The organism is Paenibacillus sp. FSL H8-0048, assembly GCF_038002825.1.
Lineage (GTDB): Bacteria > Bacillota > Bacilli > Paenibacillales > Paenibacillaceae > Paenibacillus_AQ.
The window spans coordinates 5,128,761-5,186,431 of record NZ_JBBODF010000001.1 but is presented as its reverse complement, the minus strand read 5'-3'; the positions used below and the strand labels follow the sequence as shown (position 1 = coordinate 5,186,431).

Genomic DNA, 57,671 nt, shown 5'->3' with positions numbered 1-57,671 from the left:
AATAGATAAATGTCGGCTTCCCCATCCACTGGGCCAGCTTAATAATACCCAGGTAATACGGAATGGTCTTACTGCTTGTAACATCCTGAAGCAGGCTGCCGCCGCCGCTGATCAGACCTGCACTTTCCGATATGGCTCTCCGCACCTCTCCCAGCTTCATCCGGTGTACTGACTCCACCCCGTACGTAGCAGCCGTCCACTCCGGATCAATGGATAAGACCACAGGCGCAAGCGTTACTCCGGCGGCTTGGGACTGCTTGCGCACAGCATTCAGAATCGACTGCAGAACGGCTTCGTCTCCACTGTTGTGGAAGCCGTAAAAGCCTGAAATTACAATTTTTTGAGCAGAGGTGACCATCGTTTCCAACATCCTTCCGCAATCTGCCATACCCCAACAGCGATAATACCGATAATCAGGCCGAGTCCAAGACCTAGAAGTCCGCGGACCAGCGAGATCAGCACAGGCGAATGAATATGGGCAAAGGTATCCACCATAGACAACTGCCCAATGACTGCAATAATCATGATGAAGGCTGCACTCCGGTATTTATAGGCCAAGAATGCGCCGAGGATGAAGAGCGGATGCGCCAGCAGGAATTCCTTGTTACGGGGTCTAACCCCTACGGTATTCTCAAGGAAGGTACGAAGGAGCTTCTCCGGTGCGCTTACGCTTCCGGCATTCCCGGTCCGGCTTAAATAATACATTCCCACGATACCCAGTACACCTGCGGCAATAACCATAGCGAGTGTAATCGGCGTCCGCAGCAGCTTACCGGTTTTGTTAAAGGCAAATTCGCCACGGTACAAAAGCACATAGATTGCGGTAAGCCCGATCGGTGCCAAATGCAGCAGACTTACCCCGCGGAACTGTTCCAGTACCAGGGCATAGGTAATATTATTCAGCAGCGCAATGACGAAAGGCACCGCACTGAATGTAATTAATGCAGTTTTGACATACAGAACGAGACTATGCGTCAGACGGCGGCGCGGGCTCATCACGGCAAAGGTTAACGGATTGGCGCGTAAAGGCGGACCCATCTCATTAATTTTGCGGATAGCCAGCACGATAGCTAGGGTAGGTGCACTTATAGCTACAGCAAGCGCAAGCGCCTGTTCAAATAATGTCGGCTTCAGAATCAGCAGTCCCGCACTTCCAACCAGTCCAAGCACCCATACAGGCAGAGTAAGCCAAGGAATGAAGTAGGAGAACAGCAGGGCAACCATAGCCACCGCTCCGATTACCGCAATCAGCTTGAAATAACGCTGGAAGGACGAATCACTCACATCAAATGCTGTAGCCTGTCCAATGTTGAAGCCGTTCGCCTCAATCTTGGCCACCGCGCCCTCAGGTCCGCTGAGACTCTCAATCAGGTTATCCATCGTATCTGTGATGGCAGCCTTCTTGGTATCTCTGGAGGGAATCGTATTCAGATAGATCATGCGGATATTACGGTCTTTTGTGCCCAGTGCGAACCGGTCAGCAATCACCTCAGTCTTCAGGCTGGAATCTGCCTCGCTGAGGGAATACAGGCGAGTCACGTTGTAATCCAGCATATAAGCCAGCTTGGAGAAGCCCTTCTGTTGAACCTTAATATTCTCGATTGCCGCTATTCCCATCCCGTGTTGCTTCAGGAGGTCAGCGAAGGCGGTTAGACTGCCCGTATCCGCATCATCGGAGTACCCCTTAACCGACTCTCCTTCAAAAAGAATCCGCTTGACGCCAAGCTCAGCGTAACGGTCCAGCAGCTTCTTCACGGCATCCTGATTGTATGCCAGCGAGTCTACAAGCCGGGGCACAATGCTGAAGCCCTTCTCATGCAGCATTTCCAGTGTAATCGGGTCCGGCTGCAGCGGCTTAAGCGTTGCATCCTCCAGCGGCGTCTGGATGATCAGCCCCTGCTGGCCGCGGTAGTTCCATTCTTCCGTCCGGATGTCCAGTCTGCTGAAGGCATCGCGGATAACCGGTGAGAGCATTTCACTGTTCTTCGCACTGGTAAAGAGGACATATGTATAGTTCTCATTCTCCGGAATCACAGTATCAGTAAGATTGGCGATATCAGACGCTCCCCAGATCATCAGACGGCGCGCCTTGCGGAAATCCTCCAATGTATTTTCATAGATAGCCATACTCTGAACACCGGCTGTCTTCAGCCGGTCCAGCTGTTCATTGATATAATCCTGCGGATTCTGCCGGTAGCTCGCAACCTCAACCAGATCCCGGTAATCAAAGACAAACTCAACCGATTTGGAAGACTTCTCTGTCTGTAGACGGTCGTATACGACCGGAAGCGCACCTATAAGCCCTATCACCATAATGATCCATAACCACTTGCGTGATGCTATATTCCAGCGTTGCCATTTCTGCTGCACCAAAGTACCTCCTCTTTCACTTTAAACCTGATTGCCTTACGTCACAGCTGCCGGCCCAACCCTCTTGCCAGCGGCAAATTTAAGCGGAAACGGAGGTCTGTCCATCTGGAGCAGCTCCGTTTCCGCAGGGAAGTTATCTATTGCTTATTATTTCCCGTCAACCCGTGCCATAACCTGACTGGTCAATTCCGCAACCTTGTGCTTGGCGTTGTCCAGGGATTCACCCACCACGGCAAAATACACTTTGATCTTCGGTTCCGTGCCGGAAGGGCGCAGGCAGAACCATGAGCCGTCCGACAGCAGATATTTCAGCACGTTCTCCTTAGGCAGACCATCAAGCCCCAGGGAATAGTCCAGCACCTGCGTCACGGAAGCACCGGCGATCTCGTGCGGAGGGCTGGTCCGCCAGTCATTCATAATCCCCTGAATCTGAGCCACTCCATCCTTGCCCTTCAGCGTGCGGGACTCCAGGCTCTCCAGGAAGTATCCGAACTGTGCATACAGCTCTTGCAGCACATCGTACAGGGTCTTGCCCTGGGCCTTGTAATAGGCACCCGCTTCAGCGATCAGCATCGCAGCAAGGACTGCATCCTTGTCACGGGCATAGTTGCCGGCCAGATAACCGTAGCTTTCTTCATATCCGAACAGATACGTATACTCGCCGGACTGCTCGAACTGGTTCATCTTCTCCCCGATATATTTGAATCCGGTCAGTGTGTTGAACACCGTAGCACCATAATGGCTGGCTACAGCAGCACCCATCTCACTGGTTACAATAGTCTTGACTACAGCGCCGTTAGCCGGCAGCTTCCCTTGTTCCTGTAAACGGCTCAGGTAATAATGAATCATGAGCGCACCGGACTGATTCCCGGACAGCACTACAAATTTGCCTTCGTTGTCACGAACCACAGCGCCCATACGGTCAGCATCCGGGTCTGTACCGATCAGCAGATCCGCGTTCAGCTCCTCGCCCAGCTTCATCGCCAGGGTGAAGGCTTCACGTTCCTCCGGATTCGGAGATTTCACAGTAGAGAATTCGGAATCCGGCTGTTCCTGCTCAGGAACCACATGGACCTGAGTGAAGCCGATCTTCTCCAGGACACGGCGGACCGGAAGATTGCCTGTCCCGTGCAGCGGCGTATAGACAATGGAGAAATTACGGCCCAGCGAAGAGGCAATCTCTTCACGGCTGACACTTACCGCAGCAACCGTATCCGTAAACGCCTCGTCCTCTTCGGCTCCCAGCCAGTGCAGCAGGCCTTCGCTCTCTGCAGCCTCCTGAGATATGCGCTTTACCCCATTGAAGGAGTCGACATTCAAAATGTTAGCAATAACCTTCTCTGCTTCATGCGGCACCAGCTGTCCGCCCTGGGCATTGTAGACCTTGTATCCGTTATATTCAGGCGGATTGTGGCTGGCAGTGATTACAATGCCTCCAGACGCCTTCAAATGACGGACGGCGAAGGACAGCTGCGGCGTGGAGCGCAGGGACGGGAACAAGTGGGTCTCAATTCCGTTGCCGGCGAGTACAAGTGCAGCCTCCAGCGTGAATTCGGGCGAGAATCGCCGGGAATCGTGGGCAATAACCACCGAGGGTCTGCCTTCTCCAGTATGTTGTCCCAGAATGTAATCGGCGAAGCCCTGAGTAGCCCGGCCTACTGTATAACGGTTCATCCGGTTACTTCCAGCTCCGATGACTCCGCGCAAGCCGCCTGTACCAAATTCAAGATCTCTATAGAATCGTTCTTCCAGTTCCTTCGGTTCACCGGCAAGAGCCTTCAGCTCTTCTTTGGTGTTCTCGTCGACAGAAGGGTCCTGCAGCCAGCGTGTCAGGGTCTCCTGCGCCTTCGGGCTTAATCCAGTCATGTCAATCTCTCCTTCTCCATCTATAATAAATAAGTTTATAACAGGAACTAGCTGAGTGCGAACATAATCTCGCCGGACGCTACCGTTTTGCCGTCCACCTTGGCAGTGGCTTGTCCTTTGCCGATGCTGCCTTTCAGCCGGGTAATCTCTACCTCAAGCACAAGGGTATCGCCAGGGACAACCTGTCCGCGGAAGCGGAAGCCGTCAAGCCCGGCCAGAAAACCGATTTTGCCCCGGTTAGCTTCCACTCCAAGAATAGCCACAGCACCTACCTGAGCCAAGGCTTCCGTAATCAGCACACCCGGCATTACCGGGAAGCCAGGGAAGTGTCCGGCGAAAAACGGCTCGTTTACCGTTACATTCTTGATACCGACTGCACGTTTGCCCATTTCTATTTCTGTAATTTTGTCCACCAGCAGAAATGGGGGCCGGTGGGGGATTATTTCTTGAATTTGATTGGTATCCATCATAATTATTAAAGCTCCCTTCGGTTGTAACCGCGTCTTATGAACCTCCGCCTACAGCAGCACTTTTGTTTATTCTCCGCCGTCTCTGCATAAATATGGACAGCTTCGGCAAAAACTATAATTATCCTTCACCACCTGCAGCAGTGGAGGTTAAGATAAGGGGCTTTCTCCACCGCACGCGGCAGCATGGCGGAGAGAGCCCTTTTTGGCGCTCTTAGGGCACGCCATCATTATACATTTTCCAGTATAAAAAAGAAAACTCCCCTGCACAACAAGGGAGCCTTAAATATCGGTATACCATAACGTTTCAAGGTGCGAACACCAGATCATATACATGCTTCCAGGTACTCCACAGGAGCACATCGCCCAGTTCCTTTTTGCCGAGAATCACATACCCTACGACCAGCCCGCCTCCAAGTGCGGCCACCAGCAGCAATGGAATCAGGAACCACTGAATGATGGTCCAGGCTCTAATCCTGCGCCGCTTCACCGGCCGCTGTTGTTCGTCTTCTGCATTCTGTGCAGTCTTAACCTTCTCACGACTCATTCCTTCACCTCACGCGCGCATGTTATTAGCCAGGCCCAGCATCTGGTCACTGGAGGACAGCGCCCGGGCAGCAAGCTGATACGTACGCTGAATCTGCATCATCTCCGTCATTTCCCGGCTCAGATCCACGTTAGAGGATTCCAGATAGCCTGAGCGAACGCCTACATCCTTCGCTTCGCCCGCTGCTCTTTGCACGAATGCCTGCTGCGTTGTCACGCCTTCAGCCAATACATAGAAATTACCATCTACAGCTTGCAAAGCATTCTTGCTGAGCGGCTCAACAATCATTAAGCTGCCTGCCAGAACAGGTGGCTGTGTCTCATCCGTCTTGGTCCACACCTGCCCGCGCTCATCAATAGCGGCACTTACATTAGCCCCTACGCTGATCGGGGTGCCGTTAGCACCCAGCACAGGATTGCCGGTATTGTCCACAAGAATCATCTTGTCCTTATTGGCGGTATCCGGGGTAAAGTGGAAAGCGCCCTGACGGGTATATGCCGTTTCACCGTTCACCTGAACGCCGAATAATCCGTTGCCTTGAAGCGCCAAGTCCGTAGGCTTCCCGGTCTCCTGGAGCGTGCCTTCCTCCCAATTACTTGACACTGTAGGCACACGCACCCCAAAGCCGATATTGAAGCCCAGCGGCATACTGCGTCCAGGCTGATTATAATCCTTGGATTGCTGCTGTACACGGGTAAGCACATCCTCGAACGAGCCTTGCTTGCTCTTATAACCGTTGGTATTCATATTGGCAATGTTATCCGCTATAATATCCAGCCGCTGCTGCAGACTGGCCATTGAGACAGCGGCACCGATTGTCGAGTTGTTCACAGGTCTAACCTCCTACAAGCTTAATAAGAAGAAACAGGCTTACACTCTCAATAAAATGATCCGTACAGCCTATACCCGGCCGACCTCATTCACAGCCTTCTGCAGACTGCTGTCATAGAATTGGATCACTTTCTGATTCGCTTCATACGCGCGGTAAGCGGCATTCATATCCACAGTGACCTGAGTGGCATCGACATTAGAGTTCTCAAGGTAGCCCTGCCGTACCTGCAGATTATCAGTTCCATTGGAAAAGCGGATGTCTGCAGCCTCGGCATCATCAGCATGGAAGACACCATTACCGTCACGCACCAGCTCCTGCGGTCTTGTGATGACGCTGATTCCGATCCGGGTACCTGAAGGCTGCCCGGTAGCATTGTTAATCAGATTGCCCTGCCCGTCCACTTTAAGGTTATCCTGGGGCCCTGTCAATCGCAGCGGATTGCCGTCACTGCCCAGCACTCTGAATCCACCTGAGCTAAGCACTTCCCCTGTAGGAGCAACTGTAAAGCTTCCGTTACGTGTATATAAATTATTGCCTTCATTGTCTTGAACCGTAAAGAACGCCTGGGGCCGGTAAGTAACCTCGCCATCTGCACTGATAGATTTACCCGAGCCGTCAAAAACAAGATTTACGCCCGGATTCTCCGGGTCTGGGACCTGCAGATCGGTAGACAGCGCAAAATCCATGCTCTTGCCGCTCTCAATGAGGTCGCCCTGCAGGTATTGGGAGACGGACTGCTCGGCAAAAACCCCGGTATTGATACGTCCGACAGGCTGAGTTACGCCCCTGTTCATCGCGGTGATCAGCACCTCGGGAAATGCGTGGCTGACACTGTCGACCTGCTTGTACCCCGTAGTATTTAAATTGACCAAGTTCTGCGTCGCCGTATCATGTCTGCGCTGCTGCGTCACCATTCCTGCTGCGGCTGTATATAATCCTCTGAGCATGAGGTCAGTCCCTTCCTGGAATCTGCTGTTCTCCCTTATTATCGGCAGGCTAGAACTTTTTCTTAACCACCTTGTCCAAATGGTCCAGCATAATTCCCGTGCCCTTGACTACGCAGTGCATCGGATCTTCAGCCACCCACACCGGAACATGCAGCTGTTCAGAGAGCAGCTCGTCCAGTCCGTTAAGCAGGGCGCCTCCGCCGGTCAGCACAACTCCACGGTCAATAATATCTGCCGACAGCTCTGGCGGTGTACGCTCCAGCACCGACTTGGCCGCAGCCACAATCGAAGAAACCGGGTCCCACAGCGCTTCCTTCACCTCACCGGATGAAATAGTAAGGGTCTGGGGAAGTCCGCTCACCATATCACGCCCGCGGATATCCATCTCTGACTTCATGCCGCCCGGACGTACCGAGCCGATGGTCACTTTGATATCCTCCGCTGTACGTTCACCGATCAGGAGCTTATATTTCTGTTTGATATATTTTAAAATGGCATCGTCGAACTTGTCCCCCGCAATCTTAATGGAAGAGGCGGTAACGACGTCGCCCATGGACAATACGGCTACATCCGTCGTTCCGCCGCCAATATCGACGACCATATTTCCGCTAGGCTGATAAATGTCCATTCCTGCGCCTATGGCTGCAGCTTTGGGCTCTTCCTCCATGAAAACCTCTTTGGCCCCGCTGCGCTCTGCCGCCTCACGGATGGACTTCGTTTCCACAGATGTAATATTGGTGGGAGCACAAATCAAAATACGGGGCCGCGAATACCAGGTCCGGCCGCCAACGCTGTCAATAAAGTATTTGAGCATCATTTCCGTAATGGCAAAGTCGGCGATTACACCGTCACGGAGCGGACGAATCGTCGTTATATTTCCAGGTGTCCGCCCGACCATCCGGCGTGCCTGTTCACCAACCGCAAGGACCCGCTTCGTATCACTTTCAAGTGTGACCACGGAAGGTTCATCCAGAACGACTCCCCTTCCCTTGACATGAATGAGCACGTTGGCTGTGCCGAGATCGATTCCGATATCCTTGCTAAGCATAATGAAAGAGCCCCCAAAGTGTTATTTTAAATGAGAAAAGAAGATTGTACCAAATTTAAAAATACCATACTTTAGGGGGTGAGTACAATGGACCAAACCTGAATTATCGCGTGAAAATCCGAAAATCTTATGGCTTTGAGGCTACGGCAACCTCGCGCTTCTTCCCTGTGGTTTTCTTATATTTAATTTTTGTGGCTTCTCCCCCCCGAAGATGACGGATGGACTTGTGATATTCGAGAATGTGCTTCACCTGATCAGCCAGATCCGGATTGATTTCCGGCAGCCGTTCGGTTAAATCTTTGTGCACCGTGCTTTTTGAAACGCCAAATTCCTTGGCTATGGTCCGGACCGTGTGCCTGGTTTCCACGATGCAGCGTCCGATTTTAATGGTACGTTCCTTGATGTAATCGTGCACGCTCCCGCCTCCCAACTGTGAATAGTTTGGTACATTATATGAGGGGCGGGCCTATATATTCGCGCTTTCAGGACATGACAAGCTTAGGAAGGCTCATTTTATTTGTCGGACAACCCAATTCACTGCATTTCACTGCCCATTTCCAGAATAGAACCTGCCGGACTGTCCATTTCGGGGAGAAGCAAAATAACCCCACAAAGTGGGGCTTCAGCGTAGATGATAACTCAGGTACTTTGCGGGGACCCCAAAACATATAAATTCTCTTTAAAAAAAACAGGAGGCTTCCGCCCCCTGTTATTCATTCGGCTTAGCGCTGTGGAAGCAGATCCGAAGGATTCACAATCTTACCGTCCTCATGCACCTCAAAGTGCACATGGTTGCCAAGACCCTTTTCCATCTCATTGCGTCCCGCTGTCGCCAGCGTATCGCCTTGCTTCACTTCGTCGCCCTGCTTCACTTTGGTTTCACCCAGACTCTGATAGACCGTCTTCAAATCGCCGGGTGAGGTAATCTCAATGACCTTCCCCAGTACAGCAACATCTTCCACTCTGGTAACTTCACCGCTGAGCGCCGCCTTCACATCAAACGTCTTGTTATCCTCACGGGCAATATCAATTCCGGTATTGGTGACAAAGGTATTATTGTACTGCACCATCGCCGCAATGTGATTCTCTTCCGTGCCGTTCTCATCATAGTACGGTTTGACCACTTCCACTTCACTCGGGCTGGCTACCGGCCAGGCCAGGCTTTCGGCTGATGCGACAACTTCCAGGGCTTCGGGATCACCGTTTGCGGCTCCGGTTTTGCTGCCGGCCTCACCTTGGGATACTACCGCGGCGTTATCAGGATTCAGCGGCTTCTGGCCGGCATCCTGATAGACCCACACCAAGGTTAGTATAAGTGCCGCTGCCGCCGTGTAGACTGCCGGGAATACCCAGCGTTTGGATAACAGTCTGCTCCATGAAGAAGGCTTGGCGCCTGAATCTCCCTGATTGTTTTTGAGAGATTCATCATGGGTTGATTTGATTTTGTCTTGTTCATTCATATGGTTATCACCTCAGTAACCAGTGTTACCGGGCGCTTCGCTTTTATACGTATCTTGCAGATTATTTTTTCAGGAGAGTTGAGATTCCGGTAAAAGAGACCCCGCTGTAGTAGTGTTTGAGAATCTGTGTGGCCGTCTTCCCCTGCTTCGCCATTCCGTTCGCACCCCACTGGCTCATGCCGACACCGTGGCCGTTACCATACGTGGTGATCTGTACCTTCCCCGCTTGGCGCTTCCAGGTGAACTGGCTCGAACGCAGCCCCAGCTTCTCTCTCACTTCCCGCCCGGTAAACACCTTCCCTCCGATAGAGATCTGTTTGATCCGGTGGCCGGCGGTAAGCGACAGTACCTCCGCCGGCAAGCTGGCAGAGGATTGAGCGGAGACTGGCGTTGCCTTGCCCGAAGCTCCCAGACCGGCTGACACCGGAAGGTCCTTGGTTCCAAGGCCCAGCTTGCTTCTCAGCTCAGAATTGCTGAAGGTGTAGCTTACCGCCAGGTTCGGAGTGATCTGCAGCTCCCACGGGCTGGCTACACTGCGCAGGTAGGGAACCGCAGCGTTCCAGTACTCCTCGGAATTCTCAGTATACCCTCCGCTGGAAGCGAAGAAGGAAGCCGTGATCGGCTGCCCCTGATAGGTCATGATCGTCCCGCGCGTCTCTAAGGCCGCGCGGCGGATCTTCGCCAGTCCGGCACGCTTGCTGCCGGACGCCCAATCCCGTTCCAGCACGGCCTTCGATACGTAAGCCTGATGGCTTACCGTATCGCTTACATCCGCTTCGGGAACGGGTACCCCGCTGTGGTCGCCGGCGGCCAGACGGCGGGCAATGAAGGTGCGGGCCGCTACGGCCTGCGCTTTGAGCGCTTCGAGCTCAAATTCGGCCGGCATCTCGGCCGCCAGCACGCCGCTGACGTATTCCTCCAGCGGCAGGGTCTCGATTTGTCCGCTCCGCGACAAATAGACGGAGACCTCCGGCTGCGGCGCCTCTGCGGCAGCCGGTGCCGGCGCCGCCGGAGCGGCCGTGGCCTGCGGCACGGCCGGGGGCGCCGGCGGCTGTTGTCCCCCGCGCTGCGGGACAACAGCCAGCGGCAGCAGCAGCGCCGCCAGCAGGGGCGCTGCCAGCCAGGCGGCGGGGGCCAGTCGCCGCAGGGGGCGCGCGCCGCGCCGCCGCGCGCGCACTGCGCTGCGCGGACGCTTCAGGATGCGCCGCAGCTTGATTAACTCTTTCATCTCTATGGCTCCTTCCGTAAGCACCGGTGATTCTTATAGATATGAATTTGCGCCACCTGCTAGAACGGAATTTTGAGAGAAAGAGAGTTGCGGAATCCCCCGGTACGTATAAGATCTATTTCAAAAAAAGGACCAGCCGCTAAGCGGCTGGTCCTCATATTTTTAAGAATAACTATTATACCCAAGACGGCTGAATCTGGAAGCGGGGTCTGATCTCTTCGGCTTTGGAGGATTCGCTTCTGGCCGGTTCAGGCTTAAGCGCTTCTTCCTTCGCGGCAGGAACAGCCGATTCTTCCATGGAAATACGCCATATGTCCGCACCAAGTCCTGACAGCTTCTCAGCCAGGTGCACATACCCGCGATCAATGTGATGCGTTCCGCTAACTTCTGTAGTGCCTTCCGCCACAAGTCCTGCCAAAATAAGCGCAGCCCCTGCACGCAGGTCCGTAGCACATACCTTAGCGCCGACCAGACTGGCATTGCCCGTCACGATCGCAGAGCGGCCTTCAATCTTGATCTCCGCGTTCATATTGTGGAATTCATCCACATGCATGAACCGGTTCTCGAAGACGGTCTCCGTCACTACGCTGGTTCCTTCCGAGCGGAGCAGCAGCGCCATCATCTGTGACTGCATATCTGTCGGGAATCCCGGGTAAGGTAATGTCTTGAGATCGACAGCCTTCAGCGGCTTGTCGCTGATGACACGGACTCCGTTCTCATCCGGGATAATCGTAACGCCCATTTCCTCCATCTTGGCAATCACCGGACCCAGATGGTCGGCAATTGCTCCCTCAACATATACATCACCGCCTGTAATCGCCGCTGCTGCCATGTAGGTTCCAGCTTCGATCCGGTCAGGAATGACATGATGTCTTACGCCGTGCATACGCTCAACGCCTTCAATCCGGATTACTCCGGTACCGGCCCCGCGTACAATGCCGCCCATCCCGTTCAGATAATTGGCAAGGTCAACAATCTCCGGCTCTTTAGCCGCATTCTCAATCACTGTGGTGCCTTCAGCAAGCGCGGCAGCCATCATTATATTTTCGGTCGCACCTACGCTGGCCACATCCAGATAGATCTTGGCTCCGCGCAGTCTTCCGTTACTTTTCGCATCGATGTAGCCCTGGCCCAGACTGATCTCGGCTCCAAGCGCTTCAAAACCCTTCAGGTGCTGGTCAATTGGCCTAGTTCCAATGGCACAACCGCCAGGCAGAGAAATACGAGTATGCCCCATGCGGGACAGGAGTGGGCCCATAACCAGAAAAGAAGCCCTCATTTTGCGTACCCATTCGTATGGTGCTTCACAGGAAGTAATATTAGTGGCATCTACTTCAATCACATCGTTCTGGTATGTAATACCTGCACCCAGAGATTCCAATACCTTGTTAATCGTCATTACATCGTCTAACGGAGGTGCGTCCACAATGACGCTAACTCCTTCTTCTGCCAATAGAGAGGCGGCTATGATCGGTAGTACGGAATTTTTTGCGCCGCTAACTTTCACGCTCCCGGTCAATCTGTTGCCACCGCGGACGATAAATTTGCTCATTTCGGTTTCCCTCCGCGTCCATTATTTCTGAAATTAATTTTGAGGTTAAAATTCGTCTGTTAAGATATTGAATATTCCGTCATTGCGTCTTAGGTGCAGATTCCTTGCTTAACTTCAGTGTTGACATAATAAAACCTTATTATTCGACACTTTTTTCACTGCATCAGCCTATACAGATATAACCAAAGCTGCTGCCGTTAAAACATCCGTAGGGTAAGTCCGCTCCAGCCCAGATAATCAAGCAGGAACCCGGCTACGAAATGACCCAGGACAATCGCCAAGAGCAGGTGCAGCAGTCTGCCCTGAGGGCTCTTAGGATATCTTATGACCAAATCCAGCTTAAGGTTCTGAAGTGACCACCAGGATAATGCAACGCAGATCAAGGAAATAACCATCGATATCATATTGCTGGTGCCGATCGCACCCGACAACTCAGCGGATAAGCGTGTGTTCATATTAGCCCCCTGTGTTAGGTACTCGGAAATCGACTCTTATATCATACTTGTGCAGGGGAAAAGAATCCAGTACTTTTACGAAATTTTAAACAAATGGGTCTTTATATGCAGATCTGATGACGATATGTTCATAATCTGGTAGATTCGCTAAGCAAAATCCCCCCGCAAAGTGGGCTTTAGCTTCCCCACATATAAATTCTTTCAAAAAAAGCAGTCAAGCCCAGGGCTTGACCGCTTATCTGCTACTGTTGTCCTTTTCCGGTCGAAACTTTGATGCGCGTTACAGCACGCTGTAATGCCAGCTCCGCACGGCGGTGATCGATCTCATCCTGCTTGCTTTGCAGCTTAAGACGGCGCTCAGCCCGCTCCTTAGCCGCTTCAGCGCGCTCCACATCAATATCCCGGGGCAGCTCAGCACTTTCAGCCAGCACCGTTACCTTATCTTTGTGCACTTCAACGAAACCGCCATGCACAGCGATGGAGACTGTAACGCCGTCTGCCTTAACGCTAAGCGGAGCAACCTGAAGCGGGGTGACGAGCGGAATATGTCCCGGGAGAATCCCCAGTTCGCCATTCACGCCGCGTACCGTCAGACTGTTCACTTGCTTGGAGTAGACCAGATGCTCCGGAGTAACTATTTCGAGCAAAAAGGTATTCACTTCCATTCCTCCTCAAAGCTTTACAGAATAAAGCCCGATCCCCCAGCATAAGCATGCTTAGGGTTACAACGTTTTCGCTTTTTCCACGGCTTCTTCAATCGTACCTACGAACAGGAACGCTACTTCCGGAAGATCATCATGCTTACCTTCCAGGATTTCCTTGAAGCTGCGTACGGTTTCTTTGATTGGCACGTATTTGCCTTTGAAGCCGGTGAACTGCTCTGCTACGTGGAACGGCTGGGACAGGAAGCGCTCAACCTTACGGGCGCGGGCCACAATGACCTTATCCTCTTCACTCAGCTCATCCATACCGAGGATGGCAATGATATCCTGAAGCTCGGTATAACGCTGCAGCAGCTGCTTAACGCCCTGTGCCACGTTATAGTGCTCTTCGCCGACGATTTCCGGTGCCAGCATCCGCGAGCTGGAAGCAAGCGGGTCAACCGCAGGGAAAATCCCTTTTTCGGAGATTTTACGCTCCAGGTTGGTCGTTGCATCCAAGTGGGCAAATGCCGTAGCCGGTGCAGGGTCAGTATAGTCATCCGCAGGTACGTAGATCGCCTGGATGGATGTAACAGAGCCTTTCTTCGTGGACGTAATCCGCTCCTGCAGCTGACCCATTTCTGTAGCCAGTGTAGGCTGGTAACCTACCGCAGATGGCATCCGGCCGAGCAGGGCCGATACTTCGGAACCCGCCTGGGTGAACCGGAAGATGTTATCGATAAAGAGCAGCGTATCGCGGCCTTCCACATCACGGAAATATTCCGCCATAGTCAGACCGGTCAGTGCTACGCGCAGACGCGCGCCCGGAGGCTCATTCATTTGTCCGAAGACCATCGCCGTTTTCTTGATTACACCGGAGTCGGTCATTTCGTGATAGAGGTCATTCCCCTCACGTGTCCGCTCGCCAACGCCCGCAAATACGGAGATCCCGCCGTGCTCCTGTGCGATGTTGTTGATCAATTCCTGGATGGTTACTGTTTTACCTACGCCGGCACCGCCGAACAGGCCGATTTTACCGCCCTTGGCATAAGGAGCCAGCAAGTCGATAACCTTAATTCCGGTCTCCAGAACCTCTGCCTGAGTTGACAACTCATCAAAGGTAGGAGCCAGACGGTGAATCGGGTTTCTAGCTGCGACTACATCAGCGCCATTATCGATTGGGTTACCAAGTACGTTAAATACGCGGCCTAGTGTTGCTTCACCAACAGGAACCGAGATCGGCGCTCCCTGGTCAATAGCGTCAATCCCGCGAACCAGTCCATCTGTAGAGGACATGGCAATACAGCGCACCAGGTTATCTCCAAGATGATTGGAAACTTCAAGAGTCAGATCCATGTTGCGGCCATCGCTGAGGCTCGCAACAATTTTGATGGCGTTGAATATCTCGGGCAGCTGGCCGCGTTCAAATTCAATATCGACAACCGGACCCATAATGCTCACAACGCGTCCTTTGTTCATCTTCATTTCCCTCCTCGAAAGCTGTTACATATGGACCTTGAGGCCCACTCATATTAAGACTGCGCGTTCGCACCAGCCACGATCTCGGTAATTTCTTGCGTAATGGCCGCCTGACGGGCACGGTTGTACGTAAGTCTAAGTTCTCCGATCATTTTTGACGCGTTCTTCGTTGCACTGCCCATGGCTGTCATCTTAGCTCCCAGCTCACTGGCCTTGCCGTTCAGAAGAGCACCGTAGATTAAAGTCTCGGCATATTTCGGAAGCAGAACTTCCAGTACGCCTGCAGGTGAAGGCTCGTATTCATAAGCAGCAGATGCTCCGTGATGCTCGCCCTCCCCGACGCCTTCCATAGGCAGAAGTCTGTCTACAGTCGGAATCTGGCTGATCGCATTAACGAACCGGTTGTAGCAAATGTAGATCTCATCATAGACGCCTGTCTCGAACTGGTTCACCGCCGAATAGGCAATCGACTTGATATCGGCAAATTTCGGGGTATCGGACAGCTCGGTGATTTCTTCTACAATGGGATATTCACGGCGCCGCAAAAAGTCACGGCCTTTGCGCCCGATCACAAACAGCGCATACTCATCCTTGGACTTATGGCGTTCTGCGATCAGCATCGTTACTTTACGCAGAATGTTCGCATTGTAGCCGCCGGCAAGACCTCTGTCCGAGGTGATGATCAAATAACCTGTTTTTTTGACAGGCCGGCTGACCAGCATCGGGTGCTGGAGATCCTGCGTACCGGCAGCAATACTAGAGACGACCTCTTTCAGCTTCTCTGAATACGGACGGGCTGCTTCTGCCTTCTCCTGCGCCTTGCGCAGCTTGGACGCAGCGACCATCTCCATCGCTTTGGTGATCTGTCTGGTGTTCTGAACGCTCTTAATTTGACGTTTAATATCGCGCATGCTTCTTGCCATGATTTCACCACCTTAGAGCTTTGGCGTAGCCAAAGCTAACTTCGTAAGCATAAACGGTAATCTCTATAGATTAGCTTGTAGCAAAGCCTCTTTTGAATTTCTCGATGGCATCCTTGAGTGCTGCTTCGTTGTCAGCTGTCAGATCCTTGGTATCCGAGACGGATTTCAGGATTTCAGTTGCACTGCTGTCGATAAAGGCCAGGAATTCCTTCTCGAAACGCTTAACGTCCTTGACAGGAATATCATCCAGATGCCCTTTGACAGCGGTGTACAGACTAAGCACTTGATGCTCAACGCTGAGCGGCTGGTTCACACCCTGCTTCAGAATCTCCATCATACGCGCACCGCGGTTCAGACGGGCCTGCGTTGATTTGTCCAGATCGGAGCCGAACTGGGAGAAGGCTTGAAGCTCGCGGTATTGAGCCAGATCCAGACGCAGGGAACCGGCGACCTTCTTCATAGCTTTGATCTGTGCGGAGCCCCCTACACGGGATACAGAGATACCAACGTTGATCGCCGGACGCTGTCCGGAGTTGAACAAATCGGATTCAAGGAAGATTTGGCCGTCTGTAATCGAAATTACGTTCGTTGGAATGTAAGCCGATACGTCAGAAGCCTGTGTTTCGATGAATGGCAGGGCGGTTAATGAACCACCACCAAGCGCATCGCTAAGCTTGGCCGCACGTTCCAGCAGACGGGAGTGCAGATAGAATACGTCACCAGGGAAGGCTTCACGGCCCGGTGGACGGCGGAGCAGCAGGGACAATTCGCGGTAAGCCGAAGCCTGCTTGGACAGGTCATCATAAATGACTAGTACATGCTCGCCCTTATACATGAAGTATTCGCCCATAGCGCAGCCTGCGTACGGAGCAATATAGAGCAGCGGAGAAGGCTCGGAAGCCGACGCGGTTACAACGATAGTGTAATCCAGCGCGCCATGACGGCGGAGGGTTTCTACTACCTGTGCTACAGTAGATTGTTTTTGTCCGATAGCAACATAGATACACTTCATCCCGTTGCCCTTCTGGTTGATAATCGCATCAATTGCGATTGCGGTCTTACCTGTCTGACGGTCACCAATGATCAGCTCGCGTTGTCCGCGGCCGATTGGCACCATGGCATCGATTGCCTTGAGACCCGTCTGCATTGGTTCGTGTACCGATTTACGGTCGATAACCCCCGGTGCGTTATGTTCAACCGGACGGAATTCAGTAGTAGCAATCGGTCCTTTGCCGTCAAGCGGCTGGCCCAGTGCATTGACTACGCGGCCCAGCATGGCTTCGCCAACCGGAACCTGCATAATCTGGCCGGTACGTTTAACCTGGTCGCCTTCGCGGATCTCTTTGTATTCACCCAGAATAACAACACCGACGTTGCTTTCTTCCAGGTTAAGCGCCATGCCCACTACTCCGTTGGAGAACTCCAGCAGTTCCCCTGCCATTGCGTTTTCCAGACCGTAGACACGGGCGATACCGTCGCCGACTTGAATGACGGTGCCAATTTCGGCCACTTCGATATCGGCTTTATATTGCTCAATTTGACTTTTGATCAAAGTGCTGATCTCTTCAGGTCTGATGCCCAATATCCTCACCCCTATCTTCTTTGCTTATCATTAAAGGATTTCTCAAGACGCGTAAGCTTACCGGCCAGACTTCCGTCATACAGCGTATCGCCGATTACGACCTTCAGTCCGCCGAGCAGGCTTGTATCGACAACATTGGTTACACGAATCTTACGGCCAGTAAGCTGGCTGAATTCAGCCGCAACACTGTCCTGTTCTGCCTGGTTCAGGGAATAAGCGGAATAGACAGTAGCGTAGCCAATGCCAAGGGCATCCCCTTCAATCTTGATATACTTAGCCAGCAGCTCTGCGAAAATATCGGTTCTGCCCCGCTCTACCAATAGCTCTACCGTGTTCATGACCGCTTCCGAGACTTTACCTTGAAGTGTCCCGCGCAGCACATTCAGCTTGTCGGATTGCGAGATACGGGGTGCCAGGATAAACCGTTTCACCTCTGCATCATTATGAAGCACTTCGACGACTAATTTGAGCTGTTCTTCCACTTGAAGCGTAATGCCTTCATCCACTGCTGCACTGTACAAGGCTTTGGCATAGCGCCCGGCAACTACCGTATCGCGGCTCATGATCGGCCTCCTACCTCTTTGAGGTATTGATCAACAAGCTGTTCCTGCTCGCCGTCAGCTGCAACTTCCTTCTCAAGCAGCTTCGAGGCAATGCGGACCGAGGCTGTACCCAGCTCGCTGCGCAGCGCTTCAACCGCTTTGTTCTTCTCGTTCTCAATGTCGCGTACCGCTTCGTCTTTCAGACGGCTCGCTTCCACATGGGCCTGCTCGAGAATCTTGTCAACCTGGTTGTTGCTGGTAGCCTGGGACTGCTGAATGATAGCCTGTGCCTCTTGGCGCGCCTGCTGCAGGGCCTGCTTCTGCTCTTCTACATAAGCGACCGCCTGCTCTCTGGTCTTGGCTGCTTCATCCATTTGCTGCAGCACCATTTCGCGGCGCTTCTCCATAATTCCGAACAGCTTGCTGAAGGCAAACTTGCTGAGCAGGAAGTACAGAACTCCAAAGGCAACAATGGAAAATACTATATTGGTCCAAACGATATTCACTGAGGTCACTCCCTTCCGTTACCGCGGCTTGCGGACATATACAAAAGTAAGGCGCGGATGGCACTTGCCCTCCCCGCCAAACCGTAAAAACGGTTTATTAAGTAAACATGATCAGGAACGCGATAACTGTAGCGGCCAAAGGAATAACTTCCACGATACCTACACCGATAAACATTGTTGTCTGCAGTGCGTTACGTGCTTCCGGCTGACGGGCGATAGATTCCACCGTCTTGCTGACGATCATACCGTTACCCAGACCTGCGCCGAGTGCGCCCAAACCAACCGCGATTGCTGCTGCTAAAAATTCCATTTGTAAATATCCTCCTTTAATTTCGGTTCTTTGTGTAATGTCTTAATAATATAAAATCTCCCGCGAAGGTTTCCGGCACCTGCCGCTATCCTCACGGCAGCTTATTAATGCGCTTCTTCCTCGTGGATCGTCATCTGTGCGATGTAGACCATCGTCAGAATCGTAAAGATAAAGGCCTGAAGCGCCCCGACAAAGATACTGAAGCCTTGCCAGATGGCCAGAAACGGAATACTGAACAGTCCCAGCTTCAGAATAACGGTAATCAGAACCTCGCCGGCAAAAATGTTAGCGAATAGACGAATGGCAAGCGCCACTGGCTTCGCCAGATTCTCAATGATGTTCAGCGGCAAGAAGATTGGAAACGGCTCAATATAGTGTTTGAAATAATGCTTGCCGTTCAGCTTGATGCCCAGATAGTTCATCAGGAAGAATACGACGATCGCTAGTCCTGCTGTTACGTTGATGTCTGCAGTCGGCGATTTGTACCACAGAATCTCAGCATGCGCGCCATCGGCCAGGTTCTTAGTGGCTTCGATAACATGTCCGAAGACTGTAACCGGACCATCGGCCTCTGTAATAACGGAAAACGGCAGACCAAGGAGATTGGAGACGAAGATAAACAGTATCAGCGTCAATCCCAGTGATATGTAAGGCTTTCCCTTCTTCAGATCCATCGCGCTGCTGATCAGTCCCTGTACAAATTCAACCACCCATTCCATGAAATTCTGGAGCTTGGACGGATTCTCAACCGACAGGTTGCGGACGGAGAGCATGACCAGTACGAACACTATCACCGAGCTGATTACCAGCATCAGCACAGCAGACAGGTCAATCGGTATTCCGCCAACATAGATTAAAGGCATTTCGTGCATAGTATCATCCCCCTTTCTCGTTAATATGGCTACAGCTTATTCTTGATTCCTAGATATATCCCCACGGGAATAGCCAGAAGCTGGGGGATGAACAGGCCGATAATCGTTGCCTCCAGCGAGAAATGCTCATATTTGACTGAAAACATGGTAACCAGAATTCCAAAACTGATTCTTGTAGCAAAACCAAGGCTGAAGGAGCTTTTCTCTTGCTTCGCCACCGCTTCTGTCACTCTTCTGACCTTAAGGGCCAGATAACGGAAATTAACCAGTCCTGCCAGCAAGCCGAGTGTCATGCCCAGAGTAACTGCACGGGTCTCATGATGGAGAGCCCACCCCATTACCAATCCTGCCATAATGATTACTGTCACCCTGGTGACGATATTGATTACGGGAGTCATATTATCCATTTTGCTCCCCCAAAAAATTTTTGATTAGCAAAGCAACATTCACAACGCCGAGAAGTAGCCCGGCAATTGTTCCGATAGCCAGCCAAAAAGCAGGTCCGTCCATCAGATTGCGCAGCCACTTTGCCACAAAAAAGCCTATTACAATGTAAGCGGCAAGCAAACTGCCCGCACCTGCGAGTACTAGAGCTGTACGCCCCAGTCCAGGCTCATTCTTTGGTTCCTTCATAGGCTACAATCCCAACTAATTTTACTGAATATCCAGACTCTTTGTCAATTCACAGAAAATTGCCCAAAATCGCATGAAAATATGAAAATAATCACAGCAAAAAACACCAAAACCATATAAACCGTACAGTTTAACTGTATGCTGCTTTTATTAACGTTAGTATATTAGTTGTCTTGCCCTGTTTCATCATTTGTGAACATTGTGTGAAATTCTTCCGGACGCTCTGAGGCAGCTCCGAAATGGTGCAAAATCGCATTGACAATTCTCTCGGAGGCTTTGCCGTCTCCATACGGGTTGGCGGCCCGGCTCATCGACTGATACAGGTTCTGATCGGTCAAAAGAGCATGTGTCCGTTGATACACCTTCTCCTCGTCCGTCCCCACAAGCTCCAGTGTTCCGGCCTCGATCCCTTCCGGGCGCTCGGTGGTATCACGCAGCACAAGCACAGGAACTCCAAAGGAGGGAGCTTCCTCCTGCAGGCCGCCGGAATCGGTCAATATCAGGTGGGTATGCGGATAAAAGTTATGCAGGTCAACGACATCCAGCGGATCAATCAGCTTGATTCTAGGGTGTCCGCCGAGGATCTCATGCGCCGGTTCCTTCACTGCCGGACTCGGGTGCACGGGATACACAATGGCTACATCTTCAAATTCATCAGCGATTCTTTTGACTGCACGGAAAATATGACGGTGCGGTTCGCCTTGGGATTCTCTGCGGTGCGCCGTCATCAAAATAAGTCTTTTTCCTGAAGCAAAATCAAGGACCGGATGCCGGTAGTCCGGCTGTACGGTATATTGAAACACATCGGTTACGGTATTGCCTGTGATATAAATACTTGATTCTTTTTTGTTCTCGTGTCTCAGGTTGCCCGCTGACCAGTGAGTCGGAGCAAAATGCAGATCAGCAAGCACGCCTGTCAGCTGACGGTTCATTTCTTCCGGATAAGGCGAAAGCTTGTTCCATGTCCGAAGACCTGCTTCCACATGCCCAACCTGAATCTGCTGCAGGAAAGACGCATAGCTGGCCAGGAAGGTGGTCAGGGTATCGCCGTGTACAAGCACGAGGTCCGGCTTCACTTCACGGAGCACGGGCTCCAGGCCTTCAAGCACCCGGATGGTGATCTCGTTAAGCGTCTGGCGGTCCTTCATTACGTCCAGATCATAATCCGGGGTAATCTTGAACACCTCAAGCACCTGATCCAGCAGCTCCCGGTGCTGCGCAGTTACACAGACAATGGACTCAATCTGCTCAGGATGTCTGTTCAGCTCCAGAACCAGAGGCGCCATCTTGATTGCCTCGGGGCGCACTCCGAAAATCGTCATTACTTTAATTTTGGACATAAGCCCTTCCCTCTCTTCTGAAAACCGTGGTCTAGTGGATTCATACTATTATTGTCTGTGCTTCTTACTTGGTACCGTACAGTCTGTCCCCGGCATCTCCGAGGCCCGGAACGATATAGCCATGATCATTCAAATGATCGTCAAGTGCTGCAACATAGATATCCACATCCGGGTGAGCAGCTTGTACAGCCGCAACGCCTTCCGGTGCAGCAATCAGGTTCATCATCTTGATCTGGGTGCAGCCGCGGTTCTTGAGCGAGGTAATCGCCGCAATGGCAGAGCCGCCTGTCGCCAGCATAGGATCGATTACGATCAGCTCACGTTCCTGGACATCCGTAGGAAGCTTAATGTAGTATTCCACCGGCTGCAGGGTGTCCGGATCACGGAACAGGCCCACATGGCCTACCTTGGCTGCAGGAAGCAGCTTAAGCACACCTTCGAGCATCCCCAGACCGGCACGCAGAATCGGGATCAGTCCCAGCATTCTCCCCGAAATCACCTTGCTCTGTGTTTCAGTCACCGGCGTCTGTACCGTAATGGTCTCCAGCGGGATGTCACGGGTAATCTCATAAGCCATAAGTGTTGCTACTTCATCGACATGCTCCCTGAAGTCCTTTGTGTTGGTCCGCACATCGCGAATGAATGTCAATTTGTGCTGAATCAATGGATGATCGCAAATCACCAATTTTCCCATGTTGTCCCTCCGGTAATTGTAAGTCTTATTTATAGCCAAAGTAAGCGCTGTGCTTCTCAGGTGGCTAAATCCTATCTATTATATCATCACCAAGACCGCTTTTCACCTACAGATGGACAAATCTGCAGGCCCCCCCGTTTACCGGGGATTACCACACCATGGAAGCTTAAGGCAATATATCCACCTCTCTGGATATAAAACAAAGCTTAGTTTGTACGATTAAGCGCTTTTAATACTATTCACACTTCTTTCACCACTTTTATTGAAAATTCCATGAACTTTCATGCAACTTTCAGTATAATTCAAGTCGTTTTCTCAGCAGCTATTTGTGAACATTATGTAGCAGCAAAAAAGCCCTTGCGTACATCCGGCAGAAACCGGATACGCAAAGGCAGTGTTAGAGGGGCTCAGATTAATACTGCAATCCAGGGTAGATCGGATATTGTTCAGTCAGCTTAGCAACCTCGCGGGCCGCCTTACTCAAGTTAGCTTCATCCTGCGGATTCTTCAGGACACTGGCAATAATCCGGCCGATCGTAACCATAGCCTGCTCATCCATTCCGCGCGATGTAACAGCCGGGGTGCCGATGCGGATGCCGCTGGTGACGAACGGGCTGGTCGGGTCAAACGGAATCGCGTTCTTGTTGACAGTAATTCCGATGGAATCCAGCACCTTCTCGGCGTCCTTACCGGTAATGTTCAGGTTACGGGTATCGAGCAGAATCAGATGGTTATCGGTTCCGCCGGATACAATATTAACGCCTTCGCCGACCAGAGTCTCGGCCAGCACCTTGGCATTCTTAACTACGTTCTCGGCGTAAGTTTTGAATGATGGCTGCAACGCTTCACCGAACGATACGGCCTTGGACGCAATCACATGCATCAGAGGTCCGCCCTGAGAACCAGGGAAGACTGCTTTATCAATAGCGGCAGCCCATGGCTGTCTGCATAGAATCATCCCGCCGCGCGGACCGCGCAGGGTTTTGTGCGTAGTTGTAGTAACGAAGTGGGCATGAGGAACCGGGCTCGGGTGAAGACCGGCAGCCACCAGACCGGCAATATGGGCCATATCGACCATGAACAGGGCGCCTACATCATTCGCAATCGAACCGAGTGCGGCAAAATCAATGGTACGCGGATATGCGCTCGCACCGGCAACGATCATTTTGGGACGGTGCTTGAAGGCGGCTTTGCGCACTTCATCATAATCGATCAGGAAGGAATCCTCCTGTACGCCATAAGCCACGAAGTTATACAGAATGCCGGAAGCATTCACCGGGCTGCCGTGGGTCAAATGGCCGCCATGTGCCAGGTTCATACCGAGAACGGTATCGCCGGGCTTGAGCGCAGCCAGGTATACAGCCATATTGGCCTGTGCGCCGGAATGCGGCTGCACGTTGGCATGCTCGGCACCGAACAGCTCCTTGGCACGGTCGCGGGCCAGGTTCTCTACGATGTCCACATCTTCACAGCCGCCGTAGTAACGCTTGCCGGGATAACCTTCGGCGTATTTATTGGTAAGCACGGAGCCCATAGCTTCCATGACGGCTTCACTTACAATATTCTCTGAGGCAATAAGTTCAATGTTCGCACGCTGGCGGCTCAGTTCGAGGCCCATCGCTTCCAGTACTGCCGGGTCACTTTTACGCAATTGTTCCATGTTTCTAATTTCCTCCCTATAACTCTGATTTATGTGGTGTTAAGACGAAACCGTTAAATAAAGCCCATCACTTCAGTCACAATTGGCGGAACCGCTAGTCTCAGGCGTGCGGTACACAGCCCGTTCCCCGCCGATCAGCGGCGGTCTGCTCCATGCGGCATTGACCCGGGCAGCCCCGACATACCGCAGGCTAGGCCGGTAAGGTACAGCTATCCTGCGCAGATGCATGCCGATCAGGGTCTCCCCGATATCTATACCGGCATGAGCTTCAATGGTCTCTGCCAGCACCGGATCTGTCATGGACTGGTAGGCCGCAGCAGCCATGGAGCCCCCAGCTCCCGGAATGGGTACAGCCGACACCTCTCTAAGGCCAAGGGCTTCCAGCAGGGCACGTTCCATCACCAGCGAACGGTTCAAATGCTCGCAGCACTGATAGACCGGGTGAAAACCAAATTCATCCGCAATCTGCGTAATCCCCTCCAGCAGCTGCCGCGCAACCTCCAGCGCACCGCCTGTCCCAATCCGCTTCCCCGCCACTTCACTCGTGCTGGCTCCTACGGCCAGGATTTTTCCCGGACCGAGCTTTCCCGCTACTGCAAGTTCACGCGTTACCGCAGCAGTGGCCGCGGAGAGCGAAAGCTCCCCGCTGTCCGTTAGCTGCTGCTCTGCAGCCGCCATACCGGATAAGCGCTCATCTCCTGACTTCTGCTTCAGGATTTCCTCCATCTTACCGCCCCCTTCAACCGTTTCTGATTTCCATGGAGATGCAACTTTTAAACAAAAAAGAGCAGTCCGCAGGTTGAACTGCGGATGTGCTCTTTTGCCCAGGCGACCGGCCGTTTATTCCAGGTGCTCCATCGTGGTTTCATCCACACTTGTCGCCAGTTACACCGGAACCGGATCATATTTATTACATCTTAAGGGATAGTCCACAAAAAATCAACCACTTCAAAGCCGTCTTAGCGATTCAAGCTTATCGAGCAGACCGTACAGCGCCGTGCGGATCTCGGATGCCGCCAGCTCGTAATCTTCCCGCGAGCCGCCGAACGGATCACTGATATCGAAGCTGGGGATACGCTGGCGGATCTCAATCATCCGCTGCATAGCCGCTGCATCCGGTTCGGTGCCCAGGGCCAGGTTCAGCTCCGCCTCTGCATACAAGCTGTCCAGCTCCCGGATATCGGCATTCACGGATTCCTGCGTCTGGACATACTCCTTAAGAGTATGGGTCTTGGTAACGGCGTCAGGAAAATACTGCAGCAAGTGCCGCTTATGCGCTCCTGTCAGGGTAAGAATCAGATCGGCCCAGGCTACCGCCTCCCCGTCCAGCTGTGAGGATACGATGCGGTCCTGAATCCCTTCATCCTGCAGAATGCCCGCAGCATGTCTGGATATGGAAGTACCCGGGACAGCAGAAACGCCGGCAGACCGCACCTCCACCTGAATGCCCCGCTCCTTCGCAAGCTTCCGCAGAAGCCCTTCGGCCATGGGACTACGGCAGGTATTACCTGTGCAGACAAATAAAATATGCAGCAACCTTTCCACCTCCGGTAAACATTATAATTTCGATTGGTACAGCCTAAAAATTATGGGTATTGCCGTTATTGTATCAAAAGATGAACATCAAGCCAAACGCAAGGAGAATGGCTCCGCCCAGCGCTTCCCCGTACTCTCCGAGGCCGCGGCTCACCCGCCTGCCCAGCAGCAGCCCAGTAATGGACATAACACCGCCGCAGGCACCGAAGGCCAGCACGGTTAGTATAATACTATTCACAAACATCCCGAGTGAAACCCCGACCGAGAAAGAATCCACGCTTACACTGAGTGAGATCAGCAGCATCCCCCAGATCGTCCGGTGATCCATCTGCCGGCTGCTGCCGCCGTCGTCCTGGCGGAAGGAATTGAACACCATATGTCCGCCCAGCAGTACAAGCAGACCTCCGGCTGCATAGGTGGTAACCTGTCCCAGCAAATGGCCGACATAGCTGCCCGTGAACAAGCCCAGCAGCGGCATCAGCACATGAAAAAAAGCAATCAGCAGGCTAAGCTGCAGCACATGCAGCAGCCGGATACCCCTCATCCCGATGCCCACGCCCAGCGAGAACGCATCCATTCCCAGCGCAATTGCCATAATAGCTATTGTTACTAACTGGCCCCAGCCGCCATGTATCCCGCCCCAACCCCCATATATTCCGTCCCAGCCCATGAATAACCCTCCACCCTGAGTCCGTAAGTTCTTGTACAACAACGATATGCGGACAAGATGGTATTCATGACTGTGAGGTGGATGGCAGGGTGGGCCGGAGGGACCAGGGCCTGCGTGAAATCAGGTGTATCAGCTTAACTGAAAATTCATTTTTCGGGTTTATCGAAATATTCCTTTGCTTTTTTGAGGATGGCCAGCTCTTCCTCCATCTCAGCCAACTGCCCCTCCATCTCCGCCAACTGCTGACCGCGTTCCTTCAGTTGGCGTTCAAGCTCTCTGAGTTTGTCCAGATCGGCTTCCTGATCCTTTCCACTCATAGAAACACCTCCACGTTAATCTTATGAGTTCCAGTCTCTTAGCAGTAGGATATGGTCCATGCCATGCTAACAGCAGCTTGCTAACCGGCGTCGATCACCGTATCACCGGCAGCTTTCATCAGCCGGTTCATGATGGCTGCGCCGAGGCCCGTGACCGGGCAGGCCTCGGCCAGAATGTACGTGGCCCCCGCTTCATCGAAGCGCCGCAAGGCGGCATACAGGAAGCGGGCGGCCTCCTCCGGCGAGGACAGCGAGCCGAGAGACACCGTGCAGGCGGCCGGGTCGGCGGGATACAGGGCCCTGTGATCCTCGAAGAGGAGCAGGCCCGTGATCTCGCCCGCCCGCTGCGCCGCCTGCAGCAGCCCGGCGGCGGTCTCCGCCACGCGCTGCGCGGAGGAGCCGCGTACGATGCCAAGCGCGCCGCGCGGGGCATAGTGCGTGTACTTCATGCCCGGCGCGCGCGGCGCCGGGCTGCTGCCGGCGGCCGGCGCCGCGGCGGCCGCTTCAGTGCCGGTCACCGCCGCGAGCTGCTCGGCGGTGATGCCTCCGGGACGGAGCACGACTACCGTCCCGTCCGGCTGCACCTGCACCACGGTCGACTCCAGGCCGACCCCGGCCGCGCCGCCGTCCAGAACCCCGCCGATATATCCGGCGAGGTCTTCCAGCACATGGGCGGCCAGCGTCGGACTCGGCCGCCCGGAGCGGTTGGCGCTGGGCGCTGCAACCGGGCAATCCGCCGCGCGCAGCAGCGCAAGCGCCACCGGATGATCCGGCATACGCACGCCAACCGTATCCAGGCCCGCCGTTACCAGCGGCGAGAGAACGCCGGGACGGACCGGCAGCACCAGCGTCAGCGGGCCGGGCCAGAAGGCATCGATCAGTGCCGAGGCCACCGGATGCACCTCCGTCACCAGACGTTCGAGATCCTCCCGCCGGGCAATATGTACGATCAGCGGGTTATCGGAGGGACGGCCTTTGGCTGCGAATACCGCTTCAACCGCTGCGGTATTCCTCGCGTCTGCGCCCAGTCCGTACACCGTCTCCGTCGGAAAGGCCACCGTCTCCCCGCTCCGCAGCAGCGCTGCCGCTTCCGAGATCATGCCGTGGTCACACCCGCCCGGCTGCCAGCCGGCAGAACTCCCCAATTCGCCGTCCGTTCCCGCCTCACCGGAAGCAAGGCTCCAGTACAGAGTGGACTCTATATGACCGCTGCGGCGCTGGGCCGCAAACGGTGAATATTGATCTTCAGTCATCTATCATCACTAGCTTTCTTATTGAATTCTTATATTTCGAACAAAGTCACCTTGACGGATGGACAGGATTACCTTCACGCCAAAACAATGTATGCTGTTTTTCACATACATTTGGGCCATGCGCCTGCGTGGCAGCCATTGTATGCTGTTTTTGGCATACATTTGGGCATGCGCCTCCCGTGCCAGCACAATATATACTGTTTTTCACATACATTCGGGCATGCGCCTCCCGTGCCAGCACAATATATACTGTTTTTCACATACATTCGGGCATGCGCCTCCCGTGCCAGCACAATATATACTGTTTTTCACATACATTCGGGCATGCGCCTCCCGTGCCAGCACAATATATACTGTTTTTCACATACATTAGAGCATGCGCCTACCGTGCCAGCACAATGTATGCTGTTTTTCACATACATTCGGTTCATAAGACCCGTACCAGTTGATTGCATTTGGTTTCAAGCACCTTGTCCACAACAGGAAGAAAAAATAGTTTACTATACGACCAAAACGGCCCCCTCAGGCGGAGCCGCTTCTGCTCAAGTGCTGCAATCATCGTACCATATCCGGCGCAAAAACTGTAGAATCCAATGTACGTTTATGCCATGCTTTTCAGGACATTCAGGAGAACAGCCCGCAGATCCAGCTCCAGATATTCTTCAGCAGCTCCCACACGAAGAACTTTACCTTCGGTGCCTCAGCAGCATCCCCCGCGCTTTCTTCCTTGTTAGATGAATCAGATAGACTGGATACTGCCCCTTTCGCTGTTCCATCCGCAGCCTTCACCTTCGCGCCGTCTCCCGAAGCCTTGACTGAGACCTTAGTAACATCCTTCGCCCCTGCCTTCGCAGCAGCCGGTTCCGCAGCCGCAGCATCCCCGGTTCCCGCATCGATGAAGCAGAGCGGCGGAAACAGCACACACCACCAGTTCTGCCCTTTGCCTGCGCCAAGCGTGACCCGGACAGCCTCATATTCTCCGGCAGGGTAGACCCGGCCGCCATACATTTTGGTCGGAAAAGGAACCGTGCCCAGCTCCACCTGATAGCCGTACTCAATCCCGCGCTGCGCCAGCTCTCTGCCCACCAGCTCATTCAGCTCCGGCAGATGATTACGGATCAGGGCACGGGCCTGCTCCAGACTCTGCGGATCTTCAAGCCCCGCCACCCACTGATTAATCTGCTCCACGATCCGGTCACGAATCTGGCGCTTCACCAGCTGATCCCCGGTGCCGTCCGAATTCGCCAGAATACGCAAGCGGATGGACTCCTGCGGGATGGATACCTCTGCTACGGCAGCATCACTTTTTTGCCCTTCCCAGGCCATCATCAGAATCATAAAAAAACAAATTAAAATGGCAGTATACTTAAAGGTAATCCGCAGGGAATCCCCGCGTTCCAGCTTAACATCCTCCATCTTCCGCAGCCCCTCTCCCTCTGAACCTCTTATGCTCCCAGTATGTCCAGGAATGAGAGACTGCAAACCTAGTAATCTATTATTTATGAAGCAGGAAATCTAGCGGCTAGATTTTGGACAAGAGGGATTTGCCCTTCGTGTCCGGCTGCGGCAGCGGAAGATCATCCTCCACATCCTGCCCGTAGAGCCTTACGCTCATCGCTATCCCCATACAGGCCATATTAATCAGCAGCGAGGTCCCGCCGTAGCTGATGAACGGGAGAGTAATGCCGGTAAGCGGCATCAGTCCGGTCATTGCACCGATATTCTCCAGAATCTGATACAGCAGCATCGCTACGATCCCGACGATCAGGAGCGGCCCGCCGCGGTCCCTGCATTCCAGGGCAATCAGAATTAATCGGTGGATCAGGATGAAAAAGAGCATCAGCAGCGCCGCAGCGCCCAGGAACCCGAATTCTTCCCCGATCTGCACAAAAATCGACTCCGAATACAGATAAGGCACGCGGTTGCTCTGTACGGAGCTGCCCTGCAAATAGCCTTCTCCCTTCAGGCCCCCGGAGCCGATCGCTGTCTGGGCATTTTTCGTCTGATAGCTCGCAGTACTGCTCGCCAGCTCAGGCACCAGCCAAGGGTCAAACCGGCTGACGAAATGGTCCCGGCCCAGCGTTTTTTCAATGAAATTAACCGTCTGTTCGTGATAGTTGATATAGCACAGGATGAAGCCCAGAATTGCTCCGCCCGCGATAATCAGCCCGATCAGCGCATGGGAGAATTTGATATGCCCGATCCATAGCAGGCCAAGCAGGATTACGATATAGCTGAGCGCATTGCCCAGATCATTCTGGATGATGACCAGTGCGCATGGCATCAGTGCAATCAGACCCAGCGGCACGACATCGCGCCAGAACTGGAGCCGGGCTTTATTTTTGCGGACAAGCACGGTGGTCAGACAAATAATCAGAATCAGCTTGAACAGCTCCGCCGGCTGAATGCTTAAGTCTCCAATACCGATCCAGCCCTGGGCACCATTCTTGACCTTGCCGAAAAAGCTGACCGACAGCAGAATCCCGATCCCGGCGATGTATATATAGAGTCCGTAGCGCACCAGCAGGCGGTAATCGAACAGGGTAATCAGGATAAAAGCGATAAAACCCAGCGCATAATATTTAAGCATGGTGATATGCATACCATCCAGGTCGTCTCTTCCGTGAGTCACACTGTAAATGGAGAAGATACAGATCCCCATCAGCATAATCAAAATAAGCACAATGCTGCCGTCTATTCTTTTGATTCTCTGCAACATAAGGATATACCCCTCAACCTCTCCGGATTAGGAATCCGCCCGCTGCACCCAGCCCAGGCTTCAACCCACTAATTTCCATTGTAATTCAATTGGGAACAAAAAAATACCGGAACCCTTCGTATACGAAGAATTCCGGTATAGATGAAGCATCCAGCTTCCCCATATGCGCGGGCTTTACTATTCTTAATGAGTTAACTTCTTTTGGCGGGAGCCGGGGAAGAATACAGCGCAGGACTCGGCAAATCCTCCTCCACCTCTTGCCCGTGCAGACGCACGCTCATGACAAGCCCTATGCTCGCCATGTTGATCAGCAGCGAGGTTCCCCCGAAGCTGATGAACGGCAGCGTAATCCCCGTCAGCGGCATCAGGCCCAGGAAGGCCCCGATATTCTCAAAAATCTGGTACAGCAGCATCGCCACCACCCCGACGATCAGGAATGGACCGCCCCTGTCCTTGCACTCCAGTGCAATTAGTATCATCCGGTGAATCAGGATAAAGTACAGCAGCAGCACCAGCGCCGATCCGACAAAGCCGTATTCCTCCGCGATCTGGACAAAAATGGAGTCCGAATAGGTGTATGGCACACGGTCGGTCTGCACTGAGCTGCCCGTCATGTAGCCTTCACCGCTCATCCCGCCGGAGGCGATCGCTATTTTGGCGTTCTTTGTATGATAGATCGCTTTGGCCGTCGCCTTATCCGGCACCAACCAAGGGTCGAAGCGCTCGATCCAGTGCGAGCGTTTGATATCTACCAAGAAATCCTTAATTTCATCGTGATAATGAATATAGCTCATAATTCCGGCAGCCGCAGAGCCGCCTATAACCAGCAGTCCGATCAGCGCATGGGTGAACTTGATATTACCGATCCAGAGGAGACCGATCAGAATAACAATGTACGAGAGCGCATTGCCCAGGTCATTCTGGCTGATTACGATCACAAACGGCAGGAGACTGAACAATGCCAGCGGAACCACATCGCGCCAGAACAGCAGCTTATTCTTTTTTTTGCGGACCAGTACAGCCGCCAGGAACAGAATTAGAATCAGCTTGAACAGCTCAGCCGGCTGAAGACTGAAGCTGTTGCCGAACTTGATCCAGCCTTGCGCACCGTTCTGCTCTGTGCCGACAAAGCTGACCAGGATCAGAATGCCAATCCCCGTGATGTACACATATAACGCATATTTTACAAGTAACCGATAGTCCACGAACGTCAGTCCGAAAAAGGCAACGAAGCCTATGATATAGAACTTGATCATCTTGATATGCGACCCGTCCAGCCTATCGCGCCCGTGGGTCACACTGTATATGGAGAAAATGCTGACCACCATCAGCAGCATAAGAATCACCACGATGACGCCGTCAATCTTCTTAATCTTCTGAAGCATATTCTGTCTCCTTACTCAGTACTGGTTCTTCCCGTTCTTGTCTCCCGGCAGCAGCCCAGGCAGAAGTTCCGTCCTGTCTATTGTAAAGGATGGGAGCGCCTAAATACAATTTCCATCGTTTGGGGGGGGGCTCTGTCAGGTGAACAGCCGGACCGCCTTCCCTGCAGCGGACTAAGCGGCCCTTATTCGCTGCAAAAGCACCTTCCCGGGAGTTATGCGGACAGAAAGGACGCTATTCGTTCAGTTGGTTCCTCAAACAGGCCGTTCCCCGTCCTCACCGGGCTATCCCGAGCACATGCCGGGGAATCCCGGCGAGATCATCGATGGTGATGATCTCGTCCCAATGTCCGGCTGCCCGCAGCAGTCCGGCTACCTGCTCGGCCTGCCCCTGGCCGAGCTCAAAGCCGACCAGGCGCGGCGGAGCCGGGAGCAGCGGCAGCTGCTCCATCATGCGGCGGTACGGGTCCAGCCCGTCCCCGCCGCCGTCCAGTGCCGTACGCGGCTCATGATCGCGCACCTCGCGCTGCAGCCCGGCGATGTCGCCGCCGGGGATGTACGGCGGGTTGGAGACGAGGATATCCGTCTCCAGCCCCGCAAACGGCTCGAGCAGATCGCCGAGCCGCAGGTCAACGGCCGTGCCGTGCCGCTGCGCATTGCGCCGGGCCACGGCCAGCGCGCCGGGCGAGATATCGCCGGCGCAGACCCGCCACGCCGGCGCTTCCGCCGCCAGCGTGACGGAGATCGCTCCGCTGCCGGCGCCGATATCGACGGCGGTCAGCGGCCGCGCGGCGCAGGCGAAGCCCGCGCCGCTCTCCCGGCGGGCGGCGGTGCGGCCCGCCCCGTAGTGGGCGGCTGCTTCATCCGCAGCCGCCTCATTTCGCGGTCCCGCTTCGCCCCGCACCGCCCCAGCCTCATCGCCCGCAGCTGTCCGCCGCTCGTCTCCTTCAGCTTCACGTGCGGCTTCGCCCCGCACCCCCGCCAGCCCGTCCGGCCACAGCTCCGCGCCGTACTTCAGAATCGCCTCCACGAGCAGCTCTGTCTCCGGGCGGGGGATCAGCACATCGGGCGTGACCTCGAAGGTCCGGCCGTAGAACTCCTGCTCGCGGGTGATGTATTGCACCGGTTCTCCCGCCGCCCGGCGGGTCACCAGCGCTTCCCATTCGGCCTTGCGCGCCAGCGGGAACGGATCAGCCAGCGCCATGTAATAAGCCGCCCCGGACAAGCCCAGCACATGCTCCAGCAGGAGCTGGCTGCTGCGCTGCGGCTCCATAAGGCCGTGCCCGGCCAAAAAAGAAGAAGCCTCCGCAAAGGCTTCCCGGATGCTTTGCAATTCCGACATGACGTAAGAGTCGTGTTTCAAAGCATTATTCTCCTTTTTCCATCAATTCTGCTTGTTCCGCAATCGACAGCGCCGAGATAATCTCGGTAATATCCCCGTTCATCACCTGGTCCAGACGGTGGAGGGTCAAGCCGATCCGGTGATCCGTCACACGGCTCTGCGGGAAGTTGTAAGTACGGATACGCTCACTGCGGTCACCGGTTCCCACCTTGCTTTTGCGTTCTCCGGAATACTTCGCTTCCTCTTCCTGACGCTTCAGATCTGAGATCCGGGTACGCAGCACCTTCAGCGCTTTATCTTTGTTAGAGTTCTGGGACTTGCCGTCCTGGCAGGTAGCCACGATCCCCGTAGGTACATGGGTTACACGCACTGCCGATTTGGTCGTATTAACGGACTGTCCGCCCGCACCGCTCGAACAGAAGGTATCGACACGGATATCCTTGTCATGAATCTCGATTTCGAAGTCTTCCGCTTCCGGCATTACAGCAACCGTAGAGGTAGACGTATGGATACGTCCGCCGGATTCTGTAGTAGGGATGCGCTGCACACGGTGTGCGCCGCTTTCGAATTTCATTTTGCTGTACGCGCCGCGTCCGGTAATTTGGAAGATCACTTCCTTGAAGCCGCCGAGATCATTTGTGTTCACATCCATCAGCTCCACGCGCCAGCCCTGGGTATCGGCATAACGGGTATACATCCGGTAGAGGTCAGAGGCGAACAAGGCCGCTTCGTCACCGCCGGCTGCGCCGCGGATTTCCACGATTACGTTCTTGTCATCGTTAGGGTCCTTAGGCAGCAGGAGCAGACGAATCTTCTCCTCAAGAACAGCCTGACGCTCCGACAGCTCCTCGATTTCCATCTTGACCATTTCTTTCATTTCATCATCAAGCTTCTCGGCCTGCATCATCTTCGCAGCTTCAAGCTCTTCCATTACGTTCTTATATTCGCTATACGCCTCGAAGGCGGGCTGCAAGTCGGATTGTTCTTTGGAATAGTCCCTCAGTTTCTTACTGTCGCTTGCAACATCCGGGTCACATAGCAGTTCACTGAGTTTCTCATAGCGGTCCGCCAGGGATTGCAATCGGTCCAACAAGGGAATTCACCTCTCCTGATTCAAATTCTTCGTTCAATATTACTTTAAATTGTTGCTACAACTGAAGTAGATATACGACTTTATATTATACCACCACAAGCTTCAATTGGCTACACTGCCGGCGGCGGGGATGGGGAAATCTTTTGAAAATGATTCAGATGACGCAAAGAAACCATCCAGCAAGCAAACCTCTACCCCTGAATGGCCTCTCTATAATAAGCGAAAAGTATCTATACGTTGAACCGGAAATGCATAACGTCGCCGTCCTGCACCAAATATTCCTTACCTTCCAGACGCAGCTGCCCGCGTTCCTTGGCACCGTTCATTGAACCTGCCGCCACCAGATCGGTGTAGGCTACAACCTCCGCCCGGATAAACCCGCGCTCGAAGTCCGTATGAATCACGCCCGCTGCTCCAGGGGCCTTGGTGCCCTTGCGGATGGTCCAGGCACGAACCTCTTGAACGCCCGCAGTGAAATAAGTGTACAGGCCCAGCAGCTTGTAAGCCGCTTTGATCAGACGGTTAAGCCCGGATTCCTGCAGCCCCAGCTCCTCAAGGAACATCGCCTTGTCTTCGCCTTCCAGCTCTGCAATCTCCGCTTCCACCTTCGCACTGATCGGCACGACTTCAGCATTCTCGGCTGCTGCGAATTCACGGACCTGCTGCACATAAGGATTCTCCTCGGCAGTCGCCACTTCATCCTCGCCCACATTCGCCGCATACAGCACCGGCTTCAGGGTGAGCAGGTGAAGATCACGCACGATCAGACGCTCATCGTCAGACAACTCCAGACTGCGTGCAGGCTGGTCCTGATACAGGGCTTCCTTCACGCGCTCGAGTACTTCTACTTCCTGGGCGTATTTCTTGTCGCCGCCCTTGATGTTTTTGCGGGAACGCTCAATCCGTTTCTCCACGCTCTCCAGGTCAGCCAGAATCAGCTCCAGGTTAATCGTCTGGATGTCGCTGATCGGATTCACCTTGCCGTCTACATGGGTCACGTTCTCATCAACGAAGCAGCGCACCACATGAACAATGGCATCCACCTCGCGGATATGGGCCAGGAACTTGTTGCCCAGGCCTTCGCCCTTGCTCGCGCCGCGCACCAGTCCTGCAATATCGACGAATTCAAAAGCGGTCGGAACCGTCTTGTTCGGCTGTACCAGCTCTACCAGCTTATCCAGACGTTCGTCCGGTACTTCTACAACCCCGACGTTCGGGTCGATGGTGCAGAACGGATAGTTGGCGGATTCTGCGCCCGCTTGTGTAATTGCATTGAATAATGTCGATTTGCCTACGTTGGGAAGTCCAACGATACCTGCTTTCAAAGCCATTTATATGACAACTCCTATTTTCGGTTGGTTTGATCACCGCATGAAATCCCGAACTGATCTCAAACCATTATATATTAGAACAAATTCTCCAGCAACAGCGGATGTCAAGGGCAAGCGAACAAACTCATCTTACCGGGTAAAAAATATTTACTTGGCGCTGTCCATTATGTTCGGGTTATTGCGTACATTTGGCCCACACGCCTCACCCTAGCCCATTGTGGTCGGTTTTTCGACTACATCCAGCCTACACGGCGCGTCCGCTCCAATTGTAATCGGTTTTTCGATTACATCCAGCCTACACGGCGCGTCCGCTCCAATTGTAATCGGTTTTTTGATTATATCCAGCCTACTTGGCATGCCCGCTCCAATTGTAATCGGTTTTTCGACTATATCCAGCCTACACGGCGCGTCCGCTCCAATTGTAATCGGTTTTTCGATTACATCCAGCCTACTGTGCATGCCCGCTCCAATTGTGGTCGGTTTTTCGATTACATTTCGACTACACGCTGCACCAGTCCCATTTTATCCGTTTTTCCGTGAATCCTTGGCTCACACACCGCCGCACTTACTCCCGAACACTGCCCCTTTAAGCAAAAAGACTCCTTGAGGAGTCCAGTTACTTTGGCTGGTGCTATGCAGAACCTTATGCCTGCCTTGTGCTACTTTCCGCCTGCAGCCTACAACGTCTTGGACATCGTGATGTCTGTAACCTGGAAGCCCATTTTCTTATATAGCCCGAAGGCGCGTTCGTTGTGACCGAAGACATGCAGGCCGATCTTGGCCGCCTTCAGCTTCCGGGCTTCTTCATCCAACAGGAGCAGTGTCTGCTTGCCATAGCCCCGGCCCTGGAACGGCTCGAAGATATAAATGTCATAAATGAACGCCTCCCGCACCCCGCGGTTCTCGGTCACGTTGAACCAGAGATAACCGGCCTCAGTCCCCGAAGTCTCCTCTACTACCGAATAGAAATAAGCTCCCGCCGTATTGAGGCCTTGCGGCAGGTAGCGATTCATCGATTCCTGGGCCTGCGCTAACGCTGTATCTGCATCCCAGGCACCGGCTTGTACTTTCTCTTCTGCGTAGTCGCGGGTAGATTGCTTCAAGAACGACTGAAACGCAGTTTCGTCCATCGGGATTAGTGTAATCGTCATTTGGATACATACCTTCCTTCGGTTCTGATTATAAAAGCAAGCCTGGCATCAGCGCCGGACCAGACGCGGCGTTCCGCGCAATGCGGCAAGATCCGGCGCGCCGATGCCGAACATCACTGTCCGCAGCTCCAGCTCTACCTGGGCCAGCGCCTGATCCAGCGCCTCCTCGGAGCTGACGGCCGGACCCAGCAGTCCCCGTCCGAAGCCCGCCAGATCCGCGCCAAGAGCCAGCGCCTTGGCGGCATCAACGCCGTTCTTCAACCCGCCGCTGCCGATCAATGCCCCGTGCGGAGAGACCGCGCGGACCTCGGCAATGCACTCCGCCGTGGGAATGCCCCAGTCGGCGAAGGCCTCCGCTGCCGCACGCCGCACCGGATCGATGCTGCGGAACTTCTCTACCTGGCTCCAGGAAGTGCCGCCTGCTCCGGCGACATCAATGAAGGCAGCGCCAGCCTGATATAGCCGGGCGGCGGTATCGCCGTCAATCCCCCAGCCGACCTCCTTGATCCCCACTGGAATCTCAAGGCTCCGGCATAATGCCTCTATCCGCTTCAGCAGGGAACCGAAGCCGGTGTCACCCTCGGGCTGGAATACCTCCTGCAGCCCGTTCAAATGGAGAACCAGCCAGTCCGCTCCGGCAATCTCAACCGCCCGGCGGCATTCTTCTACCCCGAAGCCGTACGCGAGCTGCACAGCTCCAACATTTGCAATAACCGGAATCGCGGGGGCATTGGCCCGCACATGGAAGGTAGCCGCCAGCTCCGCGCGTTCTACAGCCGCGCGCACCGAGCCGACTCCCAGCGCCCAGCCCCGGCGCTCCGCCGCTTCGGCCAGCCGCTCATTGATCTTCCCTGTAGCCGCGCTTCCCCCGGTCATAGAGCTGATCAACAGCGGGGTACGCAGCGCACGGCCTAAGAATTCAGTATCCAGTGAGATAGTATCATAATCCAGCTCCGGCAGCGCGTTATGGCGGAACCGGTACTGCTCGAACCCGGTCGTAATTCCACTGCCGGCCACATCTTCATTCAGGCAGAGCCGTACATGCTCAATCTTCCGTTCTCCGGTTCTGGAGTCGGGCAGCAGAGATTTATGTCCGGCAAGACCTAAGCCTGCTGCCTCCTGCCCTGGCTGAGGCCCTGTGCCTGACGGCTCCACAGCGCTCTGCGGCACACCGTTTCGCGGCATATCATTCATGCTGTCTTCCTCCGTTTCTGCTGCACTATTTTCAAACCAACATCACCGTGCGGAGAATGTATGCTGTTTTCCACATACATTCGGCCATACGCCTGCGTGCGAGTACAATGTATGCTGTTTTCCACACACATTCAGACCTTGTGCCTGCCTGCAAGCACTATGTATGCTGTTTTCCACATACATTCGGCCATACGCCTGCGTGCGAGTACAATGTATGCTGTTTTCCACATACATTCAGACCTTGTGCCTGCCTCCGAGCACAATGTATGCTGTTTTCCACACACATTCGGCCATACGCCGTTATACCAGCCGATTGTATTCGGTTTTTAGCATACATTTAGCAACAAATAGCAACAAAGTCACTCTACGAGTTACTCAAAGACCGATGCCCCTAGAAGGCGGCGAAACCGTCTCCACTTGCTATATATCCCGCTCCACAATTACCTTCCATTATAGCACAACTATAGCTCAACCCCGCTCGGCCGTTGAACGCTGGCGGGGTGCTCACTTTTCATATATGGCTTGAAATGTATTCGCCCACCAGCCTGCCGGACAAGGACACCACAGGGGTTCCCCCGCCTGGATGCGTGGTTCCGCCCACATACCACAGTCCCTTAACATCGCTGGAACGGTTGCCTGGACGGGAAAAGGTCTGCTTCACCGTATTGGAGGATATCCCGTAAATGGCTCCCTGATGCGCCAGCGTATCGCGGGCGATATCCTGCGGGGTATACCGCTCCAGCACATCTGCGGACGACAGACCGCTCACACCGTGGCTCTCCAGCACAGACAATACCCGCTCCCCGCACGCATCCCGCTCCTCACTCCAATCGCACGCCGGGCTCAGATAAGGCGCATTAGCCAGAATGAACAGGTTACTGCCGCCCGCAGGCGCCATCTCAGGCTCGGAATAACCGGAGTGGCATACATACACTGTAGGCTGCTGCGGAGGACGCTTATGTTCGAAGATGTCCTTGAATTCCTGCTCATAGTTCTCCGGGAAAAACACCGTATGATGCAGCAGCGCATCATATGTACGCGGCACGCCCGCCAGCGTTACCAGCCCGGACAGAGAGGGCTCGTACGCTTCAATCCTGCGGTCCGTCATTCCCGGACGAACCGCTTCAGGCAACAGCATCCGGTTGATGCTCAGGACATCGCCACCGGCAATCACAGTCTTGGCCGGGTAGAAGCCCTGCGCCGTGTCCACACCTTCTACCGCACCGGAGACTACGGAAATCCCTGTTACCTCTATGCCTGTAATCACCTGCACGCCCAGATTCCGGGCGAGTGAAGAGAGGCCGCTGATTAATTCATAGGTGCCGCCCTTCACCCCGTATACGCCTTCCTGAATCTCCAGATGACCCAGCATGGCGAAGATGGAGGGGGAACGATACGGCGATGATCCGACATAAGTGGCATAGCGGCCTAGCATAGCCAGCGTATTCGGATGGCTGAAGTAGCGGAGCAGCAGGTCATGCAGGCTGAGAAAAGGCCGGACCCGCACCAGATCCCTTACAAGTGAAGGGGAAAGCTTATCCCTCCAGGATAGCAGCAGCCTGTTCAGGAACTGCTTCTCGCTAAGCTGATACAGCCGCGAGGCTTCCTCCAGAAACTCCGGGAACTTCGCAGCATCTGCCGGGCTATATGAGGCCATCTGCTCCAGCATTCGCCCGGTATCCCGTGAGAAATCAACCACCCTGCCGTCTGCGAAAACATTGCGGGTGCGCGGCTCCAGCTCATAGAGCTGGACATAATCCTCCATGCGGGCTCCCGCAAGCTCATAGAGCGAGCGGAAGACATGGGGCATCGTAATCGTACTTGGGCCGCGGTCGAAGGTATAACCCCCTGCCTGCACACGCTGCAGCTTGCCGCCGGGCTGCTGCTGGCGTTCCAGCACAGTGACTTCCCAGCCCTGCGCGGCAAGGGTGACCGCACAGGACAGCCCCCCGAATCCGGCGCCTATGATGACTGCCTTCGGTTTCATCCATAACGCCTTCCTTTCCATTCATAGCCTGCGCGCGTGCGGCTTCCGCGCCAGGATGCCACAGCAATCAGCGACAGGCAGAGTATACTCGCCGGCAGTAAGAGACAGAACCAGAACGGCTGCCGTCCGGCAGCATCACTGGTCCGTTTCACGGCCAGACCGGCAAGCAGCGCAGCAGCAGGCCACAGCGCCGCGCCTGGCTCTCCGCTTAAGCCATAGTATAGAACTGCGGCGGCTGGCACCACATACAGCGACAAATATACAATAAGCACACCCAGCAGCAGCAACGGGTTGCGGCCGATACCGGCATAGATATTCTTCCGGTAGCCGTTCCATACTTGCCGGGCGTTGTGGTACATCCGCATGAACACCTGCTCTGTAACATCCATGAGCGTCACCGTCCCCCCTGAACGTTTCACAGCTCTGGCCAGCGCCATGTCATCCACCAGCTCACTGCGGATGGCCTCATGCCCGCCGCAGCTGTCATAACTGTCCCGGTGAATCAGGATGAAGCCTCCATGCGCCGCAACAAAGCGCGAATCTCTGGAGCCGCGGACCAGCGGAATGGGCAGGTGGCAGATGATGGTGAAGACCATCAGGGGAACCACCAGCCGCTCCAGCCAGGTTCCGGTCATCTGCCGGGGGAAGCCGGTAATCATGCCGCCGCCCGCTGCTTCAGCAGCAGAGAGCGCCGCCTGAAGCGCCCCCTGCTGAAGACGGACATCTGCATCCAGGAACAGCAGCCAGTCCCCGCTTGCCGCTTCTGCAAGCTGCGCACAGGCATGGGACTTGCCCAGCCAGCCCTCTGGCAACGGCCTTCCCTTCAGAACGCGTACCCTGCCGCCGCCCGTCTCTTCGGCAATAGCCCCCGTTCCGTCAGCCGATGAATCATCCAGCACAATAATCTCTGCCCCGATACTACCGGTGCAAGAGGCCATTACGGAGGTGAGACAATCCCCAATATTATCCGCTTCATTCCGGGCGGGGATCAGCACCGACAAGCGCAAGGACCGGGAGGAAGCCGGTGCTGGCAGCACCTGTGCCGCTCTAGCTCCTGGCGCTGCCCCCAGCTTAGGGAGCTGCGCTGCATTCCACCTTGCGAACAAAAGCTGGAGCAGCAGCATACCAGTTACAGCCTGAAAGAACACATTCATCCTCTCCCTCCGCCCGGCCGCAGCAGATCAAGCCATTCATTGGTTGATCTCCCCCGGCGGAGGAGCGGCCGGAATTCATCCGGCATATAGCCTTGATGGTTAAGCACTTTGCAGCGGTGGGACTCCAGTTGTCCGCCAAGAACAGTCTCCAGCAGCCGGGCTATCGCCGAGCGGTCCATCTCCGCCCAAGGGAGCAGCAGCGGCGCACCGGCCAGCAGCGTAGCTTCCGGCTTGGTATGCCGGAACAGGCCGTGGTATAGCGTCACTGGGACTACCGCCGCCCTCGGACTGAGCCGCAGCGCCAAGGAAGCCCCTTCCTTCAGACTCAGCGGCCGTTGCTCCAGCGGCCGGATTTCCCCTTCAGGATACATCCAGACACTCTCCCCCGCCTCCAGCAGCCCGGCTGTATAGCGCAGGGAAGCCCGCGCATCTCCTGGACTTCCGGGGTCAATCGAATATGCGCCAAGCTTTCTGAAGAAGGTATACTTACGCAGCTGCTCCTCTTCCATCATGAAATAATGACGCTTCCCCGGCAGCTTCCCCACGGCATGATAGGCCAGCAGGCCGTCCCACCACGAGCTGTGATTCATGAGGTAGAGAATTCCCCGCCCCGCAGCGGCAGCGGGCTGAAGCTCTCCGCTGATTCCGATGAAGTGGAAATGTCTGCGGAGCAGATACATGGAATTATAGCGGTAGAATAACCAGTCAAATCTTCCCGATGGAACGGCTTCCAGCATAGCGCAGACTCCCTTCGGCTAAGAAAGCGCCTGCCACAGCGATCACCGCGCAGGCAGGCAGCCCCTCTGTCAGGCTGATCAGGCCGAACAGGATCAGGATCGCCTGATACAGGCGGGTGCCCCGGCGGGCAGCCAGGCGGGTGAACGGCACGGCCGGGAGCAGCATAGACAAGGCAGCACCTGCAATCAGCCACCCGCCGAAATTGCTCCAGGGCACCTGATAAAAGCCCCCGCCGCCCTCCCAGTGCCAGAAGTTCCTGGCATGGGCAACAGGGTCAAGCACCAGATCCATCAGGACCGTCCAGAAGCCCACCTGCACGGCCCGCAGCAGCAGGAGCCGGAGGCCCCGCTGTCCGAAATTATGGCTGATCAGCACGGCATTGCAGACAACAGCAATCCAGGCGAAGCCCAGGGTAACCGGCACACCAAATAATAAAGGCCCGAGAATAGTAGAATAATTATAATCCCCAAACAACCGGCCGGAATGCACGCCTACCCATTCAACCGCCATTCCGCCTAACCAGATAAGAGCCGCCGCATACCAGAACCGCTTGGTCATCCGGCCTCCTGAAGAATTGACTGACCAGTCAGACATGAAGGGTTTGAATTGCCCCTTGATTACTAAGTCCAACCCGTAGGCACCGTAGAATACGAGAAATAATCCGTTAGAGAACTTCAGACTATCCGGAATTCCGAACACGATTAAGAGCAGCGCACCGATGGCATACCAGATCCAAAAAAGGGTTCGGACCATGGTCAGACCACCGCAGTTCTTACACCGGCATAACGCACGACCGTACGCTGGAACAGCTGAAGCTTGGCTTCATCGCTGACATAGGATCTTTTGCGGAAAACATCATACCCGTCTGCCTCCACAGCATCCAGAATAGCAGCATAGAAGGATGCGGCAAGCTCAATGGCAAGACCGCTCTCCAAAGGATAACTATCCACATGCGCAAGTCCTTGCCGGAACCAGTCCAGCGCTTCTGTCCGCAGCTCCTGAATAACAGCGGTGAACCGGTGATTGACCTCTCCGTCCTCCAGCTCCTGCTGGCTGTAGCCATGTCTGTCCATCACCTCAAGCGGCACATATCTGCGTCCTCTTCTGAGATCCTCACCTACATCGCGGATGATATTCACCAGCTGCATTCCTATCCCCAGCGCAATTCCCGAGGTCCGTGCCGCTTCACTCTGATCCTCCCGCAGAACAGGCAGCAGCATCTCCCCTACCGTTCCCGCTACAAGATAACAATAATCCTTAAGCTGCTCCATCGTGTCATAGGCTGTGAAGGTAAGATCTCTAAGCTGTCCCTCCATTTGCAATAGAAACGGCTCACGCTGAAGCTGCGGGAAGCTGCTGAACAGCCAGCGCAGCGCCGGCCAGATGAAATGCCCGTCCGCCTGCTCCAAATTCATGAAATGCTCCCGAAGCTCATGGATGCTGTACGGCGCGCCTTCCGGCTCATCCACACTATCGTCTATAATCCGGCAGAAGGCATAAATAACATGCACCGCTTCTCGCCTGGGACTTGGCAGAACATCAAACGCCTTATGGAACGAAGTGGACCCTTTCTTCATCAGTTCCTCACATTGCTGCAGTATCCTTTCATCCATGTACGCTCATCTCCTTTATCATTTCCTGAACGGCAAGCTTCGCTCCCTGCATCACAATCGGCACACCGCCGCCCGGATGGACGGAAGCACCAGCGGCATAGAACCCCTTAAGCGGATACGGCTTCGGCTGGGGCCGGAATACTCCCGACTGGCTCAGCAGCGGTGCAATACCGAAGCTGCCCCCGCCGTACATTCCTTCCTGCTCCGCATCGGCAGGCGTTCTCAGTCTGCGCCAGATCACACTCGCGGTAAGCCCGGGGAAGCCCCGCTTCTCGGCATCCGACATGACTGTATCGGCTAGTGCTCCGGCTATTTCCTCCCAGTTCTTGTCCGGCGCCGCCGGGACTGGAACAAGGAAATAGAGCACGCTCTGTCCGGGAGGGGCTGCACTATCGTCCAGTGCTGCCGGATTAAATACATAATAAGATGAATCCTGGGGAATTTGTCCCCGGTCAAACAGCTCGTGAAGGCTGCTGTTCAGACTGTCCGGCAGGAAGAACTGGTGCACCAGCGAATCCGGCCAGCGCTTATCCGTGGCTGCATAGATCAGCAGACAGCCCGAGGAGGGCTTCCAGGTGCCGCGTTTTATGGCCTTAGCTGTTACGGCTCTGCCCATATTCGCCGTCACAACCGGTGCCTGTTCCTGCTTGAACACACCAGGAGGCAGCAATTGCTCGACATTCGGGAAATCCCCATTGTACAGAACGGCATCATAGGAAATTGACTGCCCCTGAACAACAACTCCGCAGCAGCGGCTCTCTTCAACAATCAGGGATTCCACCTCTGTGCCCGTATGAATCTCTACCCCGCGGTTTTCCAGCTCCCGGGCCATGATCTGTGGCAGCGTCCCATATCCGCCCTTCAGCATCCAGATGCCGAAGGCATGCTCGGCGTAAGGAAGCATGGTGTAAATGCCAGGTGTACGGAAGGGTGCTCCTCCAATATACAAGCTCTGAAGGGAGAACGCATCCTTAAGCTCCTCACTGCGGAAATACTGGCCGATAGCAGAGCGCAGATTCCGGTAAGCACGCAGGCGGACCATCAGCGACAGGTTAGCCGGACTGAAGAATTCCCGCCCGCTTGCATATCCCCGCTCCAGGAACGAGGTCCGCCCCTGCGGATACAGCACCGACATGTCCTTCATGAACCGGGTGAAGCCCTTGCCCTCTCCGGGATAGAGCCGGTCAATCTCCTCCGCCTGCGCCGTAGCATCCGCGAATTTGGTCAGCACCCGCCCGCTTCTGAAGTGAACCCGGTAGAGCGGATCACAGTGCAGCAGCTCCAGGCTGGATCGCGGAAGGCCGCCTTCCTCCAGAATACCCAGAAGCATCTCCGGCAGCAGCACAATGGTAGGACCGCGGTCAATCCGGTAGCCGTCCTGCTCTTCAAAAGCCACCCGGCCGCCTGCTTGGGCTGCCCGTTCATAAATAATCACCTCATGCCCCTGACGGGTAAGCAGCAGCGCTGCCGTCAGCCCGCCGATTCCGCTGCCTACAATGGCAACGCGGCTCATAGCGGAACCCCCGCGCCTGCGCCTGCCTGTACGGTGAACCGCCCCCGTACAGCCTGGTCATGCTCCCGCAGCAGCCGTGTGCTGATCTTGGCCGACTCAAAGATCGTGGGCAGGCCGCTGCCCGGATGGGTTCCCCCGCCGACCAGCCAGATGCCGCGTACCTCCTCGAAGGTATTATGCGGCCGCAGATGCATCATCTGCCCGAGATTATGGGCCAGATTGAAGGTGGCTCCATTGTATACATTCTGCTGGTTCTGCCAGTCCAGCGGAGAGAAGAACAGGCTCTCTTCCACCCGTCCGGCGATTCCGGCCAGCTGCGGAATCTGCTCCAGCCGCTCCATCATCCAGTCCTCCACCTCCGCACGCTCCTGGTCCCAGTCGATACCGGCACTCAGATTAGGCACCGGCATCAGCACGTAGAGCGAGGACTTACCGGGAGGCGCCAGTGTCTTATCGATAACTGACGGATTATGAATATAAATAGAAGCATCCTCCGACAGCACGCCCAGCTCGGTGATCTCTCTGACATTACGCCGGTAATCGTCCGCGAAATGAACCGAATGATGACCCAGGTCCACCTCTCCATCCACACCGAGATAGAGCATAGCTGTGGAGCAGGAATATCTTTTGCGGGCAATCTTGGCAGGCGTATATTTCTTCAAAAGTCCGGGCTCGAACAACTGTGTCATTGCAGAACCAAAATCTGCTCCAATCACAATATAATCCGCATCCACCTTCTCCCCATTCTCCAGCAGCAAGCCTGCGGCCTGCCCGTCCTTGACGATAATGCGCTTCACTCCGCTTGCGGTATGGACCCGCCCACCATGCTCCTGGATGACCTCAGCCATAGCCTGAAGCACGCGGTTAATTCCGCCCGCCGGATGGTACAGGCCGTAACGGTGCTCCATGTACGACAGAATCGTGAAGGTGCCCGGACATTCCCAGGGCGACATCCCCAGATACTTGGCCTGGAACGTGAACGAGAACCGCAGCCGCTCATCATCGAAATAACGGGACAGCCGGTTGTACACAGTGTCTGTAGCATTCAGCTTGGGCAGTGCGTGGAACACATCTCTTTTGACATAATCTCCTAATGATTGAAATGGACGCTGCAGCAGCGGAATCACCCGCTCCAGCTTGCCGGCTTCCTCAGCCATGAATCTGCGGTAGCCGCTGCCATTGCCGGGGAACAGCCGCTCAATCTGCTCGGCCGTCTGATCCTGGTTCGTAGAAGGCGTAAATACGGTATCTCCAAAATGCAGAGAGTACAGCGGATCAAGCGGCGTAAGTGCAACATAATCATGCACAGAACGCCCGGCCAGAGCGAACAGCTCCTCCAGCAAATGAGGCATCATCAAGAAGGTGGCTCCCCGGTCAAAACGGTAGTCTCCCAGCTTCAATTCTCCTGATCTTCCGCCAACAGCCGCCTGCTGTTCATAGAGATCTACTTCATATCCTTCGGCGGCAAGCAGCATGGCGGCGGCCAGCCCGCCCGGCCCTGCGCCGATTACTGCGACTTTTGCGGTATCTGTGGTTCGGATCAAGCGATATCCTCCTTCGTTCAAACATTATACAAAAACTATACAATAGTGATACAAGTATCATACATACTTTGCCGGGCCATGTAAATATCATCCGCCGCACTTCCAGCAATTTGGTTGCTAGACTTATCCATAGCAAAAGAACCGGCCAGCCCTGTACAAGGGTTCTGACCGGTTCCTATGGAATCGCATGCTCTATTAAAATTCACTATAATTGCTGCAAAAGCTACGCCCTATGCCGGCTTCCGGCATATTCCTGATCGAACCAGGCCTGCCACTGCTCCGGCGGCTCCGCCATCACATAGGTGGCGTTGGTATCCTGGAGGCTGATTCCCTCATAGGCTTTGCCGCCCGCAATGAGCTGCATCTCGGGGTATAGTCCACCCAACCGCTCAAGCAGCTCCTCCGTATAAGAGACCAGCGTGCCATTCGTAACGGACAGGCAGACAGCTCCGATCCGCTCTTGCTTCGCCAGCAGCTCCATCACACCGTCCTCGGGGGTATTGGACCCCAAATAGATGACTTCAACCCCGTTCCTGCGCAGGAACAGCGAGAACAGCAGCAGGCCGACCTGGTGATGCTCTCCCGCCGGGCAGAAGGCAAGCACCTTGTGCAAATGGGCATACACCGGGAACACATGAAAGAATTGGGATAGCCGGTTCGAGATCATATGTGTCATATAATGCTCCTGGGCAACGGTTGCCGTCCCTTGCTCCCAGGCATCACCAACCTTCACCAGAACGGGCACCAGCACCTGATGGACCATCGCCTCATAGCCATACAGGGAGAACCCGAAATCGATCAGGGCGTCGGCCCGCTCACCCTGGATGTCGAGCAGGGCTGCATAGATCTGCTGCCTCATTTTGTCCAAGGCATCCTTGGGGTCACCGCCCGCAACGGCCAGCCGTTCATCCAGGTCCTTCTGCTTATGCTGCTTCAGCATCCGCACAGCATGTGAGATACTGATGCCCGGTTTATCGGTCTGTTCCTTCAACCAGCGGAGGTCCTCAATATTCTCTTGGTTGTACAGTCTATAGCCGGACTCGGTACGTTCCGGGACGACAGCCTGATACCGGTTCTCCCACGCCCGCAGAGTGACAGAGGGAATATCGAGCATTTCGACGACCTGTTTGATGGAATACACGATGGTTCTCACTCGCTTCCTGTTTACACTGAATACTTTGAAGATTCAAACCTTATACAAATTATTTACACTCATTATACAATCGCTTCCGTGTTATGTCACCAGAACTTGTATGATGCAGCTTGCCGGTACAGTGCGGATGAAATGGAGGGCTTTTTGTAACACTAGATTTTTCAGGGATTTTACACTCAGCTGCTTCACTTCTCCTTAACGGGCGTTATAGGTACTTACAATGCCGGGCCACCCTATAGCCACTCTGGCCCGGCAGCAGACCCAGGAGGATGAATATGAATCAAGGCCGCCATCCCGTCACACCCGAACAATTACAGATTACGCTGGCTTCAGGTGCCATTACGGCATCCCGCCACAAGCGCCAGACGCAGCTCTTCCTGCGCCGCCGTTCCAAGCTCCTGATTGCCCTGATCCTTCTTCTCCTCTGGCTGGCCGGGGTGATGCTCTATCAGACCCATAAGCCGCTGCCGCCCGGACTTTCTGCGGAAAGCCCTGCTTACAAGGTCAATACGGTTGCCTTCTGGCATGACCTGACTTATCAGGACAACAGCGGCAAGCAGGCGAGGGAAGAACAGATTCTGCCCAGAATCCTGCAGATTATTGAAGAATCCCGGCAATTCCTTGTGATTGATCTGTTCCTGTTCAATAACTATACCCATACAGACCAGCAGTTCCCCGCTGTCAGCCGACAGCTTACCGATAAGCTGCTTGCCCAGAAAGCCGCTCATCCCGCCATGGAGATCGTCTTCATCACCGATGAGGTGAATACGAATTACGGCTCTGCACCTAACGCCCTTCTGGATGAGATGAGCGCGGCCGGGATCAAGGTCATTATTACGGATGTGGATTATCTGCGTGATTCGACTCCCGCTTATTCGGCGGTCTGGCGTACCTTCATCCAGTGGTTCGGGCAATCCGGCAACGGCTGGATTCCGAATCTGATGGCCAGCGGAGGACCGGACATTACCGCCCGTTCTTATCTGAAGCTGCTGAATGTCAAAGCCAATCACCGCAAGGTCGTGCTGAGCGAGAACACCGCTCTGATCTCCTCCGGCAATGTACATGACGCCAGCGCTTATCACTCCAACATCGCTCTGGAGGTGCAGGGCCCTATTCAGGAGGATATTCTGCGGAGTGAGCAGGCAGCGGCTAATCTGTCGGGAGCCGGCCCCCTGCTAAGCAAGCCTCCCAAGTTCAAGCAGCCTGCCGTCGTATCCGGAGAAGCCCCGCTTGAGGTCCGCTATCTGACCGAAGGCAAGGTGTACAAATATGCGCTGGAAGGAATCGCTGCTGCAGGACCCGGGGATGTCATCTGGATGGGGATGTTCTATCTGGCGGACGACAAAATTATTGATGCCCTGCTTGCTGCAGATGCCCGCGGTGCCCAGGTCAGACTGCTGCTTGATCCTAACCAGAATGCCTTCGGACGTGACAAAATCGGCATCCCGAACCGCCCGGTTGCGATGGACCTGGACCGCCGCTCGGAAGGAAATATCCTGATCCACTGGTACAACACGGGCGAGGAGCAGTATCACAGCAAGCTGCTGTTTATTGCCAAGGCATCAGGCGACTCCATCCTGCTCGGCGGATCGACGAACTTCACAGCCCGGAATCTGGACGATTATAATCTGGAGAATGACCTTTGGGTGTCTGTTCCACGGGAGCAGCCATTGCATGCGGAGGTGGAGGGTTACTTCAAGCGGCTATGGAACAACGAGGGCGCTGAATATAGCCTGCCGCTGAAGGAATATCAGAGTGACGCCACCTGGTTGAAATATATCCTCTACCGGATACAGACCCGGCTTGGATTCACCACCTTCTGAATGGAAAAAGAAAAAACGGTACCGTGCCCCAAAAGGCCGGTACCGTTTTTCGATCTGCTCGTCCGCTTACAGCAGCGGAGACATCAGCCGGGCAGCGGATTCCAGCAGCCGCTCCAGCAGTCTTTTCTCCATGAAGGTCTCATGGACAATCTGCCGCGTGGACTGCAGGTCACGCTCGAAGTCTGCGACAATGCGCGAGACACTCTCGGTCTGCAGCAGCAGCGCGTTCACCTCGAAATTAAGATGGAAGCTGCGCATATCCATGTTGGCCGTTCCGATTGTAGCAATCTCCCCGTCGGCAATCAGCAGCTTGGAGTGGATGAAGCCCTTCTCATATTCATAGATCTTCACGCCGGACTCCAGCAGCGCCGGGAAGTAGGAATGGGAGGCCAGGAACGGAATCCATTTATCCGGCTTGGCCGGGAACAGCAGGCGGACATCCAGCCCCGACATCGCCGCCACACGCAGCGCAGTCAGTATATCCTCATCGGGGATGAAGTAGGGACTGGCGATCCAGACGGATTTTTCCGCTGTAGTTATCATGGAGAAGAAAATATTCTTGAGCGCACGCCGCTCATTATCCGGGCCGCTGGCAATAATCTGCACCGCCCCGTCCCCGGTCGTGAAGCGAAGCTGGGGGGAGAGGTAATCCTGCTCCAGGATTTTCTCACCGGTCGTGTGCATCCAGTCCTGCAGGAAAATAATCTGCATCGTCCGTACCGCTTCGCCTCTCAGCAGCATATGTGTATCCCGCCAGAACCCGTAGGTCTTGCTGCGGCTCAAGTACTCGTCCCCGACATTCAGCCCGCCCATGAAGCCGACATCGCCGTCGATGACCACGATTTTGCGGTGATTGCGGTAATTCACCCGGCTGGAGAAAAAGGAGGTGGAATTGCCGTAAGCAGCCACCTGCACCCCCGCATCGCTAAGCTCCTTAAGGAAGGCTCTGGAGAGCTGAATGCTCCCGACCGCATCATACATGAACCGGACCGCCACGCCCGCACGGGCTTTCTCAATCAGAATCTGCTGAATGCGCGTGCCGATATGATCTGCCCGGAAAATATAATATTCCATATGGATATGATGCTGCGCCTGCCGCAGCTCCAGCAGCAGCGTACCGAAGGTCTCTTCACCGTTGGTTAAAATGCGCGTCTCCGAGCTGAACGAAATCGGCGTCCGGCCCAGTCTCTGCGACAGACCCAGCAGCTTCTGCCGCGCAGGGCTGAACACTGACCAATCCTGGTGCATCCGCAGCGCGTCATTCTCAATCCGTTCATAGGCCATGAGATCGCGCTGGGCTTTTTTGTCATACTTGCGCCGTTTGAACACATTCTGTCCGAACAGGAAGTAGAACACCAGCCCCAGCACCGGAATCAGCGCAAGCAGCAGAATCCAGGATACGGTGGTAGAGGGATTGCGGTTCTCCATGAAGATACCGAGTCCGATGGAGATGACCGTCAATGTGGAAAAAATACTGATAATGGTTCCGGCGGTGCTGCCGAAAATCCCAAATCCAAAATAATAGAAAGCCACAAAAGCCGCTATAATGACTATGGCCTGCAGACCTCTTCTCATAGATACCCTACCTTCTCATTCCGCCGATTATCACCAAAATGACACATGTATATCTTACATGAAGAATCCGTTTCTTCCTACTGAAACCTGCAAATTTGTATTGCTGCAGGATATATAATATAATCTCCCTGACCAATCAGTCAAATACAGAACTGTCTAGTCAGAACGGGGGCTTATATCGCCTTGACCGCTAAAAGCATCAACAAAAAAGAACAAATCATCAAGACCGCCATGCAGCTGTTCGCTGTAAAAGGCTCCTCCTCCACCTCCATGCAGGAAATTGCCGAATTATGCGGGATCTCCAAAGGAAGTCTATATCTGATCTTCAAATCTAAAGAAGAGCTGGAGCTCAGCATATACATCTACTGCTTCCGGATGATTCATGCTCCTCTGCAGCAGGAGGAGCAGGCCGCAGACAGAGAGCCCCGGGAGAAGCTGCGCAACCAGCTCGAAATTCTGCTCAGTCATGTATACGAGCTGCGCGAATTCCTGCAGCGCCAATTCCAGGAGGTGGCTGGCAGAGGTGTGGCCGAGATTCCCGATTGGGTGAAGCAGAACAACGCCGCCCTGCTGCGCTGGTTCCAGCAGAAGCTGGAGCTCATGTACGGGCCAGAGATTATGCCCTATGCAGGCGAGCTATGCGTGCTCAGCCACGGCATGATCAGCTCCAGCATCAAGCTGCTGTTCGGCCGCGAGACCGCCCTCTCCATCCCTGAGCTGGCTGACCGGCTGGTGGACTGGCTGGACATTATGGCCGCCGGCCTGCTTGCCGGGCAGCCCGCCCCTCTGATCTCTTCCGCAGTCCTGGCCGGCTGGGCCGAGGGCCAAGGAGAAGGTCCGCGCCAGAGCCCGCTTCAGCTGATCAAAGCAATGAAGCTCCGGCTTAGTGAAGCGGACGGAATCAGCCCGGAGCATGCCGAAGACGGTCTGGAGTCTCTGGGCATTCTGGAGAGCGAAATCCTCACCACCCGGCCACGGAAAGCGATTATTCAAGGGATGATTGCCAATCTTGAGGGGTACCCCGGGCTATCCGTTGAGCTTAGCCAATTGAAGAAAGAATTCACACCTTATATGCACACTTCCTGCGGACTTCATTAAGGACAGATACGGCACGCCCGTAAAATCAAGAATAATTGTACTGGAGGTTCCCTTTACTGATGAAAAGCTTAATTAATTTCTCACTCCGCAACAAATTCGCCGTCTGGCTGCTGACGATCATTATTGTCTTCGCCGGTCTGTTCAGCGGAATGACTATGAAGCAGGAGACCCTGCCTAACATTAGTATCCCTTATCTCAGCATTACTACTATTTATCCCGGAGCCGCACCCGAAGGCGTCGTGAATGATGTCAGCAAGCCGCTGGAGCAGAAGCTCCGCAATGTGGACGGGGTCAAAATGCTGACCTCCACCTCTCTTGAGAATGCCTCCAGTGTCACTATTGAATTCAACTACGGCACCAACCTGGACAACGCGACAGCAGCAGTCCGCGAAGCGCTGAACGAGGTGAAGCTGCCGGATGGGGTGCAAAAGCCGCAAATCTCCCGCTTCAGCCTCAGCTCGCTGCCGGTCATCTCCCTCAGTATCTCGGATGAGAGCTCCGGCGATCTGGAGGAGCTGACCCGGGTTGCCGAGAATGATATCCGCCCGGCGCTGGAGGATATTGAAGGTGTCGCCTCTGTGCAGATTGCCGGACAATATGTCAAAGAAGTCTCCCTGAAATTCAATCAGGAGAAGCTGAAGCAGTACGGACTGACCGAGGATACGATCAAAGGCATCATCCAGGCTTCCTCCCTGCGGGTGCCGCTCGGATTGTTCGAGATGGACAAAGCACAGAAGGCTGTTGTCGTGGACGGCAACATTACTACTGTGGAGGACCTCAAGAATGTCAGCATTCCGCTGGTTCCCTCTGCCCCTGGCGCTGCCGGCGCGGGTGCCGGGGCCGCTGGCGGCGCAGCTTCAAGCGGTGCTGCGGCTGGCGGCACTGGCGGTACCGGGGCTGCGGCTGGCAGTAACGGCGCTGGCGCGGCTGCCATGACCGGACTTCCGACCGTGAAGCTGAGCGAGCTTGCCGCTATTGAAGTGGTCGGCAAATCGGAATCGATCTCCCGCACCAACGGCAAGGAGTCCATCGGGATTCAGATTGTGAAGGCCAATGACGCCAACACCGTTGATGTCGTGAACGGGGTCAAGGACAAGACCGAGGAACTGAAGAAACAATATAAGTCGATGGACCTCACCGTGCTGCTGGATCAAGGCAAGCCGATTGAGGATTCGGTGAACACGATGCTGTCCAAGGCCGCCTTCGGTGCCCTATTCGCCGTGCTTATCATCCTGCTGTTCCTGCGCAATATACGCTCTACCATTATTTCCATTATCTCGATTCCATTATCACTGCTGATTGCGATATTATGCCTGCGGCAAATGGATATTACATTGAATATGATGACGCTCGGCGCCATGACCGTGGCCATCGGGCGGGTAGTCGATGACTCCATCGTCGTCATTGAGAACATTTTCCGGCGGCTAACGCTGTCCGGCGAGAAGCTGCGCGGCAGAGAGCTGATCAGCGCGGCTACCCGTGAGATGTTTGTACCGATCATGTCCTCAACCATTGTGACGATTGCCGTCTTCCTGCCGCTCGCTTTTGTCAGCGGGATGGTCGGTGAGCTGTTCCTGCCGTTTGCCCTCACTATGGTATTCGCGCTGCTGGCTTCACTGGTAGTCGCCATTACCCTGGTGCCTGCGCTTGCACATACCCTGTTCCGTAATGGACTGAAGAAGGGGAAAAAGGGCCACGAAGACAAGCCCGGCGCATTGGCGGGCGGGTATGTCCGCATCCTGGACTGGTGTCTCTCGCATAAGCTGATTACCTTGGGTGTTGCTGTCCTGCTGCTGGCTGGCAGCCTGTTCCTGATCAAGCCGATCGGCGTCAGCTTCCTGCCTTCCCAGGAAGAGAAGAATGTTACGCTTACCTTCTCCCCGAAGGCCGGGCAGACGCTGGAGGATGTGAAAGCGCTGGGCCTGAAGGCTGAGAAGTTCATTCTGGCCCAGAAGCATCTGGACAAAATGCAGTATTCCATCGGCGGCAGCGGCCCGTTCGGAATGGGCTCAGGCAATTCAGGCTTGTTCTATGTCACGTATGACAGCAATACGCCTGATTTTGATACCGTGAAGGAGAAGTTAATTGAAGGCTTGACCAAAGAGGTGCCGGATGGCGTGTGGGGCGATCTGTCCGGCATGGCCGGAGGCGGGCTCGGCGGCAGCACTCTCACTGTCAATATCTACGGCGATACGCTGGAGCAGCTCAAACCGGTGGCAGATGAAATTGCCGGAATCGTTCAAGCAGACACCAAGAACTTCAAAGACGGGAAGACCAGTCTCTCTGAAGCCTATGATCAATATACCATCGTGGCGGATCAGGCCAGACTTAGCTCACTCGGCTTAACCGCCGGACAGCTTGCGATGAAACTGAGTCCTGCCGGAACCCGGCCTGTACTGACTGAGGTAGAGCTGGACGGCAAGAATTACAAGGTCTACATTGAGACGGACAAGGATTCCTACAGCAGCATAGAAGAAATGAAGGCCGCCACGCTCACTTCGCCGCTGGGCATTACCGTCCCGATTGGCGAGGTAGCAAGCATTAAGCAAGGCCAGTCACCGGACTCCATTACCCGCGAAGACGGCAAAATGAAAGTCGAGGTAACCGCCGACATTATCTCCAGTGACATTAATAGTGCCTCCAATACTGTGCAGGACAAAATAGACGCTCTTGATCTCCCGGAAGGCGTAACCATCACCTTCGGCGGAGTCACCGAGCAGATTAATGAGACCTTCGGGCAGCTTGGCATCGCCATGCTGGCGGCTATAGCGATTGTATACTTCGTGCTCGTAGTCACCTTCGGCGGCGGTCTGGCACCGTTCGCCATCCTGTTCTCCCTGCCGTTCACAGTCATCGGCGCTCTGGTCGCCCTGCTCCTGGCTGGCGAGACCTTGAACGTCTCGGCACTGATGGGCGCACTGATGCTGATCGGGATCGTGGTCACCAATGCCATTGTCTTAATTGACCGCGTCATCCATAAGGAGCATGAGGGGATGTCTACCCGCAAGGCGCTGCTTGAAGCCGGCGCTACGCGTCTTCGCCCGATTCTCATGACTGCGCTCGCGACCATCGGCGCTCTGCTGCCACTGGTTACTGGCCTTGAGAACAGCGCCGGAATTATCTCCAAGGGGCTTGGCGTAACCGTCATCGGCGGTCTGGTCAGCTCCACGCTGCTGACCCTGGTCGTTGTACCGGTGGTGTATGAGTTCCTGATGAAGTTCCGGAGTAAGAAAACTTACGAATAAATAGGGGATGAACTTCAGTTTCAGTTATTTGGAGTGATCGTAAGAACATAGCGTAAAGCTCAGACGTCACTACGGTGGATATTTGGACTTCCGGCCGCTGTTGTCTCCAGATTTCTTGATGGTACCGCTTGTTGCGGTAGAAATCCGGAGACAAAGGCGGACGCTACCGCTCCTACAGTTCCAAAATCCCCCTCCGATCCTACACGCTTTTTGTATTTTCTTTCAATCAAAACCTATAAAGTGAAAGCTTAAATTCAAGACCCCGCGAGCAGAAAAAGGCGCCCTTCCGATTGATGGAAGGGCGCCTTGAGTATGTGTACTTATTACGCCATGGCTGCTGTGCTGCTCTCCAGCGAAGCCTTCCAGGCACGCAGCATGTGCAGATCCTGCGGCAGGAATTCCTCCAGCATATGGCTGAGCCCCAGATAGAGCGGGCTGTCGGTGGCAGCGTTCATTCTTTCACAGAATTGTGGAGTCCACTTCAGCAGATGCTCTTCGAGGAACTTCTCCTGAATCTCCAGAAGCTCCATGGCACTGCGGATGGAGAAGCTGTTGTACAGCATCCGCTCGTGCATCACCGCCATGAATTCCAGCTCAATGGCAATATGGTCGTCAGCTTCACCGCTGCACTTCTTGAAGACAATGCCCGCCGATGCGTACACATCCGACAGCACGTTGCAGAATTCTTCCTCACGGCCCAATTGGGCCGCTTCACGTGCTACGAAGGAGCTTACGGCGCGTTCATTCATCAGACGTTTGTATTCAAGCTTCTCTTTCTCGCAGATGGCCGGGAGCATGGCTGGCTCCTGACTGCACAGGTAACGCTTCAACTCACGGCCGCCTTCGGTCATCTCCGCAGCAACACTCATCTCACGGTTACGGCTCCACTGGGCGACCAGGGAGAGAGACGGTTTTCTTCCGTAGAAGTCCACCAGAAGCTGATATATTAATCCCCGGCTCTCCAGCCAGCGGCTGCAAGCCTCCGGCACAACAAGCGATGGAACAGTTGGTATAGTCATTTTGCAAATCCTCCCTACTTAGTTTGCCGGGTGCCCGGGTTATCCTTAGGGATTGCCGCCTGAGCCTTCCGGTATCATAGCTGTGCTTCGCAAAAGTAAAAGTATCTAAAGTTTGAATCTTCCGCACCTAAATTATATCGAATATGTTAAACGCTTTCGGTGAGCATTCTATGACCATTCCCGGTAATTGTCGCACTTTTGTCATAATTAGGATGCTGCTTGGGCCTTCTATCCCCCTATGCTTTAGGTTATTCGCTTGTGCATTGACGCAGCGGAAAGCTTTCTTTAAAATTTAAACTAAAATGAACAGGTGAAGGAGCAACGTTATGGAGCCGCTAACTGATCCTTTTGGACGCATACATGATTACCTCCGTATCTCGGTTACAGACCGCTGCAACCTGCGCTGTATCTATTGTATGCCCGCAGAAGGAATGCAATTCCAGCCGCAGGACGAGATTATGAGCTACGAGGAAATTTCCGCTGTGGTGAAGGCGCTGGCCCCGCTGGGCTTGAGGAAGGTCCGGCTAACCGGGGGCGAGCCGCTGGTCCGCAAGGATCTGGAGAAGCTGGTCTCTATGATCGCCGTCATACCCGGCATTGATGATATATCATTGACTACGAATGGCCTGATGCTTCCAGCCAAAGCGGCTATCCTGAAGCAGGCCGGGCTGTCGCGGGTGAACATCAGCCTGGATTCGCTGCGGCCGGAGCGCTTCTCGATGATTACCCGGGGCGGCGATGTCGCCAAGGTGCTGAAGGGAATCGAGGCTGCTGAAGCGGCTGACCTGTCCCCGATCAAGCTGAATGTCGTGCTGATGAAGGGCATTAACGATGACGAGATCAAGGATTTCATCGCCTTGACCTTGAATAGCCCGCTGAATGTGCGCTTCATTGAGTACATGCCGATTGGCAGCGCCAGCGATGCCTGGCGGCAGAGCTATCTGCCGCTGGAGACTGTAGTAGAGGCTTGCAAGGAAGCTGGCTGGACCACTGAGGAGGCCGACATGCCCTCTGGGAATGGCCCCTCCCAGAACCGGCGTGTCACCGGCGCGAAGGGCACCTTCGGGCTGATCCATCCGGTCAGCGAGCATTTCTGCGACAATTGCAACCGGCTGCGCCTGACCGCCGACGGCAACATCAAAGCCTGCCTGTACTGGCAGGACGAATATAATGTGCGCCCGCTGATCAGCGACCCTGCGGCGGTGCAGGCCCTGTTCCGCCAGGCGCTCGGCAACAAGCCGCATAACCATGAAATGGCCTTGGCCCT

Annotated in this window: 54 protein-coding genes and 1 riboswitch (2 of these 55 cut by a window edge); of the genes, 4 read left to right on the top strand and 50 right to left on the bottom strand. The window is 54.5% G+C overall.

Annotation, left to right across the window (positions count from 1 at the left end; translation table 11 throughout):
* From csaB to NSU18_RS22030, 48 genes are all read right to left on the bottom strand, one after another.
* A protein-coding gene (gene csaB, locus NSU18_RS22265) for a polysaccharide pyruvyl transferase CsaB (RefSeq protein WP_341016179.1) crosses the window boundary here: on the bottom strand, positions 1-358 show its 5' portion. 809 nt of this gene lie to the left of the window's left edge; only the first 358 of its 1,167 coding nucleotides appear in the window; its start codon is at positions 356-358; the stop codon falls past the left edge of the window.
* Entirely contained in the window at positions 331-2,370 is a 2,040-nt protein-coding gene (locus tag NSU18_RS22260; protein ID WP_341016176.1) for a DUF5693 family protein, read from the bottom strand. Before NSU18_RS22260 ends, csaB begins: the two co-directional genes overlap by 28 nt.
* Before the next feature lie 147 nt (positions 2,371-2,517).
* Positions 2,518-4,236 (bottom strand): phospho-sugar mutase, encoded by a 1,719-nt coding sequence (locus NSU18_RS22255; protein WP_341016174.1) that lies wholly within the window; start codon positions 4,234-4,236, stop codon positions 2,518-2,520.
* A 47-nt stretch (positions 4,237-4,283) separates the two neighbouring features.
* A complete protein-coding gene (gene fabZ, locus NSU18_RS22250) occupies positions 4,284-4,706 on the bottom strand; it encodes a 3-hydroxyacyl-ACP dehydratase FabZ (protein WP_036699258.1) in 423 nt (140 codons plus the stop codon).
* A 304-nt stretch (positions 4,707-5,010) separates the two neighbouring features.
* Positions 5,011-5,250: a DNA-directed RNA polymerase subunit beta gene (locus tag NSU18_RS22245; RefSeq protein WP_341016172.1), complete on the bottom strand. Its 240-nt coding sequence runs from the start codon at positions 5,248-5,250 to the stop codon at positions 5,011-5,013.
* A gap of 9 nt (positions 5,251-5,259) precedes the next feature.
* The gene (locus NSU18_RS22240; RefSeq protein WP_341016169.1) at positions 5,260-6,081 is read right to left on the bottom strand and encodes a flagellar hook-basal body protein; all 822 of its coding nucleotides are present in this window, start codon (positions 6,079-6,081) and stop codon (positions 5,260-5,262) included.
* A 69-nt stretch (positions 6,082-6,150) separates the two neighbouring features.
* On the bottom strand, positions 6,151-7,029 hold the full coding sequence (locus NSU18_RS22235) for a flagellar hook-basal body protein (protein WP_341016166.1): 879 nt from the start codon (positions 7,027-7,029) through the stop codon (positions 6,151-6,153).
* Positions 7,030-7,078: 49 nt separating this feature from the next.
* Positions 7,079-8,077 (bottom strand): rod shape-determining protein MreB, encoded by a 999-nt coding sequence (mreB, locus tag NSU18_RS22230; RefSeq protein WP_341016163.1) that lies wholly within the window; start codon positions 8,075-8,077, stop codon positions 7,079-7,081.
* A 127-nt stretch (positions 8,078-8,204) separates the two neighbouring features.
* Positions 8,205-8,492, bottom strand: a complete 288-nt coding sequence (gene spoIIID, locus NSU18_RS22225; RefSeq protein WP_019915029.1) for a sporulation transcriptional regulator SpoIIID — start codon at positions 8,490-8,492, stop codon at positions 8,205-8,207.
* A 307-nt stretch (positions 8,493-8,799) separates the two neighbouring features.
* A complete protein-coding gene (locus NSU18_RS22220) occupies positions 8,800-9,537 on the bottom strand; it encodes a M23 family metallopeptidase (protein ID WP_341016162.1) in 738 nt (245 codons plus the stop codon).
* A 61-nt stretch (positions 9,538-9,598) separates the two neighbouring features.
* Entirely contained in the window at positions 9,599-10,765 is a 1,167-nt protein-coding gene (spoIID, locus tag NSU18_RS22215) for a stage II sporulation protein D (protein ID WP_341150071.1), read from the bottom strand.
* A 175-nt stretch (positions 10,766-10,940) separates the two neighbouring features.
* Positions 10,941-12,317, bottom strand: a complete 1,377-nt coding sequence (gene murA, locus NSU18_RS22210; RefSeq protein ID WP_036699206.1) for a UDP-N-acetylglucosamine 1-carboxyvinyltransferase — start codon at positions 12,315-12,317, stop codon at positions 10,941-10,943.
* 197 nt (positions 12,318-12,514) lie between these two features.
* Positions 12,515-12,772: a DUF1146 family protein gene (locus NSU18_RS22205; RefSeq protein ID WP_341016156.1), complete on the bottom strand. Its 258-nt coding sequence runs from the start codon at positions 12,770-12,772 to the stop codon at positions 12,515-12,517.
* A 242-nt stretch (positions 12,773-13,014) separates the two neighbouring features.
* Entirely contained in the window at positions 13,015-13,431 is a 417-nt protein-coding gene (locus NSU18_RS22200) for a F0F1 ATP synthase subunit epsilon (RefSeq protein WP_036699230.1), read from the bottom strand.
* A gap of 63 nt (positions 13,432-13,494) precedes the next feature.
* On the bottom strand, positions 13,495-14,892 hold the full coding sequence (gene atpD / locus NSU18_RS22195) for a F0F1 ATP synthase subunit beta (RefSeq protein ID WP_341016155.1): 1,398 nt from the start codon (positions 14,890-14,892) through the stop codon (positions 13,495-13,497).
* 53 nt (positions 14,893-14,945) lie between these two features.
* A complete protein-coding gene (atpG, locus tag NSU18_RS22190) occupies positions 14,946-15,815 on the bottom strand; it encodes an ATP synthase F1 subunit gamma (protein WP_341016153.1) in 870 nt (289 codons plus the stop codon).
* Between the two features lie 70 nt (positions 15,816-15,885).
* Positions 15,886-17,397 carry a F0F1 ATP synthase subunit alpha gene (gene atpA, locus NSU18_RS22185; RefSeq protein ID WP_341016152.1) on the bottom strand — a complete coding sequence of 504 codons (1,512 nt, stop codon included), beginning with the start codon at positions 17,395-17,397 and terminating at the stop codon, positions 15,886-15,888.
* Between the two features lie 11 nt (positions 17,398-17,408).
* Positions 17,409-17,960: a F0F1 ATP synthase subunit delta gene (locus NSU18_RS22180; protein ID WP_341016151.1), complete on the bottom strand. Its 552-nt coding sequence runs from the start codon at positions 17,958-17,960 to the stop codon at positions 17,409-17,411.
* Positions 17,957-18,445 carry a F0F1 ATP synthase subunit B gene (gene atpF / locus NSU18_RS22175; protein ID WP_209868445.1) on the bottom strand — a complete coding sequence of 163 codons (489 nt, stop codon included), beginning with the start codon at positions 18,443-18,445 and terminating at the stop codon, positions 17,957-17,959. The genes NSU18_RS22180 and atpF overlap by 4 nt, the downstream gene beginning before the upstream one ends.
* 97 nt (positions 18,446-18,542) lie before the next feature.
* Positions 18,543-18,755 (bottom strand): F0F1 ATP synthase subunit C, encoded by a 213-nt coding sequence (gene atpE / locus NSU18_RS22170; RefSeq protein WP_036699216.1) that lies wholly within the window; start codon positions 18,753-18,755, stop codon positions 18,543-18,545.
* Between the two features lie 104 nt (positions 18,756-18,859).
* Positions 18,860-19,627 (bottom strand): F0F1 ATP synthase subunit A, encoded by a 768-nt coding sequence (atpB, locus tag NSU18_RS22165; protein ID WP_341016150.1) that lies wholly within the window; start codon positions 19,625-19,627, stop codon positions 18,860-18,862.
* 29 nt (positions 19,628-19,656) lie between these two features.
* The gene (locus tag NSU18_RS22160) at positions 19,657-20,034 is read right to left on the bottom strand and encodes an ATP synthase subunit I (protein WP_341016149.1); all 378 of its coding nucleotides are present in this window, start codon (positions 20,032-20,034) and stop codon (positions 19,657-19,659) included.
* A complete protein-coding gene (locus tag NSU18_RS22155) occupies positions 20,027-20,260 on the bottom strand; it encodes an ATPase F0F1 (RefSeq protein ID WP_341016146.1) in 234 nt (77 codons plus the stop codon). Before NSU18_RS22155 ends, NSU18_RS22160 begins: the two co-directional genes overlap by 8 nt.
* 164 nt (positions 20,261-20,424) lie before the next feature.
* Positions 20,425-21,600, bottom strand: a complete 1,176-nt coding sequence (gene wecB / locus NSU18_RS22150) for a non-hydrolyzing UDP-N-acetylglucosamine 2-epimerase (protein WP_341016145.1) — start codon at positions 21,598-21,600, stop codon at positions 20,425-20,427.
* 64 nt (positions 21,601-21,664) lie between these two features.
* Positions 21,665-22,294, bottom strand: coding sequence for a uracil phosphoribosyltransferase (gene upp, locus NSU18_RS22145; protein ID WP_341016143.1), 630 nt, complete (start codon positions 22,292-22,294; stop codon positions 21,665-21,667).
* 412 nt (positions 22,295-22,706) lie between these two features.
* Positions 22,707-23,954, bottom strand: a complete 1,248-nt coding sequence (gene glyA, locus NSU18_RS22140; protein ID WP_341016141.1) for a serine hydroxymethyltransferase — start codon at positions 23,952-23,954, stop codon at positions 22,707-22,709.
* Between the two features lie 72 nt (positions 23,955-24,026).
* Positions 24,027-24,632, bottom strand: a complete 606-nt coding sequence (locus NSU18_RS22135; protein ID WP_341151083.1) for a TIGR01440 family protein — start codon at positions 24,630-24,632, stop codon at positions 24,027-24,029.
* Positions 24,633-24,769: 137 nt separating this feature from the next.
* Positions 24,770-24,853, bottom strand: a riboswitch (ZMP/ZTP riboswitch).
* A 49-nt stretch (positions 24,854-24,902) separates the two neighbouring features.
* Entirely contained in the window at positions 24,903-25,490 is a 588-nt protein-coding gene (locus NSU18_RS22130; RefSeq protein ID WP_341016139.1) for a low molecular weight protein arginine phosphatase, read from the bottom strand.
* Between the two features lie 73 nt (positions 25,491-25,563).
* Positions 25,564-26,160, bottom strand: coding sequence for a manganese efflux pump MntP (locus NSU18_RS22125; protein ID WP_341016138.1), 597 nt, complete (start codon positions 26,158-26,160; stop codon positions 25,564-25,566).
* A gap of 146 nt (positions 26,161-26,306) precedes the next feature.
* Complete coding sequence (locus NSU18_RS22120; RefSeq protein WP_341016136.1) at positions 26,307-26,477, bottom strand: hypothetical protein; 171 nt, start codon at positions 26,475-26,477, stop codon at positions 26,307-26,309.
* 80 nt (positions 26,478-26,557) lie between these two features.
* Entirely contained in the window at positions 26,558-27,730 is a 1,173-nt protein-coding gene (locus tag NSU18_RS22115) for an L-threonylcarbamoyladenylate synthase (RefSeq protein ID WP_341150070.1), read from the bottom strand.
* Positions 27,731-28,354: 624 nt separating this feature from the next.
* Positions 28,355-29,146, bottom strand: coding sequence for a stage II sporulation protein R (spoIIR, locus tag NSU18_RS22110; protein WP_341150069.1), 792 nt, complete (start codon positions 29,144-29,146; stop codon positions 28,355-28,357).
* 106 nt (positions 29,147-29,252) lie between these two features.
* A complete protein-coding gene (locus NSU18_RS22105) occupies positions 29,253-30,449 on the bottom strand; it encodes an FtsW/RodA/SpoVE family cell cycle protein (RefSeq protein WP_341150068.1) in 1,197 nt (398 codons plus the stop codon).
* Between the two features lie 191 nt (positions 30,450-30,640).
* Positions 30,641-31,834 (bottom strand): FtsW/RodA/SpoVE family cell cycle protein, encoded by a 1,194-nt coding sequence (locus NSU18_RS22100; RefSeq protein ID WP_341016130.1) that lies wholly within the window; start codon positions 31,832-31,834, stop codon positions 30,641-30,643.
* Positions 31,835-32,108: 274 nt separating this feature from the next.
* Positions 32,109-33,194, bottom strand: coding sequence for a N5-glutamine methyltransferase family protein (locus tag NSU18_RS22095; RefSeq protein ID WP_445321818.1), 1,086 nt, complete (start codon positions 33,192-33,194; stop codon positions 32,109-32,111).
* Between the two features lie 4 nt (positions 33,195-33,198).
* Complete coding sequence (gene prfA / locus NSU18_RS22090) at positions 33,199-34,266, bottom strand: peptide chain release factor 1 (RefSeq protein WP_341016126.1); 1,068 nt, start codon at positions 34,264-34,266, stop codon at positions 33,199-33,201.
* 230 nt (positions 34,267-34,496) lie between these two features.
* Positions 34,497-35,597 carry a redox-regulated ATPase YchF gene (gene ychF / locus NSU18_RS22085; protein ID WP_341016125.1) on the bottom strand — a complete coding sequence of 367 codons (1,101 nt, stop codon included), beginning with the start codon at positions 35,595-35,597 and terminating at the stop codon, positions 34,497-34,499.
* Positions 35,598-35,804: 207 nt separating this feature from the next.
* Positions 35,805-36,056 (bottom strand): hypothetical protein, encoded by a 252-nt coding sequence (locus NSU18_RS22080; RefSeq protein WP_341150067.1) that lies wholly within the window; start codon positions 36,054-36,056, stop codon positions 35,805-35,807.
* A 218-nt stretch (positions 36,057-36,274) separates the two neighbouring features.
* Positions 36,275-36,748, bottom strand: a complete 474-nt coding sequence (locus NSU18_RS22075) for a GNAT family N-acetyltransferase (protein WP_341150066.1) — start codon at positions 36,746-36,748, stop codon at positions 36,275-36,277.
* 48 nt (positions 36,749-36,796) lie between these two features.
* Positions 36,797-37,942, bottom strand: a complete 1,146-nt coding sequence (gene fni, locus NSU18_RS22070) for a type 2 isopentenyl-diphosphate Delta-isomerase (RefSeq protein ID WP_341150065.1) — start codon at positions 37,940-37,942, stop codon at positions 36,797-36,799.
* 511 nt (positions 37,943-38,453) lie between these two features.
* Positions 38,454-39,929, bottom strand: a complete 1,476-nt coding sequence (locus NSU18_RS22065) for a phytoene desaturase family protein (protein ID WP_341150064.1) — start codon at positions 39,927-39,929, stop codon at positions 38,454-38,456.
* Positions 39,926-41,083 (bottom strand): glycosyltransferase, encoded by a 1,158-nt coding sequence (locus NSU18_RS22060; protein WP_341150063.1) that lies wholly within the window; start codon positions 41,081-41,083, stop codon positions 39,926-39,928. Before NSU18_RS22060 ends, NSU18_RS22065 begins: the two co-directional genes overlap by 4 nt.
* A complete protein-coding gene (locus NSU18_RS22055) occupies positions 41,080-41,820 on the bottom strand; it encodes a lysophospholipid acyltransferase family protein (RefSeq protein WP_341150062.1) in 741 nt (246 codons plus the stop codon). Before NSU18_RS22055 ends, NSU18_RS22060 begins: the two co-directional genes overlap by 4 nt.
* Positions 41,789-42,574: a carotenoid biosynthesis protein gene (locus tag NSU18_RS22050; protein WP_341150061.1), complete on the bottom strand. Its 786-nt coding sequence runs from the start codon at positions 42,572-42,574 to the stop codon at positions 41,789-41,791. The genes NSU18_RS22055 and NSU18_RS22050 overlap by 32 nt, the downstream gene beginning before the upstream one ends.
* 2 nt (positions 42,575-42,576) lie before the next feature.
* The gene (locus NSU18_RS22045; RefSeq protein ID WP_341016116.1) at positions 42,577-43,434 is read right to left on the bottom strand and encodes a phytoene/squalene synthase family protein; all 858 of its coding nucleotides are present in this window, start codon (positions 43,432-43,434) and stop codon (positions 42,577-42,579) included.
* The gene (locus NSU18_RS22040) at positions 43,427-44,947 is read right to left on the bottom strand and encodes a phytoene desaturase family protein (protein WP_341016114.1); all 1,521 of its coding nucleotides are present in this window, start codon (positions 44,945-44,947) and stop codon (positions 43,427-43,429) included. The genes NSU18_RS22045 and NSU18_RS22040 overlap by 8 nt, the downstream gene beginning before the upstream one ends.
* The gene (locus NSU18_RS22035) at positions 44,944-46,491 is read right to left on the bottom strand and encodes a phytoene desaturase family protein (RefSeq protein ID WP_341150060.1); all 1,548 of its coding nucleotides are present in this window, start codon (positions 46,489-46,491) and stop codon (positions 44,944-44,946) included. Before NSU18_RS22035 ends, NSU18_RS22040 begins: the two co-directional genes overlap by 4 nt.
* Positions 46,492-46,714: 223 nt before the next feature.
* The gene (locus NSU18_RS22030) at positions 46,715-47,632 is read right to left on the bottom strand and encodes a MerR family transcriptional regulator (protein ID WP_341150059.1); all 918 of its coding nucleotides are present in this window, start codon (positions 47,630-47,632) and stop codon (positions 46,715-46,717) included.
* Positions 47,633-47,919: 287 nt separating this feature from the next.
* Here NSU18_RS22030 and NSU18_RS22025 point away from each other — a divergent pair, with 287 nt between their 5' ends.
* The gene (locus tag NSU18_RS22025; protein ID WP_341150058.1) at positions 47,920-49,467 is read left to right on the top strand and encodes a phospholipase D family protein; all 1,548 of its coding nucleotides are present in this window, start codon (positions 47,920-47,922) and stop codon (positions 49,465-49,467) included.
* Between the two features lie 66 nt (positions 49,468-49,533).
* Here the strand turns inward: NSU18_RS22025 and cls are convergent, their stop codons facing one another.
* Positions 49,534-51,042, bottom strand: coding sequence for a cardiolipin synthase (cls, locus tag NSU18_RS22020; protein WP_340751264.1), 1,509 nt, complete (start codon positions 51,040-51,042; stop codon positions 49,534-49,536).
* Positions 51,043-51,225: 183 nt separating this feature from the next.
* On the opposite strand from cls, the gene NSU18_RS22015 reads away from it, so the two are divergent.
* Both NSU18_RS22015 and NSU18_RS22010 read left to right on the top strand, forming a co-directional pair.
* Positions 51,226-52,140: a TetR/AcrR family transcriptional regulator gene (locus NSU18_RS22015; RefSeq protein ID WP_341016108.1), complete on the top strand. Its 915-nt coding sequence runs from the start codon at positions 51,226-51,228 to the stop codon at positions 52,138-52,140.
* Between the two features lie 59 nt (positions 52,141-52,199).
* Positions 52,200-55,385, top strand: coding sequence for an efflux RND transporter permease subunit (locus tag NSU18_RS22010; protein WP_341150057.1), 3,186 nt, complete (start codon positions 52,200-52,202; stop codon positions 55,383-55,385).
* A 323-nt stretch (positions 55,386-55,708) separates the two neighbouring features.
* On the opposite strand, the gene NSU18_RS22005 is transcribed toward NSU18_RS22010, so the two are convergent.
* Entirely contained in the window at positions 55,709-56,404 is a 696-nt protein-coding gene (locus tag NSU18_RS22005; RefSeq protein WP_341150056.1) for a TorD/DmsD family molecular chaperone, read from the bottom strand.
* A 326-nt stretch (positions 56,405-56,730) separates the two neighbouring features.
* Here NSU18_RS22005 and moaA point away from each other — a divergent pair, with 326 nt between their 5' ends.
* Positions 56,731-57,671, top strand: the 5' portion of a protein-coding gene (moaA, locus tag NSU18_RS22000; protein ID WP_341150055.1) for a GTP 3',8-cyclase MoaA. The gene runs 61 nt beyond the window's last position; 941 of the gene's 1,002 nt are visible here — the first part of the coding sequence; the start codon lies at positions 56,731-56,733; its stop codon lies off the right edge, out of view.

Coding starts and splice junctions, on each gene's coding strand:
- NSU18_RS22235 (WP_341016166.1), bottom strand. CDS start 7,029: ATGCTCAGAGGATTATATACAGCCGCAGCAGGAATGGTGACGCAGCAG.
- NSU18_RS22055 (WP_341150062.1), bottom strand. CDS start 41,820: ATGCTGGAAGCCGTTCCATCGGGAAGATTTGACTGGTTATTCTACCGC.
- fni (WP_341150065.1), bottom strand. CDS start 37,942: ATGAATGATATGCCGCGAAACGGTGTGCCGCAGAGCGCTGTGGAGCCG.
- atpG (WP_341016153.1), bottom strand. CDS start 15,815: ATGGCAAGAAGCATGCGCGATATTAAACGTCAAATTAAGAGCGTTCAG.
- ychF (WP_341016125.1), bottom strand. CDS start 35,597: ATGGCTTTGAAAGCAGGTATCGTTGGACTTCCCAACGTAGGCAAATCG.
- NSU18_RS22205 (WP_341016156.1), bottom strand. CDS start 12,772: ATGAACACACGCTTATCCGCTGAGTTGTCGGGTGCGATCGGCACCAGC.
- NSU18_RS22040 (WP_341016114.1), bottom strand. CDS start 44,947: ATGAGCCGCGTTGCCATTGTAGGCAGCGGAATCGGCGGGCTGACGGCA.
- NSU18_RS22220 (WP_341016162.1), bottom strand. CDS start 9,537: ATGAATGAACAAGACAAAATCAAATCAACCCATGATGAATCTCTCAAA.
- NSU18_RS22160 (WP_341016149.1), bottom strand. CDS start 20,034: ATGGATAATATGACTCCCGTAATCAATATCGTCACCAGGGTGACAGTA.
- NSU18_RS22010 (WP_341150057.1), top strand. CDS start 52,200: ATGAAAAGCTTAATTAATTTCTCACTCCGCAACAAATTCGCCGTCTGG.
- atpD (WP_341016155.1), bottom strand. CDS start 14,892: ATGAACAAAGGACGCGTTGTGAGCATTATGGGTCCGGTTGTCGATATT.
- NSU18_RS22105 (WP_341150068.1), bottom strand. CDS start 30,449: ATGTTGCAGAGAATCAAAAGAATAGACGGCAGCATTGTGCTTATTTTG.
- NSU18_RS22045 (WP_341016116.1), bottom strand. CDS start 43,434: ATGGATGAAAGGATACTGCAGCAATGTGAGGAACTGATGAAGAAAGGG.
- glyA (WP_341016141.1), bottom strand. CDS start 23,954: ATGGAACAATTGCGTAAAAGTGACCCGGCAGTACTGGAAGCGATGGGC.
- atpB (WP_341016150.1), bottom strand. CDS start 19,627: ATGCACGAAATGCCTTTAATCTATGTTGGCGGAATACCGATTGACCTG.
- cls (WP_340751264.1), bottom strand. CDS start 51,042: ATGAGAAGAGGTCTGCAGGCCATAGTCATTATAGCGGCTTTTGTGGCT.
- fabZ (WP_036699258.1), bottom strand. CDS start 4,706: ATGATGGATACCAATCAAATTCAAGAAATAATCCCCCACCGGCCCCCA.
- NSU18_RS22180 (WP_341016151.1), bottom strand. CDS start 17,960: ATGAGCCGCGATACGGTAGTTGCCGGGCGCTATGCCAAAGCCTTGTAC.
- NSU18_RS22255 (WP_341016174.1), bottom strand. CDS start 4,236: ATGACTGGATTAAGCCCGAAGGCGCAGGAGACCCTGACACGCTGGCTG.
- NSU18_RS22155 (WP_341016146.1), bottom strand. CDS start 20,260: ATGAAGGAACCAAAGAATGAGCCTGGACTGGGGCGTACAGCTCTAGTA.
- spoIID (WP_341150071.1), bottom strand. CDS start 10,765: ATGAAAGAGTTAATCAAGCTGCGGCGCATCCTGAAGCGTCCGCGCAGC.
- NSU18_RS22065 (WP_341150064.1), bottom strand. CDS start 39,929: ATGAAACCGAAGGCAGTCATCATAGGCGCCGGATTCGGGGGGCTGTCC.
- NSU18_RS22115 (WP_341150070.1), bottom strand. CDS start 27,730: ATGACTGAAGATCAATATTCACCGTTTGCGGCCCAGCGCCGCAGCGGT.
- NSU18_RS22120 (WP_341016136.1), bottom strand. CDS start 26,477: ATGAGTGGAAAGGATCAGGAAGCCGATCTGGACAAACTCAGAGAGCTT.
- wecB (WP_341016145.1), bottom strand. CDS start 21,600: ATGTCCAAAATTAAAGTAATGACGATTTTCGGAGTGCGCCCCGAGGCA.
- atpE (WP_036699216.1), bottom strand. CDS start 18,755: ATGGAATTTTTAGCAGCAGCAATCGCGGTTGGTTTGGGCGCACTCGGC.
- mreB (WP_341016163.1), bottom strand. CDS start 8,077: ATGCTTAGCAAGGATATCGGAATCGATCTCGGCACAGCCAACGTGCTC.
- NSU18_RS22135 (WP_341151083.1), bottom strand. CDS start 24,632: ATGGCGGCTGCAGAGCAGCAGCTAACGGACAGCGGGGAGCTTTCGCTC.
- NSU18_RS22080 (WP_341150067.1), bottom strand. CDS start 36,056: ATGCACAGTAGGCTGGATGTAATCGAAAAACCGATTACAATTGGAGCG.
- NSU18_RS22050 (WP_341150061.1), bottom strand. CDS start 42,574: ATGGTCCGAACCCTTTTTTGGATCTGGTATGCCATCGGTGCGCTGCTC.
- murA (WP_036699206.1), bottom strand. CDS start 12,317: ATGAGCAAATTTATCGTCCGCGGTGGCAACAGATTGACCGGGAGCGTG.
- NSU18_RS22005 (WP_341150056.1), bottom strand. CDS start 56,404: ATGACTATACCAACTGTTCCATCGCTTGTTGTGCCGGAGGCTTGCAGC.
- NSU18_RS22125 (WP_341016138.1), bottom strand. CDS start 26,160: ATGGGCTGGGACGGAATATATGGGGGTTGGGGCGGGATACATGGCGGC.
- NSU18_RS22060 (WP_341150063.1), bottom strand. CDS start 41,083: ATGAATGTGTTCTTTCAGGCTGTAACTGGTATGCTGCTGCTCCAGCTT.
- NSU18_RS22075 (WP_341150066.1), bottom strand. CDS start 36,748: ATGACGATTACACTAATCCCGATGGACGAAACTGCGTTTCAGTCGTTC.
- NSU18_RS22245 (WP_341016172.1), bottom strand. CDS start 5,250: ATGAGTCGTGAGAAGGTTAAGACTGCACAGAATGCAGAAGACGAACAA.
- spoIIR (WP_341150069.1), bottom strand. CDS start 29,146: ATGGAGGATGTTAAGCTGGAACGCGGGGATTCCCTGCGGATTACCTTT.
- NSU18_RS22100 (WP_341016130.1), bottom strand. CDS start 31,834: ATGCTTCAGAAGATTAAGAAGATTGACGGCGTCATCGTGGTGATTCTT.
- NSU18_RS22025 (WP_341150058.1), top strand. CDS start 47,920: ATGAATCAAGGCCGCCATCCCGTCACACCCGAACAATTACAGATTACG.
- upp (WP_341016143.1), bottom strand. CDS start 22,294: ATGGGAAAATTGGTGATTTGCGATCATCCATTGATTCAGCACAAATTG.